This is a genomic window from Pseudomonas sp. KU43P, from assembly GCF_033095865.1.
Taxonomy (GTDB): domain Bacteria; phylum Pseudomonadota; class Gammaproteobacteria; order Pseudomonadales; family Pseudomonadaceae; genus Aquipseudomonas.
Map to the genome: position 1 here is coordinate 5,482,844 of NZ_AP019365.1, position 57,671 is coordinate 5,540,514.

At 63.2% G+C, this 57,671-nt stretch carries 49 protein-coding genes and 2 pseudogenes (2 of these 51 running past the window's edge); 22 read left to right on the forward strand and 29 right to left on the reverse strand.

Features of this window, described 5'->3' with window-relative positions:
• The 5 genes from aceE to KU43P_RS25170 all read left to right on the forward strand — a co-directional run.
• Positions 1-1,187 carry the 3' portion of a pyruvate dehydrogenase (acetyl-transferring), homodimeric type gene (aceE, locus tag KU43P_RS25150; protein ID WP_176516957.1) on the forward strand. The gene continues 1,459 nt to the left of window position 1, outside the view, so only the last 1,187 of its 2,646 coding nucleotides appear in the window; its start codon lies beyond the left edge, outside the window; the stop codon is at positions 1,185-1,187.
• A 13-nt stretch (positions 1,188-1,200) separates the two neighbouring features.
• Complete coding sequence (gene aceF, locus KU43P_RS25155) at positions 1,201-2,841, forward strand: dihydrolipoyllysine-residue acetyltransferase (protein ID WP_317660153.1); 1,641 nt, start codon at positions 1,201-1,203, stop codon at positions 2,839-2,841.
• A gap of 517 nt (positions 2,842-3,358) precedes the next feature.
• Entirely contained in the window at positions 3,359-6,040 is a 2,682-nt protein-coding gene (locus KU43P_RS25160; RefSeq protein ID WP_317660154.1) for a putative bifunctional diguanylate cyclase/phosphodiesterase, read from the forward strand.
• 165 nt (positions 6,041-6,205) lie between these two features.
• A complete protein-coding gene (gene msrA / locus KU43P_RS25165; RefSeq protein WP_317660155.1) occupies positions 6,206-6,874 on the forward strand; it encodes a peptide-methionine (S)-S-oxide reductase MsrA in 669 nt (222 codons plus the stop codon).
• A gap of 3 nt (positions 6,875-6,877) precedes the next feature.
• A complete protein-coding gene (locus tag KU43P_RS25170) occupies positions 6,878-7,501 on the forward strand; it encodes a glutathione S-transferase (RefSeq protein ID WP_317660156.1) in 624 nt (207 codons plus the stop codon).
• A 113-nt stretch (positions 7,502-7,614) separates the two neighbouring features.
• Here KU43P_RS25170 and KU43P_RS25175 read toward each other — a convergent pair whose 3' ends face one another.
• A complete protein-coding gene (locus tag KU43P_RS25175) occupies positions 7,615-8,115 on the reverse strand; it encodes an ATP-dependent zinc protease (protein ID WP_317660157.1) in 501 nt (166 codons plus the stop codon).
• A gap of 183 nt (positions 8,116-8,298) precedes the next feature.
• Here KU43P_RS25175 and KU43P_RS25180 point away from each other — a divergent pair, with 183 nt between their 5' ends.
• Both KU43P_RS25180 and KU43P_RS25185 read left to right on the forward strand, forming a co-directional pair.
• Entirely contained in the window at positions 8,299-9,186 is an 888-nt protein-coding gene (locus KU43P_RS25180; RefSeq protein ID WP_317660158.1) for an acyltransferase, read from the forward strand.
• Positions 9,187-9,420: 234 nt separating this feature from the next.
• Entirely contained in the window at positions 9,421-10,773 is a 1,353-nt protein-coding gene (locus KU43P_RS25185) for an APC family permease (protein ID WP_317660159.1), read from the forward strand.
• Between the two features lie 102 nt (positions 10,774-10,875).
• Here KU43P_RS25185 and KU43P_RS25190 read toward each other — a convergent pair whose 3' ends face one another.
• From KU43P_RS25190 to KU43P_RS25225, 8 genes are all read right to left on the reverse strand, one after another.
• The gene (locus KU43P_RS25190; RefSeq protein WP_317660160.1) at positions 10,876-11,451 is read right to left on the reverse strand and encodes a DUF2780 domain-containing protein; all 576 of its coding nucleotides are present in this window, start codon (positions 11,449-11,451) and stop codon (positions 10,876-10,878) included.
• A 143-nt stretch (positions 11,452-11,594) separates the two neighbouring features.
• A complete protein-coding gene (gene fdhA, locus KU43P_RS25195; RefSeq protein ID WP_125462284.1) occupies positions 11,595-12,794 on the reverse strand; it encodes a formaldehyde dehydrogenase, glutathione-independent in 1,200 nt (399 codons plus the stop codon).
• A gap of 252 nt (positions 12,795-13,046) precedes the next feature.
• Positions 13,047-13,904: a formyltetrahydrofolate deformylase gene (gene purU / locus KU43P_RS25200; protein ID WP_233691750.1), complete on the reverse strand. Its 858-nt coding sequence runs from the start codon at positions 13,902-13,904 to the stop codon at positions 13,047-13,049.
• A gap of 12 nt (positions 13,905-13,916) precedes the next feature.
• Positions 13,917-14,549: a sarcosine oxidase subunit gamma gene (locus KU43P_RS25205; RefSeq protein ID WP_317660161.1), complete on the reverse strand. Its 633-nt coding sequence runs from the start codon at positions 14,547-14,549 to the stop codon at positions 13,917-13,919.
• A gap of 185 nt (positions 14,550-14,734) precedes the next feature.
• Entirely contained in the window at positions 14,735-17,752 is a 3,018-nt protein-coding gene (locus KU43P_RS25210; protein ID WP_317660162.1) for a sarcosine oxidase subunit alpha, read from the reverse strand.
• Positions 17,749-18,084 carry a sarcosine oxidase subunit delta gene (locus KU43P_RS25215; RefSeq protein ID WP_016393298.1) on the reverse strand — a complete coding sequence of 112 codons (336 nt, stop codon included), beginning with the start codon at positions 18,082-18,084 and terminating at the stop codon, positions 17,749-17,751. The genes KU43P_RS25210 and KU43P_RS25215 overlap by 4 nt, the downstream gene beginning before the upstream one ends.
• 14 nt (positions 18,085-18,098) lie before the next feature.
• Positions 18,099-19,349 carry a sarcosine oxidase subunit beta family protein gene (locus tag KU43P_RS25220; protein ID WP_317660163.1) on the reverse strand — a complete coding sequence of 417 codons (1,251 nt, stop codon included), beginning with the start codon at positions 19,347-19,349 and terminating at the stop codon, positions 18,099-18,101.
• A 15-nt stretch (positions 19,350-19,364) separates the two neighbouring features.
• The gene (locus KU43P_RS25225; protein ID WP_028625728.1) at positions 19,365-20,618 is read right to left on the reverse strand and encodes a serine hydroxymethyltransferase; all 1,254 of its coding nucleotides are present in this window, start codon (positions 20,616-20,618) and stop codon (positions 19,365-19,367) included.
• Positions 20,619-20,934: 316 nt separating this feature from the next.
• Between KU43P_RS25225 and KU43P_RS25230 the strand changes: the two genes are divergently transcribed.
• Positions 20,935-21,975 carry a threonine aldolase family protein gene (locus tag KU43P_RS25230; protein ID WP_317660164.1) on the forward strand — a complete coding sequence of 347 codons (1,041 nt, stop codon included), beginning with the start codon at positions 20,935-20,937 and terminating at the stop codon, positions 21,973-21,975.
• Between the two features lie 107 nt (positions 21,976-22,082).
• Here KU43P_RS25230 and KU43P_RS27155 read toward each other — a convergent pair whose 3' ends face one another.
• From KU43P_RS27155 to KU43P_RS25245, 4 genes and pseudogenes are all read right to left on the reverse strand, one after another.
• The gene (locus KU43P_RS27155) at positions 22,083-22,820 is read right to left on the reverse strand and encodes a methyl-accepting chemotaxis protein (RefSeq protein ID WP_411567269.1); all 738 of its coding nucleotides are present in this window, start codon (positions 22,818-22,820) and stop codon (positions 22,083-22,085) included.
• A 126-nt stretch (positions 22,821-22,946) separates the two neighbouring features.
• Positions 22,947-24,020: pseudogene (locus tag KU43P_RS27160) on the reverse strand (cache domain-containing protein); the annotation flags it as partial.
• Positions 24,021-24,174: 154 nt separating this feature from the next.
• On the reverse strand, positions 24,175-24,477 hold the full coding sequence (locus tag KU43P_RS25240; RefSeq protein ID WP_317660166.1) for a cell division protein ZapA: 303 nt from the start codon (positions 24,475-24,477) through the stop codon (positions 24,175-24,177).
• The gene (locus KU43P_RS25245; protein ID WP_079226248.1) at positions 24,474-24,704 is read right to left on the reverse strand and encodes a hypothetical protein; all 231 of its coding nucleotides are present in this window, start codon (positions 24,702-24,704) and stop codon (positions 24,474-24,476) included. The genes KU43P_RS25240 and KU43P_RS25245 overlap by 4 nt, the downstream gene beginning before the upstream one ends.
• A gap of 291 nt (positions 24,705-24,995) precedes the next feature.
• On the opposite strand from KU43P_RS25245, the pseudogene KU43P_RS27165 reads away from it, so the two are divergent.
• A pseudogene (locus KU43P_RS27165) lies at positions 24,996-25,751 on the forward strand (MCP four helix bundle domain-containing protein); the annotation flags it as partial.
• Positions 25,743-26,606: a methyl-accepting chemotaxis protein gene (locus tag KU43P_RS27170; protein ID WP_411567270.1), complete on the forward strand. Its 864-nt coding sequence runs from the start codon at positions 25,743-25,745 to the stop codon at positions 26,604-26,606. The pseudogene KU43P_RS27165 and the gene KU43P_RS27170, both read left to right, overlap by 9 nt.
• A gap of 129 nt (positions 26,607-26,735) precedes the next feature.
• On the opposite strand, the gene gbcB is transcribed toward KU43P_RS27170, so the two are convergent.
• Positions 26,736-27,836: a glycine-betaine demethylase subunit GbcB gene (gene gbcB, locus KU43P_RS25255; protein WP_317660168.1), complete on the reverse strand. Its 1,101-nt coding sequence runs from the start codon at positions 27,834-27,836 to the stop codon at positions 26,736-26,738.
• Between the two features lie 295 nt (positions 27,837-28,131).
• Between gbcB and gbcA the strand changes: the two genes are divergently transcribed.
• Positions 28,132-29,424, forward strand: a complete 1,293-nt coding sequence (gbcA, locus tag KU43P_RS25260; RefSeq protein WP_317660169.1) for a glycine-betaine demethylase subunit GbcA — start codon at positions 28,132-28,134, stop codon at positions 29,422-29,424.
• 688 nt (positions 29,425-30,112) lie between these two features.
• On the opposite strand, the gene KU43P_RS25265 is transcribed toward gbcA, so the two are convergent.
• The 6 genes from KU43P_RS25265 to KU43P_RS25290 all read right to left on the reverse strand — a co-directional run bounded on the left by KU43P_RS25265 (position 30,113) and on the right by KU43P_RS25290 (position 37,894).
• Positions 30,113-30,883, reverse strand: coding sequence for an electron transfer flavoprotein subunit beta (locus tag KU43P_RS25265; protein ID WP_254481791.1), 771 nt, complete (start codon positions 30,881-30,883; stop codon positions 30,113-30,115).
• A gap of 10 nt (positions 30,884-30,893) precedes the next feature.
• The gene (locus KU43P_RS25270; protein WP_317660170.1) at positions 30,894-32,126 is read right to left on the reverse strand and encodes an electron transfer flavoprotein subunit alpha/FixB family protein; all 1,233 of its coding nucleotides are present in this window, start codon (positions 32,124-32,126) and stop codon (positions 30,894-30,896) included.
• The gene (dgcB, locus tag KU43P_RS25275) at positions 32,126-34,078 is read right to left on the reverse strand and encodes a dimethylglycine demethylation protein DgcB (protein WP_317660171.1); all 1,953 of its coding nucleotides are present in this window, start codon (positions 34,076-34,078) and stop codon (positions 32,126-32,128) included. Before dgcB ends, KU43P_RS25270 begins: the two co-directional genes overlap by 1 nt.
• A 154-nt stretch (positions 34,079-34,232) precedes the next feature.
• Complete coding sequence (dgcA, locus tag KU43P_RS25280; RefSeq protein WP_317660172.1) at positions 34,233-36,293, reverse strand: dimethylglycine demethylation protein DgcA; 2,061 nt, start codon at positions 36,291-36,293, stop codon at positions 34,233-34,235.
• Between the two features lie 15 nt (positions 36,294-36,308).
• Complete coding sequence (locus KU43P_RS25285; RefSeq protein ID WP_008091518.1) at positions 36,309-36,839, reverse strand: DUF5943 domain-containing protein; 531 nt, start codon at positions 36,837-36,839, stop codon at positions 36,309-36,311.
• 77 nt (positions 36,840-36,916) lie between these two features.
• On the reverse strand, positions 36,917-37,894 hold the full coding sequence (locus tag KU43P_RS25290; protein ID WP_176516206.1) for a dipeptidase: 978 nt from the start codon (positions 37,892-37,894) through the stop codon (positions 36,917-36,919).
• A gap of 286 nt (positions 37,895-38,180) precedes the next feature.
• Between KU43P_RS25290 and KU43P_RS25295 the strand changes: the two genes are divergently transcribed.
• Positions 38,181-38,582, forward strand: coding sequence for a lysozyme inhibitor LprI family protein (locus tag KU43P_RS25295; RefSeq protein WP_317660173.1), 402 nt, complete (start codon positions 38,181-38,183; stop codon positions 38,580-38,582).
• 100 nt (positions 38,583-38,682) lie between these two features.
• On the opposite strand, the gene KU43P_RS25300 is transcribed toward KU43P_RS25295, so the two are convergent.
• Positions 38,683-39,627, reverse strand: coding sequence for a GlxA family transcriptional regulator (locus KU43P_RS25300; protein WP_317660174.1), 945 nt, complete (start codon positions 39,625-39,627; stop codon positions 38,683-38,685).
• Between the two features lie 146 nt (positions 39,628-39,773).
• On the opposite strand from KU43P_RS25300, the gene choX reads away from it, so the two are divergent.
• The 5 genes from choX to KU43P_RS25325 all read left to right on the forward strand — a co-directional run bounded on the left by choX (position 39,774) and on the right by KU43P_RS25325 (position 43,770).
• A complete protein-coding gene (choX, locus tag KU43P_RS25305; protein ID WP_317660175.1) occupies positions 39,774-40,718 on the forward strand; it encodes a choline ABC transporter substrate-binding protein in 945 nt (314 codons plus the stop codon).
• A gap of 164 nt (positions 40,719-40,882) precedes the next feature.
• Complete coding sequence (locus KU43P_RS25310) at positions 40,883-41,767, forward strand: 3-keto-5-aminohexanoate cleavage protein (protein WP_317660176.1); 885 nt, start codon at positions 40,883-40,885, stop codon at positions 41,765-41,767.
• Positions 41,768-41,785: 18 nt separating this feature from the next.
• Positions 41,786-42,751: an L-carnitine dehydrogenase gene (locus KU43P_RS25315; RefSeq protein ID WP_317660177.1), complete on the forward strand. Its 966-nt coding sequence runs from the start codon at positions 41,786-41,788 to the stop codon at positions 42,749-42,751.
• Positions 42,752-42,761: 10 nt separating this feature from the next.
• On the forward strand, positions 42,762-43,238 hold the full coding sequence (locus tag KU43P_RS25320; RefSeq protein ID WP_317660178.1) for a thioesterase family protein: 477 nt from the start codon (positions 42,762-42,764) through the stop codon (positions 43,236-43,238).
• Positions 43,239-43,512: 274 nt separating this feature from the next.
• Entirely contained in the window at positions 43,513-43,770 is a 258-nt protein-coding gene (locus KU43P_RS25325; RefSeq protein ID WP_003255717.1) for a hypothetical protein, read from the forward strand.
• Between the two features lie 120 nt (positions 43,771-43,890).
• Here KU43P_RS25325 and KU43P_RS25330 read toward each other — a convergent pair whose 3' ends face one another.
• A complete protein-coding gene (locus KU43P_RS25330) occupies positions 43,891-44,997 on the reverse strand; it encodes a GlxA family transcriptional regulator (RefSeq protein WP_317660179.1) in 1,107 nt (368 codons plus the stop codon).
• Here KU43P_RS25330 and KU43P_RS25335 point away from each other — a divergent pair.
• Positions 44,915-45,229 (forward strand): hypothetical protein, encoded by a 315-nt coding sequence (locus KU43P_RS25335; protein ID WP_317663926.1) that lies wholly within the window; start codon positions 44,915-44,917, stop codon positions 45,227-45,229. The genes KU43P_RS25330 and KU43P_RS25335 overlap by 83 nt on opposite strands.
• Positions 45,230-45,489: 260 nt before the next feature.
• Here KU43P_RS25335 and KU43P_RS25340 read toward each other — a convergent pair whose 3' ends face one another.
• Complete coding sequence (locus tag KU43P_RS25340; protein WP_317660180.1) at positions 45,490-46,866, reverse strand: L-serine ammonia-lyase; 1,377 nt, start codon at positions 46,864-46,866, stop codon at positions 45,490-45,492.
• A gap of 441 nt (positions 46,867-47,307) precedes the next feature.
• Here KU43P_RS25340 and KU43P_RS25345 point away from each other — a divergent pair, with 441 nt between their 5' ends.
• From KU43P_RS25345 to choV, 3 genes are all read left to right on the forward strand, one after another.
• A complete protein-coding gene (locus KU43P_RS25345; protein ID WP_317660181.1) occupies positions 47,308-48,255 on the forward strand; it encodes a choline ABC transporter substrate-binding protein in 948 nt (315 codons plus the stop codon).
• A gap of 81 nt (positions 48,256-48,336) precedes the next feature.
• On the forward strand, positions 48,337-49,185 hold the full coding sequence (choW, locus tag KU43P_RS25350; RefSeq protein WP_176517976.1) for a choline ABC transporter permease subunit: 849 nt from the start codon (positions 48,337-48,339) through the stop codon (positions 49,183-49,185).
• Positions 49,182-50,360, forward strand: a complete 1,179-nt coding sequence (gene choV / locus KU43P_RS25355; RefSeq protein WP_317660182.1) for a choline ABC transporter ATP-binding protein — start codon at positions 49,182-49,184, stop codon at positions 50,358-50,360. The genes choW and choV overlap by 4 nt, the downstream gene beginning before the upstream one ends.
• A 126-nt stretch (positions 50,361-50,486) precedes the next feature.
• On the opposite strand, the gene hisF is transcribed toward choV, so the two are convergent.
• From hisF to KU43P_RS25385, 6 genes are all read right to left on the reverse strand, one after another.
• Positions 50,487-51,257, reverse strand: coding sequence for an imidazole glycerol phosphate synthase subunit HisF (gene hisF, locus KU43P_RS25360; protein ID WP_011536177.1), 771 nt, complete (start codon positions 51,255-51,257; stop codon positions 50,487-50,489).
• A 10-nt stretch (positions 51,258-51,267) separates the two neighbouring features.
• Positions 51,268-52,005, reverse strand: a complete 738-nt coding sequence (gene hisA / locus KU43P_RS25365; protein WP_003255731.1) for a 1-(5-phosphoribosyl)-5-[(5-phosphoribosylamino)methylideneamino]imidazole-4-carboxamide isomerase — start codon at positions 52,003-52,005, stop codon at positions 51,268-51,270.
• A gap of 27 nt (positions 52,006-52,032) precedes the next feature.
• Positions 52,033-52,293, reverse strand: coding sequence for a DUF2164 domain-containing protein (locus KU43P_RS25370; RefSeq protein WP_008091494.1), 261 nt, complete (start codon positions 52,291-52,293; stop codon positions 52,033-52,035).
• Positions 52,294-52,932 (reverse strand): imidazole glycerol phosphate synthase subunit HisH, encoded by a 639-nt coding sequence (hisH, locus tag KU43P_RS25375; protein WP_317660183.1) that lies wholly within the window; start codon positions 52,930-52,932, stop codon positions 52,294-52,296.
• A complete protein-coding gene (gene hisB / locus KU43P_RS25380; RefSeq protein WP_027594270.1) occupies positions 52,933-53,526 on the reverse strand; it encodes an imidazoleglycerol-phosphate dehydratase HisB in 594 nt (197 codons plus the stop codon). It lies immediately after the preceding gene.
• 219 nt (positions 53,527-53,745) lie between these two features.
• Positions 53,746-55,404, reverse strand: coding sequence for an OFA family MFS transporter (locus KU43P_RS25385; RefSeq protein ID WP_317660184.1), 1,659 nt, complete (start codon positions 55,402-55,404; stop codon positions 53,746-53,748).
• Between the two features lie 413 nt (positions 55,405-55,817).
• Here KU43P_RS25385 and KU43P_RS25390 point away from each other — a divergent pair, with 413 nt between their 5' ends.
• On the forward strand, positions 55,818-57,671 hold the 5' portion of the coding sequence (locus KU43P_RS25390; RefSeq protein ID WP_317660185.1) for an AsmA family protein. It continues 390 nt past the right edge of the window; 1,854 of the gene's 2,244 nt are visible here — the first part of the coding sequence; its start codon is at positions 55,818-55,820; its stop codon lies beyond the right edge, outside the window.

Here is a 57,671-nt window from a genome sequence, read left to right on the forward strand (position 1 = left end):
CCACCATGGCCTTCGTGCGGATTCTCGCGCAGCTGGTCAAGGACAAGGAAATCGGCCAGCGCATCGTTCCGATCATCCCGGACGAGGCCCGTACCTTCGGTATGGAAGGCATGTTCCGCCAGTTGGGCATCTACTCGTCGGTCGGCCAGCTCTACGAGCCAGTCGATAAAGACCAGGTGATGTTCTACCGCGAAGACAAGAAGGGCCAGATCCTCGAGGAAGGCATCAACGAAGCCGGCGCCATGTCGTCGTTCATCGCTGCCGGTACCTCGTACAGCTGCCACAACCAGCCGATGCTGCCGTTCTACATCTTCTACTCGATGTTCGGCTTCCAGCGTATCGGCGACCTGGCCTGGGCCGCTGGTGACAGCCGTACCCGTGGCTTCCTGATCGGCGGTACCGCCGGCCGTACCACCCTCAACGGTGAAGGCCTGCAGCACGAAGACGGCCACAGCCACATGATGGCGGGTACCATCCCGAACTGCCGCACCTATGATCCGACCTACGGCTACGAGCTGGCGGTGATCATCCAGGACGGCATGAAGAAGATGACCGAAGAGCAACAGGACATCTTCTACTACATCACCGTGATGAATGAGTCCTACCAGCAGCCAGCCATGCCGGCCGGTGTCGAGGAAGGCATCATCAAGGGCATGTACCTGCTCGAAGAAGACACCCGCGAAGCCGCGCACCACGTACAGCTGATGGGCTCCGGCACCATACTGCGCGAAGTTCGCGAAGCGGCGAAGATCCTGCGTGAAGAGTTCAACGTCGGTGCCGACGTGTGGAGCGTCACCAGCTTCAACGAACTGCGCCGCGACGGCCTGGCCGTGGAACGTGCCAACCGCCTGAAGCCTGGCCAGAAGCCACAGCAGACCTACGTCGAGCAGTGCCTGGCCGGCCGTAAAGGCCCAGTGGTTGCTTCTACCGACTACATGAAGCTGTTCGCCGAGCAGATTCGTCAGTGGGTTCCGAGCAAAGAGTTCAAAGTCCTGGGTACCGACGGTTACGGTCGCAGCGACAGCCGCAAGAAGCTGCGTCACTTCTTCGAAGTCGACCGCCACTTCGTGGTGCTGGCTGCCCTGGAAGCCTTGGCCGACCGTGGCGAGATCGAACCGAAGGTGGTGGCAGACGCTATCGTCAAGTTCGGCATCGATCCGGACAAGCGCAACCCACTGGACTGCTGAGGAGTATTTTTAAGTGAGCGAACTCATTCGCGTACCTGACATCGGCAGCGGTGAAGGTGAAATCATCGAGCTGTTCGTCAAGGTCGGTGATCGTATCGAGGCCGACCAGAGCCTGCTGACCTTGGAGTCCGACAAGGCCTCCATGGAGATCCCGGCGCCCAAGGCCGGTGTCATCAAGGAACTGAAGGTCAAGCTGGGCGACCGCCTGAAAGAAGGCGACGAACTGCTGGTGCTGGAAGCCGAGGGCGCCGCTGCGGCGCCCGAGGCTCCGGCCGCGGCCCCTGCTGCTGCACCGGCTGCCGCTGAAAAGCCGGCCGCCGAAGCAGCCCCTGCGCCTGCTGCTGCTCCGGCTGCCGCCAGCGTCCAGGACATCCACGTGCCGGACATCGGCTCGTCGGGCAAGGCCAAGATCATCGAAGTGCTGGTCAAGGTCGGCGACACCGTCGAAGCCGACCAGTCGCTGATCACCCTGGAGTCCGACAAGGCTTCCATGGAGATCCCGTCGCCTGCTGCTGGCGTGGTCGAAGAGGTGCTGTGCAAGCTGGAAGATGAAGTTGGCACTGGCGACCTGATCTTCAAGCTGAAAGTGGCTGGCGCCGCTCCGGCTGCCGCACCGGCTCCGGCCGCTGCCGCACCTGCCAAGGCTGAAGCGGCTCCTGCTCCAGCTGCTGCACCTGCCGCTGCCGCCCCGGCTGCTGCCCCTGCTCCGGTAGCCACCGCACCGGCCGCCGGCAGCAACGCCAAGGTTCACGCAGGCCCAGCGGTTCGCCAGCTGGCCCGTGAATTCGGCGTCGAGTTGGGCGCGGTCACCGCGACTGGCCCGCACGGCCGTATCCTGAAGGAAGACGTGCAGGTCTACGTCAAGTCGGTCATGCAGAAGGCCAAGGAAGCACCGGCTGCCGGCGCGACCGGCGGCGCCGGCATCCCGCCGATCCCGGCCGTGGACTTCAGCAAGTTCGGTGAAGTTGAAGAAGTGGCCCTGACCCGCCTGATGCAGGTCGGTGCCGCCAACCTGCACCGCAGCTGGCTGAACGTGCCGCACGTGACCCAGTTCGACTCCGCCGACATCACCGAGCTGGAAGCCTTCCGCGTTGCGCAGAAGGCCGTGGCCGAGAAGGCTGGCGTCAAGCTGACCGTGCTGCCACTGTTGCTCAAGGCCTGCGCCTTCCTGCTCAAGGAACTGCCGGACTTCAACAGCTCGCTGGCGCCAAGCGGCAAGGCCATCATCCGCAAGAAGTACGTGCACATTGGCTTCGCCGTGGACACTCCGGACGGCCTGCTGGTCCCTGTGATCAAGAACGTCGACCAGAAGAGCCTGCTGCAACTGGCTGCCGAAGCCGCTGCACTGGCCGAGAAGGCGCGCACCAAAAAGCTGTCGGCCGACGACATGCAGGGCGCCTGCTTCACCATCTCCAGCCTCGGCCACATTGGCGGCACCGGCTTCACGCCGATCGTCAACGCGCCTGAGGTGGCGATCCTCGGTGTGTCCAAGGCAACCATGCAGCCGGTCTGGGATGGCAAGGCCTTCCAGCCGAAGCTGATGCTGCCGCTGTCGCTGTCCTACGATCACCGTGTGATCAACGGCGCTGCCGCCGCGCGCTTCACCAAGCGCCTGGGCGACGTACTTGGCGATATCCGCACCATGCTGCTGTAACACGCAGCCGGCCTGCCTTCCTTCGGGGAGGCAGGTACCTTTTTCGAGCTGCCACGCTCGTACCTCAACCCCGTCAATTGGCGGGGCTTTTTTTTGCTCGCCGCGTCATCTTTGGTGCCGGTCAGATCGAGCGCCGCCCGCGCGGCGCATCGCGGATAAATCCGCTCCTACATTTGTTGCTACGTACCTATGTCTGATAGGCCATGGTTGCCTGCCTTGTTGGTACGACGCGATTTCTCGGCTGGCGCTAAAAAGCGGACAACCATGGCCTTACAGACCGTGGCACGTTGCAACAAACGTAGGAGCGGATTTATCCGCGATGCGCCGCGCGGGCGGCGCTCGATCTCATCGGCGACAAACACCCCAAGGCGACACATGGCCCTAAGGATTCCCGCCCCGCCGCCGAAAACATATACATGACACCTCACATGGCCGCTTGCCAGCCTTGGGGACATGATGCAACCTTGCCAGATGCGCCGCCGTCCAGGCCGCGTCTCCCTCTTCAAGCGAGTCTTCGATGAAAAGCCAACCCGATGCCGCTAGCCGTGTGGCGGCCGAGGTCGTCACGCAGCTTCCCGTGCCCTCGCGGCTCGGCATGCTGCGTTTCGAAAGGCTCAACGAAGCCACCTGGGCAATGCTTTACCTCGACCCGGCCTGCGAGCGCCAGTTCGGCCTGCCGGCGTCCGATCTGTGCGCGCTGATCGACGCACCGTATGCCAGCCTCATGGAGCCCGAAGCGCGTTACCGCCTGCACGACGAGATCCAGCTTCAGCTCAACCAACGCAGCTTCTATCGGGTGCGCTACACCCTGCATGCTCAGTCGCGCTCACTACGCATACTGGAAGCCGGCGAAGCCTTCAGGCAACACAACCGCCAGCTCCTGCGCGGGTTCCTCACGGTGCTGGATGATGAAGACGACGAGCTGGATGCCACCGATCTCGAATCGCGCAACAACCGCCTCGAACTGGCCCTGCAACTCAACCAGCGCGCCCAGCAGGAGCAGCTCGAACACCTGGAGCGCGTGCGTGGCCAGCAGGACCTGATCCTGCGCCTGGCTCGCCAGCGCTACAGCGCCGAGAATTCGCTGCTGGAAGCCGCACAACTGATCACCCGCAGCGCCTGTGAAATCTACAAGGTCGACAGCGCCAGCATCTGGCACCTGGAAGACCAGCGCCTGGAGCCGATCAGCGCCTGGCTGCGCAACGAGCAGGTGCATCGCCTGCCCGAGGCGATCGATGCCAGCCGCTTCCCCGACTACCTGGATGCCCTGCACGCCAGCCGCGCCATCGATGCACACAACGCCAACCACGACCCGCGCACCCGTGAGCTGGCCGAGAGCCTGTTCGCCGACAACAACGCCATGCTAGATGCCAGTATCCGCGTCGATGGCCAGGTGGTCGGCGTGCTGTGCCTGGAGCAGACCGGCCAGCCACGGGCCTGGCAATCGGATGAAATCGCCTTTGCCGGCGAGCTGGCTGACCAGTTCGCCCAGGTCATCACCAACCACAACCGGCGCACCGCCGCCAGCGCCCTGCACCTGTTCCAGCGCGCCGTGGAACAGAGCGCCAGCGCCTTCTTGCTGGTGAACCGCGATGGCGTGGTGGAGTACGTCAACCCTAGCTTCACGGCGATCACCCAGTACAGCACCGAAGAAGTCCAGGGCCACCACTTGGCCGAGCTGCCGGCGCTGGAGAACCTCAGCGAACTGCTGTTCGACTCACCGTCGAGCCTGGCCATGGGCAATAGCTGGCAGGGCGAGTTCAAAAGCCGGCGCAAGAACCTCGAACCGTACTGGGGCCAGTTGTCGATCTCCAAGGTCTACGGCGACAACCGCGAGCTGACCCACTACATCGGCATCTACGAAGATGTCACCCAGACCAAGCTGGCCCAGCAGCGCATCGAGCGCCTGGCCTACACCGACAACCTGACCAATCTGGGCAACCGCCCGTCGTTCATCCGCAGCCTCGACGAGCGTTTCGCCCGCGATGGCGAAAGCCCGACCTGCCTGCTGCTGGTGGACATCGACAACTTCAAGCGGATCAACGACAGCCTTGGCCACCAGACCGGCGACAAGCTGCTGATCAGCCTGGCCCGGCGCCTGCGCAACAGCCTCAGCGCCGGTGGTGTGCTGGCCCGCTTCGCCAGTAACGAGTTCGCCGTGCTGCTCGACGACACCAGCCTCGAAGACGGCCAGGGCGTTGCCCTGCAACTGCTGCGCACGCTCGACAAGCCGATGTTCGTCGACAACCAGCTGATCAACGTGACCGCCTCGGTGGGCCTGGCCTGCGCGCCGCTGCATGGCAGCGATCCGACCACCCTGATGAAGAACGCCGGCCTCGCCCTGCACAAGGCCAAGGCCAACGGCAAGCACCAGGTGCAGGTGTTCACCGAAGTGCTCAATGCCGAAGCCAGCTACAAGCTGTTCGTCGAGAACAACCTGCGCCGCGCCCTCACCCAGAACGAGCTGGAGGTGTTCTACCAGCCCAAGCTGTGCCTGCGCAGCGGCCGCCTGCTGGGCCTGGAGGCGCTGCTGCGCTGGAACCACCCCGAACGCGGCATGATCCGCCCCGACCAGTTCATCAGCGTGGCCGAAGAAACCGGCCTGATCATCCCCATCGGCAAGTGGGTGGTGCGCCAGTCGTGCCGCATGAGCCAGCAGCTGCGCGAGGCTGGCATGGGCAACCTGCACGTGGCCATCAACCTTTCGCCCAAGCAGTTCTCCGACCCCGACCTGGTGGCATCGATCGGCTCGATCCTCAAGGAAGAAGCCCTGCCCCCGCACCTGCTGGAGCTTGAACTCACCGAAGGCCTGCTGCTGGAGGCCACCGAAGACACCCATCGCCAGCTCGACGAACTCAAGGCCCTAGGGCTGACCCTGGCCATGGACGATTTCGGCACCGGTTACTCGTCGCTGAGCTACCTGAAGAAGTTTCCGATCGACATCATCAAGATCGACCGCAGCTTCATCAACGAAATCCCCGACAACCAGGACGACATGGAGATCACCTCGGCGGTGGTGGCCATGGCGCACAACCTCAAGCTGAAGGTGGTGGCCGAAGGCATCGAGACGCCGGAGCAGCTAGCGTTCCTGCGTCGTCACCGCTGCGACGTGGGCCAGGGCTACCTGTTCGACCGGCCGATTCCGGGGCGTGAGCTGGCGGAAAAACTCAAGCGCTATCCGCGCGGTCCAATGGACTGACAGCTGCGTTATCCTCGGGCACTATAGAGTCCATTCGGGCCTCATCGCCGGCAAGCCGGCTCCCACGGGCACCCCACAACGCTCAAGCCCTGTGGTGCACCTGTGGGAGCTGGCTTGCCAGCGATGGGTCCAACACCTATCCAACTGACATACAGAGGAACGGCCATGGTCCTGCGTTCGGAAATCCTGGTGAACAAAAACGTCATGCCAACCGCCGAGCAAGCCCTGCCCGGCCGCGAAACCCCGATGACCCTGCCCGAGTTCCACTACGTGTTCGAAGGCACCCCCCTGCTTGGCCCGTTCTTCGAAGGCAGCATCGACTTCGCGATCTTCGGCCTGGGCTGCTTCTGGGGCGCCGAGCGCCGCTTCTGGCAGCGTGAAGGCGTGGTGAGCACCGTTGTCGGCTACGCTGGCGGTTTCACCCCGAACCCTACCTACGAAGAGGTCTGCTCGGGCCTGACCGGCCACACCGAAGTGGTGCTGGTCGTGTTCGACAAGGACCGCGTCAGCTACCGCGAACTGCTGGCGATGTTCTGGGAGCTGCACAACCCGACCCAAGGTATGCGCCAGGGCAACGACGTCGGCACCCAGTACCGCTCCGCCATCTTCTGCACTTCGCCGCAGCAGCTCGAAGAAGCCAAGGCCAGCCGCGATGCCTTCCAGGCCGAACTGACCAAGGCTGGCTACGGTGAAATCACCACCGAGATCGACCAGGCGCCGACCGTGTACTTCGCCGAGGCCTATCACCAGCAGTACCTGGCCAAGAACCCGGATGGCTACTGCGGCATCGGTGGCACCGGCGTTTGCCTGCCTCCCAGCCTGCAAGGCAACTGAACCATGAGCACGATGACCCTGTTCCACTCGCCGTTGTCGCCGTTCGTGCGCAAGGTCATGGTGGTATTGCACGAAACTGGTCAGCTGGGCCGCGTCACCCTGCAACCGGTGAACATCAGCCCGGTAAGCGGCGACGAGCAACTCAACCAAGGCAACCCGATCGGCAAGATTCCAGCCCTGCGCCTGGAAGACGGCACTGTGCTGCACGACAGCCGGGTGATCTGCGAATACCTGGACCTGCAGCATGTGGGCAACCCCCTGCTGCCCCGCGAGGGCTCGGCGCGCTGGCGGCGCATGACGCTGGCGTCGCAGGCGGATGCGATCATGGATGCGGCGGTATCGTCGCGCTATGAAAGCTTCCTGCGGCCTGAGGGCAAGCGCTGGGAGGGCTGGCTGGAGGCGCAGGGCGAGAAGATCCGCCGTAGCCTGGCCAACCTGGAGCAGGAGCATTTGGCCGAGCTGATTTCGGGCTTTGACCTGGCTGCGATCGGGGTGGCATGTGCGTTGGGGTATCTGGATCTGCGCCAGCCGCAGTTCGGCTGGCGTGAGCGCCAACCTGGTTTGGCGGCGTGGTATGCCGAGGTATGCAAGCGGCCGTCGATGGTCGCTACAGCACCTGTCGCCTGACCCACCGTCATCGCCGGCAAGCTGGCTCCCACAGGCACCCCACAGCGGTCAGAACTATGGGGTATCTGTGGGAGCCGGCTTGCCGGCGATGAGGCCGGTATAGGACAAATCGATCAGCAGTCTGGCTTGTCTGCCGTAAACCGCTTGGCCGGGTTCACCGCCGCCTTGAACTCACGCAAAGCCTTGGCCCCCACCAGCAACGGATAGTTGAAGTGGCTGCGGTCCACCAGGTTCACCTCCACGGTGCGCTTCACGTCCCCCAGGCACAGTTCCAAATCGACCACCGGCCGCTTGGAGATTTCCGGTGCATCGCCTTCGTCCTCTTCCTCGGCGCGGCCCTTGATCTTGCTGATGCGCGAAACCTTGTGCTCATACACCTTGCCGTTCGACTCCTTGGTCGCCAGGCGGAACCGCACCCATTCCTCGCCATCGCGAGTGAACAGCTCGATATCCTTGGCCGACAGCGATGCGGTGTAGGCACCGGTATCCATCTTGGCCTTCAGTGTTTCGCCAAGCTCAGGCAAGGCAATGTTCTCGTAACGACCATAGATCGTCGGCTCGGCGGCCATGACCGGCAACGCCAGCAGCGATAACAGGGCAAGCAGAGATTTCACAGGGCAGGCTTCCTTGAAAGAGATCAGTGCTTAGACTGCACTGACAGGATAGGTTCGCTGCTACAAGGTTAAACAACATAATGTGAAACATTTGTCCCTGCCGCTGGGCATTGGACATTTGGCGTATGGCACGGCGCTGCTTATCATTGCCGACCGTTCATATCCCACAACAAGAGTCTCGTTATGCGTCGCCTGCTGACCGGCATCCTCACGACCACCCTGCTGCTGCTCAACACCGTCGTGTTGATCTGCCCGCTGCTGGTCTTCGCCCTGCTCAAATTGGTGCTGCCGGGCCGTGGGCGTGACTATGCCTCGTGGGCGGTGATGTGGGTTGCCGAAACCTGGTCGGAGATCGACAAGGCCATCTTTGCCCTGTGCATCCCGACCCAATGGGACATCCGCGGTGTCGAGAACCTGCGCAAGGACACTTCGTACCTGGCCGTCAGCAACCACCAGACCTGGGTCGACATCCCGGCGCTGATCGAAAGCCTCAACCGCCGCACGCCGTTCTTCAAGTTCTTCCTCAAGAAGGAGCTGATCTGGGTGCCGTTGCTGGGCCTGGCCTGGTGGGGGCTGGACTACCCCTTCATGAAGCGCTACAGCAAGGCGTTTCTGGAGAAGCACCCCGAGCTCAAGGGCAAGGATCTGGAAATCACCAAGGCTGCCTGCGAGCTGTTCAAGCGCCAGCCGGTGACGGTGGTCAACTACCTCGAAGGCACCCGCTTCACCGAGGCCAAGCACCGGGAACAGCAGTCGCCTTATCGCTACCTGCTCAAACCCAAGGCTGGCGGGGTGGCGTTCGTGCTGGCGGCGCTGGGTGAGCAGTTGGATGCGCTGCTGGACGTGACCATCGTGTATCCCGGCAACCAGGCGCCGGGCTTCTGGGCGCTGCTCAATGGCAGTATCAGTCGGGTGATTATCGACATTCGCGTGCGCGAGCTGGACCCTGCGTTGTGGGCGGGGGATTACGAGAATGATCCGGTGTTCCGCCAGACCGTGCAGGCCTGGGTGAACCAGTTGTGGGCGGAGAAGGACCAGCGGATCGAGCAGTTGCGCTCGGAGATGCGTTGACCTGATCGGGCCCTGTCGCCGGCAAGCCGGCTCCCACAGGCACACCACCGTTCTCAAGGCCTGTGGCGTACCTGTGGGAGCCGGCTTGCCGGCGATAGGGCCATCGAACCCACACCATGATCCCGATTAAAACCCTGGCTAATAATTACCATTAGGAATTCTTCTTTGTCACACCCCACCTAAGTGGATAAAAATCGACCAAAGCACAACTACAAAAAATGCCTGGATCGATCAATGGCCAACCAACCCAGCTCCGCCCCCGCCCAGCTTCGCCGCGTCCTCGGCCTCCCCGCCCTGGTGTTCTTCGGCCTGGTCTACATGGTCCCGCTGACCATCTTCACCACTTACGGCATCGTCACCGAACTCACCGGTGGCCGCACCGCTGGTGCCTACATCGTCACCCTGGTGGCCATGCTGTTCACCGCCGCTTCCTACAGCTTCATGGTCAAGCGCTTCCCGGTCGCGGGCTCGGCGTATTCCTACACCAACATGGCCTTCGGCCAGAACGTGGGTTTCCTGGCGGGCTGGTCGCTGTTGCTCGACTACCTGTTCCTGCCGATGATCAATTACCTGCTGATCGGCCTGTTCCTCAACATCGCCTTCCCTGCGGTGCCGGCCTGGGCTTTCGTGCTTGCCTCCATCGCCCTGGTGACCGTGCTAAACGTGGTCGGCATCAACTCTGTGGCCAAAACCAGCAACCTGATCGTCGGCGCGCAAATCGTGTTCATCGGTGTGTTCGTGGCGCTGTCTTGGCAAACCCTGGGCAACGGCCAGCCACTCGACCTGCTGGCGCCGCTGCGCGGTGACGGTAGCGCGCCTGGGTTCGGCCCACTGATGGCCGGTGCGGCGGTACTGTGTCTGTCGTTCCTAGGTTTCGACGCGGTATCCACCCTGGCCGAAGAAAGCCGTGACGCCCGCCGCGACGTGCCACGAGCGATCATCCTCACCACCCTGTTCGCCGGCCTGCTGTTCACCATGCTGGCCTATGCGAGCCAGCTGGTGCTGCCGGGCAGCACGTTCGCCAACGCCGATGCCGCCGCCAACGAGGTGATGCTCAAGGCGGGCGGGCAGTTCCTGGCTAACTTCTTCACCGCCGCCTATGTGGCCGGCAGCCTCGGCTCGGCGCTGGCCTCCCAGGCCGCGGTGTCGCGCATTCTCTACACCATGGGCCGCGACCGGGTGCTCCCGCAGCGCACCTTCGGCCACCTGTCGCCACGCCTGGGCACCCCGGTGTTCGCCATCCTGCTGGTATCGGCGTTTTCACTGTTGGCGCTGGTGATCGACCTGTCCACCCTCGCCTCGCTGATCAGCTTTGGCGCGCTGGTGGCGTTCTCGGCGGTGAACCTGGCGGTGGTGAAGACGCATTTGATGAACGACAGCGCCCAGCGCAACCTCAAAGGCCTGCTGTGCTATGGCGCGGTGCCGCTGGTGGGGTTGAGCCTGACCCTGTGGCTGTGGACCAGCCTGTCGGCGCTGACCTTGGTGATTGGCTTGTCCTGGTTCGCCCTGGGGCTTGCCTACCTGGCCGTACTGACTGCTGGCTTCCGTCGCCGGGTCGGCCTGGTGGACTTCGCCGAAACCGCCTGATGTGCGCTGGCTGCACCGGCCTCATCGCCGGCAAGCCGGCTCCCACAGGAACAAGTTCTGCAGAGTACTTGTGGGAGCCGGCTTGCCGGCAATGGGGTCACCTCAGACCGAAGGCTGAGCCAACGGCGCGGGAGTGGTCCACAAGCTCCCCAGATTCTGCAACAACGACCCGGCAATTCCCTGCTGCCCCAGGTACTGCAGGATAAGCGGGGCAAACTGCCCGATCATCCCGGTATCCATCCCCAGCGCCTTGAACGCATTGTCCAGGTCGTTGCGGTTCTCGACGTCGTTGCCCAGCGCATTGCTCAGCGCCGACTGGCTTTCGCTGTTCTTGCCCAGCAAATCCCCCAGCCCACTCAGACCACCCAGCGCATTGGCACCCGACAGCAGGTCCAGGCCAGGCACGGCCTTGGTCAGCTGGCCGTAGTCATCGCTGCTAAGGTTATTGCGTGCCAGCCCCAGCATGGCCCCCGCCCCGCCCACGGCCTGCTCCGGGGTGATCTTCAATTCGCTACCCAGGGTATTGAGCAGATTGGCCTGCGCCTCGGGCGCCTGCACCTGGCCCTGTTGCTTCTGGGTCTGCATGGCCGACACGGCATTGGCGGCGTCGCTGAGGTTGAAGGCGAACACCGGGCTTGCGGCCAGGGTCATCAGGGTTGCCAGGGTGAATGCTTTCATCGGGAGGAACCTCGTGGGCCGGGATGGCCAGGGAAACGAGGCATTCGACTCGTGCTTCGAGGGTTTGTTCCGGGCCGACCATCGGCCTGCTTGTCGCGCACAGATGGCACAACGCCCCCGACGGGGGCGTTGAATTTTTCAGATCAGGCAGCACCCCACATCTTGTGCGGGTCGATGACGAATTTCTTCGGCACGCCTGCATCGAACTCGCCATAGCCTTCCGGCGCCTGGTCCAGGTTGATGACCTGGACGCCGACCACTTCGGCAATGTTGATACGGTCCCACATGATCGCCTGCATCAATTGGCGGTTGTATTTCATGGTCGGGGTCTGGCCGGTGTGGAAGCTGTGCGACTTCGCCCAACCCAGGCCAAAACGGATGCTCAGCGCGCCGATCTTGGCGGCGGCATCCACCGCGCCCGGGTCTTCGGTCACGTACAGCCCCGGGATACCGATGCTGCCGGCAACGCGGGTCACCTGCATCAGCGAGTTCAGCACGGTGGCCGGCGCTTCATGCTTGGCACCCTCGTGACCGTGGCCACGGGCCTCGAAGCCCACGGCGTCGACGGCGCAATCCACTTCCGGCTCACCGAGGATGTCGATGATCTGCTCGTGCAGCGGGGTGTCCTTGGACAGGTCGACCACTTCGAAACCCTGGGACTTGGCGTGGGCCAGCCGGGCCGGGTTGAGGTCGCCGACGATCACGCAGGCTGCGCCCAGCAGGCGCGCCGAGGCAGCAGCGGCCAGGCCGACCGGGCCGGCTCCGGCCACGTAAACGGTACTGCCTGGGCCAACGCCGGCCGTCACGGCGCCGTGGTAACCGGTGGGCAGGATGTCGGACAGGCAGGTCAGGTCACGGATCTTCTCCATGGCCTTGTCGCGATCCGGCAGTTTCAGCAGGTTGAAGTCGGCGTAGGGCACCAGCACGTACTCGGCCTGGCCGCCGGTCCAGTCGCCCATGTCGACATAACCGTAGGCGCCGCCGGCGCGGGCCGGGTTGACGGTGAGGCAGACACCGGTGTGCATCTCTTTGCACGAGCGGCAGCGGCCGCAGGCAACGTTGAAGGGTACAGACACCAGGTCACCGATTTTCAGGCGTTCGACATCACGCCCCATCTCGACGATCTCACCGGTGATTTCGTGGCCCAGGACCAGGCCGACCTGGGCAGTGGTGCGGCCGCGGACCATGTGCTGGTCGGAGCCGCAGATGTTGGTGGAGACCACCTTGAGGATAACGCCGTGTTCGATCTTCTTGCCGCGCGGGTCCTGCATTTTCGGGTAGTCGATCTTCTGCACCTCGACCTTGCCGGCGCCGAGATACACCACTCCACGATTGCCAGACATGCTCTTACCTCGCTTGATTTGTATTTATGCAGCGTTGGTTGAAGCGCCGCCATCCGTGGGCGGCATGTGGTACTGGGATGCAGGGAATTGTGGGCCGGATGGGGGAAGTCGCACTGACTGGAAGCGACAGGGAGATGCCTTTTTACGGCAGGTCAGAAATGGTGGGGCCAATCGCCGGCAAGCCGGCTCCCACAGGGGATCGGTGTGATCCTCGTGGGAGCCGGCTTGCCGACGATGAGGCCCGAACGGCCTCTACAGAACGACTGTCCGATTGGCGTTGAGGAACACCCGCCGCTCGATGTGATACCCCACCGCCCGCGCCAGAGTCAGGCACTCGATATCGCGCCCCTTGGCAATCAGGTCTTCGGGGTAATGGCTGTGGTCCACCACCTCGACGCCCTGGGCAATGATCGGCCCTTCGTCCAGGTCGTTGTTGATGTAGTGCGCCGTGGCGCCGACCATCTTCACGCCCTTGTTGTACGCCTGGTGATAAGGCTTGGCGCCTTTGAACCCCGGCAGCAACGAGTGGTGGATGTTGATCGCCCAGCCATCCAGGCGTCGGCACAACTCGGGCGACAGTACCTGCATGTAACGGGCAAGGATCACCAGCTCGGCGCCCGTCTCTTCAATCACCTGGAGCACCTTGCGCTCTTGCCCGGCCTTGTCGTTAGGGTCGAGTGCAAAGTGGTAGTAAGGGATCTTGTGCCAATGCGCCAGGGGTTCGAGGTCGGGGTGGTTGGACACCACCGCGACCACGTCCATGCCCAGCTGGCCGATGCGCTGGCGATACAGCAGGTCGTTCAGGCAATGGTCGGCCTTGGACACCATGATCACCACCTTGGGACGGTGATTGGGTGCAGTCAGCTCGAAGGCCATGCCGAACGCTTCGCTACGCTCGGCGAGGCCGGCGCGGAAACCGGCCTCGTCGAAATCGTCCGGCTGACGGAATTCGACGCGAATGAAGAAGCGCCCCGACTGCCGGTCATCGAAGGAGTGGTGCTCGGTGACGTAGCAGCGCTGCTCGAAGAGGTAACGCGTCACCACGTCGACGGTGCCGAGCATGCTCGGGCAGTCGGCGGTGAGAATCCAGGTATCCGGTGCCCGACTCATGTAGTGCTCTCCTTAAGCTTCGATGCTAAGGCCGTACTCGGCCGAAGCGTCCTGCAACCAAAGCCACCAGTAGTCGGCGAAGCTGCGGCGAATCACCAGCTCCCAGGTATCTTCGGCGGTGCGGCGAATCACCAGTTGCGACTTGGCGAACACGGTGCCGACAGCCTTGCCCACCGGGAAGTTGTTCGGGTGAACATCATAGCTGGTGGACTTCATCAGCACTTCGCGCACGTTCGGGCCGCGCAGCTCCAGCAGGCTTTGCCCGCCGCTGACGTTGACCACCTGGATGTGCCGGCCTTCGAGGGCTGCACGCAGTTTCTGCTCGACGGCGAACTCCTGGCCGCCAGGGACTATCAGCAGCCACTCATCCGGGCCCATCCACTGCAGCGACATCTCGGCGTTGGCGACCACGGTCAGGGCCACCGGCAGTTCCAGGCCCAGGGCCTTGTGCACGCCGGCGGCGAATTCCGGGTCATGGCCATCGCCGCGCAGGGTCAGGTGGCCGAGGAACTTCTTCTCGCGCAGGGTCACACCTGCGTTCTTGCGGCCTTTGCCGATCAGGCTGGCCAGGTCGGCATGATGCAGCGGCGACTGGGCCTTGGCCTCGGCGCCGGGGTTTTGCTGGAAGACGTTGATAGCGCTCATTTCTTACCTGCCTTGAATTCTTGGTCGTCGAAGCGATGCAGACATCTGTCTTGTGGGGCCTTTGCCGGCCTCATCGCTGGCAAGCCAGCTCACACGGGTACAGCATCAGCCTTCAGATCTGCATCGATCCTGTGGGAGCCGGCTTGCCGGCGATGGGGCCAGCAGGCTCACCACAGGGCCCGGAGTCAAACGTTCTGCCGCTCACCCTTCGGATCGAAGAACACCGAAGAAACGATCTCTGCCTCGATCACACTGCCATCGGCCTGCGGCGAATACACCCGCTCGCCCATGCGCTTGAGGCCGCCCTTGACCACACCCATGGCGAACGAATAGCCCAGGGAGTTGGCCGCGTAGCTGGAGGTGACGTGGCCGACCATGTCCATCGGGATCGGCTGTTTCGGGTCGAACACCAGCTGGGCGCCTTCCGGCAGCCACTTGGTCGGGTCGACAGGCTTGAGGCCCACCAGCTGCTTGCGGTTTTCGCGCACGCAGTCCTCGCGGTTCATGCCACGCAGGCCGATCCACGAGAACGGCTTGTTGCGGCCCACGCACCAGCTCATGTTGAGATCGTCCGGAGTCATCGAGCCGTCGGTGTCCTGGCCGACGATGATGAAGCCCTTCTCGGCACGCAGTACGTGCATGGTTTCGGTACCGTATGGAGTCAGGTTGTACTTCTTGCCTGCCTCGATGACCTTTTCCAGCACGCCCATGGCGTAGTTGGCCTGCACGTTCACTTCGTACGACAGCTCACCGGTGAACGAAATACGGAATACACGGGTCGGCACGCCGGCGACAGTGCCTTCCTTCCAGGTCATGAACGGGAAGGCGTCCTTGTCCAGGTCGATGTCGTCGGTCAGCTCGCTGAGCAGCTTGCGGCTGTTGGGGCCGGACAGGGTCAGGGTGGCCCAGTGGTCGGTGACCGAGGTGAAGTACACCTTCATCTCCGGCCATTCGGTCTGGTGGTACAGCTCCAGCCACTGCAGCACGCGGGCGGCGCCACCGGTGGTGGTGGTCATGTAGAAGTGGTTGTCGCCGACGCAAGCGGTCACGCCGTCGTCGAAGACCATGCCGTCTTCCTTGCACATCAGGCCGTAGCGGGCCTTGCCCACGTCGAGCTTGGTCCAGGCATTGGAGTACACGCGGTTGAGGAACTCGCGGGCGTCCGGGCCCTGGATGTCGATCTTGCCCAGGGTCGAGGCGTCCAGCAGGCCCACGCTGTCGCGCACGGCCTTGCATTCGCGAGCCACGGCGCTGTGGATATCTTCACCGGCCTTGGGGAAGTACCACGGGCGCTTCCACTGGCCGACGTCTTCGAACTCGGCACCGTTCTTGACATGCCAGGCATGCAGGGCGGTGAAGCGCACCGGCTCGAACAGGTGGCCGCAGTGGCGGCCGGCAACGGCGCCGAAGGTCACCGGGGTGTAGTTCGGGCGGAACATGGTGGTGCCCATTTCCGGGATGGTGATGCCGATCGAACGCGCGGCAATCGCCAGACCGTTGATGTTGCCCAGCTTGCCCTGGTCGGTACCGAAGCCCAGCGCGGTGTAGCGCTTGACGTGCTCGACCGACTCGAAGCCTTCGCGGGTGGCCAGCTCAATGCCGGCCGCGGTCACGTCGTTCTGCTGGTCGACGAACTGCTTCGGCCCCTTGCTGCCTTTGTCGTGCGGCACCTGGAACAGCGCCACGGTGGCCTCTTCCTTGCGTGCGACGGTTTTCGGCAGGGCGCTGACAGTGGCTTTGAAGCCGGCCTCGGTGGCTGCGCGAACGCCGCCTTCGAAACCATCGGCGATCACATCGCCCAAGGCGTATACGCCGTTGATGCCGCCCACGCACTCACGCTTCTGCGGTGCATCGCCCGGCACGAAGCCGAGGATGTCGTCACGCCAGACCGGGCGACCGCCCAGGTGCGATGCCAGGTGAACGATCGGGCTGTAGCCGCCAGAGGTGGCGATCAGGTCGCACTCGAGGGTTTCGCCAGGGCTGGTGACCTTGTGCGCCTGCACATCGATGGCGGCCACGCGAGCGCCGGTGACGTGCTTGCTGCCCTTGGCCTCGACCACGGCACTGGAGGTGAGGATGCGGATGCCCTTGGCACGTGCTTCCTCGACCAGCGAACCCCGCGGGTTGTGGCGGGCGTCGGCGATGGCGACCACTTGCAGGCCAGCATCGTGCCAGTCCAGCGCAGCGCGGTAAGCATGGTCGTTGTTGGTCGACAGCACCAGCTTGCGGCCTGGAGCCACGCCATAGCGGCGCACGTAGGTAGAAACAGCACCGGCCAGCATGTTGCCCGGCACGTCGTTGTTGCCGTAGACCAGCGGGCGCTCGTGGGCGCCGGCAGCCAGAACCACACGCTTGGCGCGGACACGGTGCACGCGGTGGCGCACCTGGCCGATCGGTGCGCGGTCGCCGAGGTGGTCGGTCAGGCGCTCGTGGATGGTCAGGAAATTGTGGTCGTGGTAGCCGTTGACCGTGGCGCGTGGCAGCAGGGTCACTTCCGGCAGGCTTTGCAGTTCCTTGACGACAGCGTTCACCCATTCGGCGGCAGGCTTGCCGTCGAGGGTTTCACGGCTGTCGAGCAGGCTACCGCCGAACTCTTCCTGCTCGTCTGCCAGGATCACCCTGGCACCGCTGCGCGCAGCAGCCAGCGCGGCAGCCAGGCCAGCAGGGCCGGCGCCGACGATCAGCACATCGCAGTGCTGGTTCATGTAGTCGTAGCTGTCCGGGTCGTTCTGCAGCGGCGCACGGCCCAGGCCGGCTGCCTTGCGGATGTACTTCTCGTACGTCATCCAGAACGATTTCGGGTACATGAAGGTTTTGTAGTAGAAGCCCGGCGGCATCATGCTGCCGCCGACCTTGCCAAGGATGCCCATGACGTCATTGTTGACGTTCGGCCAGCCGTTGGTGCTGGTGGCGACCAGGCCTGCGTACAGGGCCTGCTGGGTGGCGCGCACGTTGGGGATCTGGGTGGCTTCGCTGGAGCCGATCTGCAGGATGGCGTTCGGCTCTTCGGTACCGGCGGCGATGATGCCGCGTGGACGCGAGTACTTGAAGCTGCGCCCGACGATGTCGACGCCGTTGGCCAGCAGCGCGGCGGCCAGGGTGTCACCGGCATAACCCTGGTAGGTCTTGCCGTTGAAGGTGAAGTTCAGGACCTTGCTGCGGTCGATGCGGCCGCCGCTGGCGAGGCGATAGGTCTGGCTCATACTTTTTCCCCTTGGCCTTTGACGGTCGACGGTGCAGCGTTCTGCTTGCCGGCGGCGGTCACTTGCGGCTTCTCGCCAATCTTGTAGGTTTCCAGAATCTCGTAGGTCACGGTGTCGCGGGTGACGTTGAAGTATTGACGGCAGCCGGCAACGTGGTCCCACAGTTCATGGTGAATACCGCGCGGGTTGTCGCGGAAGAACATGTAGGTGCCCCACTCTTCGTCGGAGCAGGCGTTAGGGTCCAGCGGGCGGGCGATGTGCGCCTGGCCAGAGGCGTGGAACTCTTCTTCGGAGCGCAGCTCGCCGCAGTGGGGACAGAAAATATGCAACATGACGGTGGCTCCGGTTAGTGGGCGACAGCGGCGGCGCCGTGTTCGTCGATCAGTGCGCCGTTGTAGAAGCGGTCGATGGAGAAAGGCGCAGCCAGCGGGTGCATTTCGCCCTTGGCCAGGCTCGCCGCGAAGACGTTGCCCGAGCCGGGAGTGGCTTTGAAGCCGCCAGTACCCCAGCCGCAGTTGAAGAACATGTTCTTGACCGGGGTCTTGGAGATGATCGGGCACGCGTCCGGGGTGGTGTCGACGATGCCGCCCCACTGACGGTTCATGCGCACGCGCGAGAGGTTCGGGAACATCTCGACGATGGCCTGCAGGGTGTGCTCGATCACCGGGTACGAACCGCGCTGGCCGTAACCGACCCAGCCGTCGATACCGGCACCGATCACCAGGTCGCCCTTGTCGGACTGGCTGATGTAGCCGTGCACGGCGTTGGACATGATCACGCTGTCGATGATCGGCTTGATCGGCTCGGATACCAGTGCTTGCAGCGGGTGCGATTCCAGCGGCAGGCGGAAGCCGGCCAGTTTGGCCATGTGCCCGGAGTTACCGGCGGTGACCACCCCGACGCGCTTGGCGCCGATGAAGCCCTTGTTGGTTTCCACACCGATGACCGCGCCGTTTTCCTTGCGGAAACCGATCACTTCGGTCTGCTGGATCAGGTCCACGCCCAGGGCGTCGGCGGCACGGGCATAACCCCAGGCCACGGCGTCGTGACGGGCGACACCCCCACGGCGCTGAACGGTCGCGCCGAGGATCGGGTAGCGGGTGTTCTTCGAGCAGTCCAGGTACGGGATTTCGGCCGCGACCTGGGCGGTATTGAGCAGCTCGCCATCGACGCCGTTGAGGCGGTTGGCAGAGACCCGGCGCTCGGAATCACGGATGTCCTGCAAGGTGTGGCACAGGTTGTAGACGCCGCGCTGGGAGAACATCACGTTGTAGTTGATGTCCTGGGACAGGCCTTCCCACAGCTTCATGGCGTGCTCGTACAGCTGCGCCGACTCATCCCACAAGTAGTTGGAACGCACGATGGTGGTGTTACGGGCGGTGTTGCCGCCGCCCAGGTAACCCTTCTCGATCACCGCCACGTTGGTGATGCCGTGTTCCTTGGCCAGGTAGTAGGCCGTGGCCAGGCCATGGCCGCCACCGCCGACGATGACCACGTCGTAGACCTTCTTGGGGGTCGGCGTGCGCCACATGCGCTGCCAGTTCTCGTGGTGGCTGAGGGAGTGTTTGAAGAGGCCGAAGCCCGAGTAGCGTTGCATGGTCGTTTACTCCACTCAGCGGTAAACAGGGAAGTCGGCGCACAGGGCAGCGACGTTCTTCGCCACATCGGCTTCGACGTCGGCGTCACCCAGGTTGTCGAGGACGTCGCAGATCCAGCCGGCCAGGGCTACACATTGCGCGACCTTGAAGCCGCGGGTGGTGACCGCCGGGGTACCGATGCGCAGGCCCGAGGTGACGAACGGCGACTGCGGGTCGTTCGGCACGGCGTTCTTGTTGACGGTGATGTGCGCGCGGCCCAGGGCGGCGTCGGCGTCTTTACCGGTGAGGCCCTGGCGGATCAGGCTGACCAGGAACAGGTGGTTGTCGGTACCGCCGGACACCACATCGTAGCCACGGTCGATGAACACTTCAGCCATGGCCTGGGCGTTTTCGATCACTTGTTTCTGGTAGCTCTTGAACTCAGGCTCCAGCGCTTCCTTGAAGCACACGGCCTTGGCGGCGATCACGTGCATCAGCGGGCCGCCCTGGGCGCCGGGGAACACGGCGGCGTTGAGCTTCTTCTCGATCTCTTCGTTCGACTTGGCCAGGATCAGGCCACCACGCGGGCCACGCAGGGTTTTGTGGGTGGTGGTGGTGACCACGTCGGCGAACGGAATCGGGTTCGGGTACAGGCCAGCGGCGACCAGGCCGGCGACGTGGGCCATGTCGACGAACAGCAGCGCCCCGACCTTGTCGGCGATGGCGCGGAAGCGCGGGAAGTCGAGGGTCTTGGAGTAGGCGGAGAAGCCGGCGACGATCATCTTCGGCTTGTGCTCGACGGCCAGGCGCTCGACTTCGTCGTAGTCGATCAGGCCGGTGTTGGTGTCGATGCCGTATTGCACCGCGTTGTATAGCTTGCCCGAGGACGACACCTTGGCGCCGTGGGTGAGGTGGCCGCCGTGGGCCAGGCTCATGCCCAGGATGGTGTCGCCAGCTTGCAGCAGGGCCAGGTAGACCGCGCCGTTGGCCGAGGAGCCGGAGTGCGGCTGGACGTTGGCGTAGTCAGCACCGAACAGCTGCTTGGCGCGCTCGATGGCCAGCGCCTCGACCTTGTCGACGTGCTCGCAGCCGCCGTAGTAGCGCTTGCCTGGGTAACCTTCGGCGTACTTGTTGGTCAGGCCGCTGCCCTGGGCTTGCATCACGCGCTTGCTGGTGTAGTTCTCCGAGGCGATCAGCTCGATGTGATCTTCCTGGCGCTGTTCTTCGGCATTCATCGCCGCCAGCAGTGCGTCGTCGTAACCCTGGATCTGGTCTTGCTTGCTGAACATCTTGTTTCTCCCGGCAGCGATCGGTTCTTGTCTTTAAGGCACTGTGGCCCTTTGTGGCGATGGTATGACTGGCGGGGGTGGGTCAGATGCCTGCGCACGCCTTGCAATGGCGCGTTTACGACATTGGCTTTTGGGTTGTTCGTCCTGGCCCGATCGCCGGCAAGCCGGCTCCCACAAGGAAATCACTGCCTTCGAGTGCAGCGCGGTACCTGTGGGAGCCGGCTTGCCGGCGATAGGGCCAGTGAAGTTGCTTGTATAGGCAACCGTTTCAGCAATGGTTTAGAGTGCGCTTCTGCGTCGTTCACAGGACCGTGCCATGACAGACAAGAGCCAGCAATTCGCCAGCGACAACTATTCCGGTATCTGCCCCGAAGCCTGGGCGGCGATGGAGAAGGCCAACCACGGCCACGACCGCGCCTACGGCGACGACCAGTGGACCGAGCGCGCCTCGGAGTACTTTCGCAAGCTGTTCGAAACCGACTGCGAAGTGTTCTTCGCCTTCAACGGCACTGCCGCCAACTCCCTGGCCCTGGCCTCGCTGTGCCAGAGCTACCACAGTGTGATCTGCTCCGAGACTGCCCACGTCGAGACCGACGAATGCGGTGCTCCGGAGTTCTTCTCCAACGGTTCCAAGTTACTGACCGCGCCCAGCGTCAACGGCAAGCTGACGCCCGAATCGATCCGTGAAGTGGCGCTCAAGCGCCAGGACATCCACTACCCCAAGCCGCGTGTGGTGACCATCACCCAGGCCACCGAAGTGGGCACCGTGTACCGCCCCGACGAGCTCAAGGCGATCAGCGCCACCTGCAAAGAGCTGGGCCTGAACCTGCACATGGACGGCGCGCGCTTCAGCAACGCCTGCTCGTTCCTCGGCTGCAGCCCGGCCGAGCTGACCTGGAAGGCCGGCGTCGATGTGCTGTGTTTTGGCGGCACCAAGAACGGCATGGCGGTCGGCGAGGCGATCCTGTTCTTCAATCGCGACCTGGCCGATGACTTCGACTACCGCTGCAAGCAGGCCGGGCAACTGGCGTCGAAGATGCGCTTCCTTTCTGCGCCCTGGGTAGGGCTGCTGGAAGATGGCGCCTGGTTGCGCCATGGCGCGCATGCCAACCGCTGTGCGCAGTTGCTGGCATCGTTGGTGAGTGATTTGCCGGGAGTGGAGCTGATGTTCCCGGTGGAGGCCAACGGGGTGTTCCTGCAGATGCCGGAACAAGCACTGGAGGCGCTGCGCGGCAAGGGGTGGAGGTTCTATACCTTTATCGGCAGCGGTGGGGCGCGGTTCATGTGTTCGTGGGATACCGAGGAAGCGCGGGTGCGCGAGCTGGCGGCGGATATCCGCGCCATCATCGGCGCCTGACAGATCGCAATCGCCGGCAAGCCGGCTCCCACAGGTACTCCACTGTTCTCAAGGGCAGTGAAGTAACCTGTGGGAGCCGGCTTGCCGGCGATAGGCCCACCACCCAGCTAAAGCCTGAACCCCCCCATCTGCCGCGCCAGGTCATCCGCCAAGCCACGCAACGCCTGGCACTCTTCCCGACACCCTTGCACCTCCGCTGCCGTCTCCCGCGCCAGATCGGAGATCCCCTGCACCGTGCGATTGATCTCCTCGGTCACTGCCGACTGCTCCTCGGTCGCCGTCGCCACCTGATGGTTCATGTCGCTGATGTGCTCAACCTGGTCGGTGATCGCCCCCAGCGACGTGCCGGTCCGCTGGCTGAACGCCACGCCACTGCCTGTGGCCTGCTGGCCCGCCTGCATCGACGTCACCGCCGAGCCCGCCCCCTGCTTGAGCCGCTGAATCATCTGCTGTACCTCATCGGTAGACAGCTGCGTGCGCCGGGCCAGGGTGCGCACTTCATCGGCCACCACGGCAAAGCCTCGCCCCATCTCCCCTGCCCGCGCGGCCTCGATGGCGGCATTGAGTGCCAGCAAATTGGTCTGCTCGGAAATACTGCGAATCACCGCAAGCACTTCGTCGATCGAGGCTACTTCATCGGCCAGCTGGCTTACCGCATCCGCGGCCTTGCCAATGTCGCCGGACATGCCTTCGATGCCTTGGATCGACCGCTGCACCACCTCTCGCGCCTGCGAGGCTTCATCGCGCGCCGCTTGCGAGGCCTGTGCAGCATCGCCGGCATTGCGCGCAATTTCCTGCACGGTCAGGCCCATCTCATGCACGGCAGTGGCGACCATCTCGGTCATTTCCTGCTGCCGCCCGGAGCGCTCGGCAGTGTTGTCCACCACCTGGGTTACCTGCTCCACGGCAACATGCAGGCGCTCGGTGGTACGCAGCACTTCGCCGATCAGGCCACGCTGGCTGTCGAGGAAACGATTGAAGCCTCGGGCCAGGTCGCCCAGTTCGTCCTGGCGTGAGTCGTCCAGGCGTTGGCTCAAGTCACCACCGCCGCTGCCAATCTGCACCAAGGCTGCCGTGACCTGGCGGATTGGTTTGACCAGCCCACGCGCCAGTAGCACTACCAGCAGCAGCGAGAGCAGCGCGACGCCACCGCCAATCAGGGTGGTGAGCCACACCGCCTGACGCATCTGTGCGTAGATTTCCGCCTCAGGCACTTCGGCGACCAAGGTCCAGTTCAGGTCGCGCAAGGGCAACCCCAGGGCCAGGTAGGCTTCGCCATCACGCTGGAAGCGGCTGCTGCGAAGGCCCGCTTCGCCACTGAGCAGCGCCTTGGCTGCAGGCGCATCGAGCTGTTCAACCAGTTGCCGCTTGCCGCTGAAGGCTGCGTCCGGGTGAACCTGGATCAAGCCGTCGTTGCGCACCAGGTACACCTTGCCGTGCTCGCCAAAGCTGAAGTCATGGATCAACTTCGACAGCTCACTCATGCGCAGGCCCATGCCCGCCACGCCCACCAGCTTGCCGTCCTTTTCAACGCGGTAGTCGATGAATAGCGCCAGCTCGCCCGTTGAGCCGTCGATGTCGATGTTGATCAGGCGCTTGGCGCCGCTGTCGATGTAGCCGTAAAACCAGCTGTCTTTGGGGTTGTCGCGGCTGAGGGTGCGATCAAGGCCTTTCTCGTTGTAGTAGTGGCCAGTATCGGTGGCGGCGAACATCGTGGTGAAGGCCTGGTTGCGCTGCCGGGCAGCCTCCAGGTACTCGATGAAGCGAGGGCGCTCGGCAGGGTCTTCGCCTGCAGCCAACCAGTCGCGCAGCAGGGTATTGCCGGCAATGTCGGCGGCAGCCACCAGCGGCTGGCCGAGCATGCGTTCGATATCGTTGCGGATGGCTTCGACGCTGGCCGGCAGCGCTGTGTCGAGCAGATAACGTTCGGTCAGGCGGTTTAGCGCCACCGTGAAGATCACCACCACCACCAGGATGCTCGCCAGCAGGGCAGCGCCCATGCTCGCGATCAACTGCCACTGGATACTCTTACGCCAGATACGCATGCCCCGCTCCCCGTTAATTATTGTTTTACGGGAAGTGTATACACTTGAGTATGCAGTTATGCCAGTGACCTGGAACAACAGATCAACCTTGCAGGAAAGGATTTATCCGCGAAGCGGCATTGAATTCACCACCGCATCGCGGATGAATCCGTTCCTACTGTTCGGCGATGGTCCGAACGATAGCGTCCACCGTGGCGTCGATCTGCGCCTGGGTCCGCTCGAGAGTCTGCTGGTGTTCCTTCTGCAGTTCGACCTGCTTGGAACACAAGTTGAGGGCGGCCAGTACCAGCAGCTTGTCGCCGATCAGGGTCGGGTACTGACGCTTGGTTTCGGCCAGGGCGGTGTTGAGCATCTGCACCGCCTGCGCCAGGGTTTCCTCCTGGCCTTCAGGCGCCTTGATCGAATAGTCGCTGCCGAGGATCGACACGACATTGATCGGCTGCTGTTGCAGTCTCATGCGCCGACGACACCGGCACTGGCGCGGTCAACGAGCGCCTGGATACGCGCGGCGGTAGCGCCGTGCTTCTCTTCCTGCTCCATCAGCGACAGCTGCAGGGTCTCGTTCTCTTCTTTGGCCTGGGCCAGTTCCTGGCCGAGGGTGGTGTTCTGCTCGGTGAGTTGAGCGTTTTTCTGCATCAGGTCGCTGACCAGTTGCTCGAGTTGATTCAGGGATGCTTCCAGCATGGGGATATCTCGGGTTGTTGCAAAGGGCGCACACGATAAAGAAAAGTGTCAGCCCTCGCCATTAAATATCGGATTCATAAGGCTTATGCCTGCCAGATTGACAGAGTAAGGGGCCCCTTGTTCCGACCTGGGTCAACCGCCGGTCAGGTAAATAGATAGCTGGCTCACAATTTTCTTTGGTCGTACTCAAGACTGAACGGTCACGACCGATAGCCCAGGTACGTCTTATTTCGTCGCATGGACTGCGCCCTCTTTCCTTGCCTGGACTCTTCCCCCATGTCTCTACGTAACATGAATATCGCGCCGCGCGCCTTGCTCGGGTTCGCCCTTATTGGGCTGCTGATGCTCGGCCTCGGTATCTTCTCGCTGATGCAGATGGGCAACATCCGCCAGGCCGGCGTGGCCATCGAGCAGATCAGCGTCCCCAGCATCAAGACCCTGGACGAGCTGACCGCGCTGAACCTGCGCATGCGCACCCTCTCCTACCGCCTGCTGCTCAACCGCGAGCCTGAGGTGCAGCGCGATACCCTCAACCTGCTGGACCAGCGCAACGCCCAGATCGACCGTGCCCGCCAGGCCTACCTACCGATGATCGGCGCCGCCGACGAACAAGCGGCCTTCGACCAGTACACCCAGCTGCTCACTCAGTATCGCCAACTGGAAGCGCGCATGCGCAGCCTGAGCCAGGCCAACCGCACCGACGAGCTGCGTGACTTGCTCAACCGCGACCTGCTGGCCAATTCCGAGCAGATCAACAAGGTCATGGACACCCTGGTGAAGATCAACACCGATCAGACCCGCGCAACCAACGAGATCGCCTCCAGCCAATACGCTGCAGCGTTTGCCCTGGTGATCGGCCTGCTGATCGCCGCCACCCTGCTGACCTTCCTCTGCGCCTTCCTGCTCACCCGCAGCATCGTCAAGCCGATCGACGAAGCGCTCAAGGCCGCCGAACAGGTCGCCGACGGTGACCTCACCCATATCATCCGCGCCGAAGGCACCGACGAAGCGGCCCGCCTGCTGCGCGCCATGGCCCGCATGCAGGACAAACTGCGCGACACCCTGCAACTGATCGCCGGCTCCGCCACCCAGCTGGCCTCGGCTGCCGAAGAGCTGAACTGCGTTACCGACGTCAGCGCCCGCGGCCTGCAGCAGCAGAACAACGAGATCGAACAGGCCGCCACGGCGGTCACCGAAATGACCAGCGCCGTGGAAGAAGTGGCGCGCAATGCCGTGAGCACCTCCGAAGCTTCGAGTGAAGCCAGCCGCTCGGCAGGCGATGGCCGTGACCTGGTGCTGGAGACCGTGGGTGCCATCGAGCGCATGAGCGGTGACGTGCAAGCCACCGCCAAGCTGATCACGCACCTGGCCGAGCAGTCGCGCGACATTGGCAAGGTGCTCGATGTGATCCGTGGCCTGGCCGACCAGACCAACCTGCTGGCGCTCAACGCCGCCATCGAGGCTGCGCGTGCCGGTGAAGCGGGCCGTGGTTTTGCCGTGGTGGCGGATGAAGTACGTGCGTTGGCCCATCGCACCCAGCAGTCGACCAGCGAAATCGAGCGGATGATCGGCAGCATCCAGGGCGGTACCGAACAGGCCGTGGATTCGATGCGCACCAGCACCGAGCGGGCCGAGTCGACCTTGAACATCGCCCGTGGCGCCGGGTTGGCGCTGGACAGCATTGCCGGCGCGGTGGCGCAGATCAACGAGCGCAACCTGGTGATTGCCAGTGCGGCGGAAGAACAGGCCCAGGTGGCGCGCGAGGTTGACCGCAACCTGGTGAACATCAACGACCTGTCGGTGCAGAGTGCGACCGGGGCGCATCAGACCAGTGCGGCGAGCGCGGAGCTTTCGCGGTTGGCAGTGGACTTGAATGGCCTGGTGGCCCGCTTCCGTACCTAAGTGCAACAGGGCCGCTTTGCGGCCCAATCGCCGGCAAGCCGGCTCTCACAAGGGGTGGCAGCGCTGCTGTCACTGTGGGAGCCGGCTTGCCGGCGATTGGGCTGCAACGCAGCCCCCGCAATCTCGAAATCAGTAATCGATCCGCACATCCCCCTTCGGCACACTACAGCACGACAGGATGTACCCCTCGGCTTCATCCTCCTCGGTAATCCCGCCGTTGTGCTCCATCTCCACCTCGCCGCCCAGCTTGAGCACCTTGCACGTACCGCAAATGCCCATGCCGCACGCTTTCGGGATCATCAGCCCAACTTTCGCCGCCGCCGCATGCACGGTCTCGCCCGGGGCGATGCGGATGCTCTTCTCGCTGCCGATGAACTCCACCAGGTTGAGGTCCGAAGCGTCCACCTCCGGCGCATCAGCTGCCTGTTCAGCATGCTCGACAGCGTCGGCCTTGGCTTCCGCCGGCGTCGCGCCGAACGACTCCTCGTGGTAGTTCTTCATGTCGAAACCGACTGCTTCGAGCATGCGCTTGACCGCCGTCATGTACGGCGTCGGGCCGCAGCAGAACACCGTGCGTTCCATGTAGTCGGGCGCAATCAGCTCCATCAGCCGCTGGTTGAGGTAACCGCGGTAGCCCGCCCAGGGTTCGCCCAAGCCGTGCTTCTCGCAAATGATGTGCAGGCTGAAGTTGGGGATGCGCGAAGCCATCTGCTCCAGCTCGCGGTGGTAGATGATGTCTTTCGGCGAACGGGCGCTGTGCACGAAGACCATGTCGACATTGGCATTGGTGTCGTAGAACCAGCGCGCCATGGACATTACCGGGGTGATACCGACGCCACCCGAGAGGTACAGCACCTTGCCCGCCGGGAAGTCGATGGCGTTGAACAGCCCCACCGGGCCGTGCACCGGCAGCTCGGCGCCTTCGTGCATGGTGTCGTGCAGGAAGTTGGACACCAGCCCACCCGGCACGCGCTTGACGGTGATCGAGAAGCTGTAGGGCACCGATGGCGAGCTGGAAATGGTGTACGAGCGCATCACCGGCTTGCCTTCGATCTCCAGCTCCAGGGTGACGAACTGCCCTGGCTTGAAGAAGAACATGATCGGCTGGTCGGCCATGAAGCAGAAGGTGCGCACGTCCCAGGTCTCCTGGATGACCTTGACGCAGCGCACGATGTGGCGGCCGTTGGCCCAGGTCTGGGTGCTGACCGGATTGAGGAATGTATCGGACATGTTCTTCTCCAGCGGCCGACAATTGGCCTTTTTATGGCTGGGATAATGCGCAAGCTGAACGCGACGTACATTCCTGCCTGCGACATCGGCGTGCTTATCGCGACCAGCCCCGTGCTACAAGGGCTGGCGCGTCGTAATTCAAATCGGCCATGTCGCCCATGGATACGGTTCGCGCCGCCTTCGGACGCACACTCCACGGCAAAAGAACCTGCTGTTTTCTGACAGCCAACCTTGCGGCACCACAACAACGATTAGCCACCTTTTGCCGGCCGCTCACGGCCCCGAGGAATACACGATGGACGTCACCGCAACCCTGAGCCTGGGCGATCCACTGGAACCTGCACGCAAGGCCACCGCCGAGATGTTGCAGACCCGCGAGCGCACCTACTCGCTGCCCCAGCCTTTCTACACCGACGAGCGTCTGTTCCAGATCGACATGCAGGAGATCTTCCAGAAGGAATGGCTGATCGCCGGCATGACCTGCGAGATCCCGGCAAAGGGCAACTACATCACCCTGCAGATCGGCAAGAACCCGATCCTTGTGGTGCGTGGCACCGAAGGCAAAGTACACGCCTTCCATAACGTCTGCCGCCACCGCGGTTCGCGCCTGTGCGTCAGCGACAAGGGCAAGGTGGCCAAGCTGGTCTGCCACTACCACCAGTGGACCTATGAACTGGACGGCCGTCTGCTGTTTGCGGGCACCGAAATGGGCGCCGACTTCGACATGAAGGAATACGGCCTGAAGCCGGTGAACGTAAAGGTTGCTGGTGGCTACATCTTCATCAGCCTGTCGGAAAACCCACCTGCCATCGACGAGTTCCTGGCCACCCTGGACCACTACATGGAACCGTACGACATGGAGAACACCAAGGTGGCGGTGCAGACCACCTTGATGGAAAAGGCCAACTGGAAGCTGGTGCTGGAAAACAACCGCGAGTGCTACCACTGCAGCGGTTCGCACCCGGAACTGCTGCAGACCCTGCTGGAGTGGGACGACACCAACGACCCGCGCGCCAGCCAGGAATTCAAGGACCACGTGGCCGCCTCCGCTGCCGCCTGGGAAGCCGAGAAGATCCCGTACCTGCACAAGAGCCACGGCCTGCGTAACCGCATCGTGCGCATGCCGCTGCTCAAGGGCACCGTGTCGATGACCATGGACGGCAAGCAGGCCTGCCAAAAGCTGATGGGCCGCATCAAGAACCCGGACCTGGGCTCGATGCGCATCCTGCACCTGCCACACTCGTGGAACCACTGCATGGGCGACCACATGATCGTCTTCACCGTGTGGCCGATCAGCGCGCAGGAAACCATGGTCACGACCAAGTGGCTGGTGCACAAGGATGCGGTCGAAGGCGTCGACTACGACCCGGAGCGCATGCGCAAGGTGTGGGATGCCACCAACGACCAGGACCGTCGCCTGGCCGAAGAGAACCAGCGCGGGATCAACTCCACCGCCTATCAGCCTGGTCCGTACTCGAAGACCTATGAGTTCGGCGTGGTCAATTTCATCGACTGGTACAGCCAGCGCGTGCTCGAGAACCTCGGCGCAGAGCCTGCGCCGTACCTCAAGGAAGTGAAAGCGCAGTAACCCTCCGCCAGCACTGAAAACGCCACGGCTGATTTGTCAGCCGTGGCGTTTTACATTGTCATGCATAGCTTCGGCACAGCTTACCCACAGAATTATGTACAGGCCTTGTGGACAGTCATGCAGCGCCCCTACAGTTATGGGCTGGTCATTTAATGATCAAACCTCTGAAGGCCAATGAATACGCTGCCTTCAGCACTCACCGAACACCTTGTCCACAGAAGGGCCAACAGATTTTGTGTGCAGATATCAGCTTGCTCAAGAAATGACTGTGGATAACAGCGCAAGTCACTGAAAATGCTGATCTGGAAGAGATTTCGAGGCGATTGATCATTATTTGATCATATTCGTGCAGGCCAGAAAATACGAGGCCTTCAGGCTTTACCGAACATATTATCCACAGACCGGTTAACAGCGATTGTGGGAAACCTGGGGTGGCGTTGCCTGGGGGATGGGACAAAACAGTCGGGAGAGGCTGGTCAATTTTTGATCAAAGCCATGTAGACCTTGTCAAACCTGGGCTGCAGCGATAGGTGAACACTTTATCCACATGTTGGCGAACAGATTCGGTGGGCAAGTTTGCCTGTACCGGCCTCATCGCCGGTAAGCCGGCTCCCACAGGTACACCACAAGTCTTGAAATCTGTGGTGTACCTGTAGGAGCCGGCTTGCCGGCGATGAGGCCAGTGCGATCAGCGCAAAACCCCCTCCTCCACCAACAACTTCAGAATCGCCTCGGCGCCTTCCTGTGGAGAAACATCCTTCAACACCTTACCGCCGCCACCACTGGCCTTGGCTGTCGCCGCCTTCATCCGGTCCGCACCGCTCTTCGCCTTGATCACCTTGAGCCGCTTGGGCCGTGGCCGCGCCGGTTGCAGCTCGGCATCCGCCAGCAGTTCATCTTCGACGATCGCCACATTACGTGCCGCCAGCACACCCCGACGCGCCGGCCCAAACGCACTCTGGCGCGGCTTGGGTGCAGCGTTATCCACAGTCGCCAGCAACGGCAGGCGTACTTTCAAGCGGCGCCGTTGCCCACGTGGCAATGCTTGCAGCACCTGGGCAGTGCCATTTTCGATCGACTCCACTTCAGCCAGCCCCACCACCAGCGGCCAGCCCAGCTTCTCGGCCAACAGGAACGGCAACATGCCCGACCCTTCGCCAGTCTCTGCCTGGCTGCCGGTGAGCACCAACTGGGCACCGGCATCGCGCAAATAATCACCGAGCACGCCCAACACATCGGCGCCAGCCGGCTGTTCCAGCACGTCGAGATGATCCAGGCCCATGCCCAGGTAAGCCCGCAGGGCCTCTTCCCGAGGATCGCCGGCATGCACCACCTGCAAGTTATCCCCAGCCAGCTGCAAGCCCAGCTCCACGGCGCGGGCATCCTGCTCGGCGCGGCGGGCGCGACCGGAGCTTGGGTGGGCACCGATGGAAACCAGGCTGATGACTTTCGTACTCATGCTCATGCCCTTATGCCGCGTCGCGCTGGCCGCCGCTGCGGAAGTTGTCCACAGCCTCGATCAGTGCCTGGAGAATCGCCGAGCTGTCGCCAATTACCGACAGGTCAGCCCGTTTGATCATGTCGCAGCCCGGGTCCATGTTGATCGCCACCACCTTGTCGCAAGCGCCGATGCCTTGCAGATGCTGGATCGCGCCCGAGATACCCACAGCCACGTAGACCCGCGCCGTGACCCAGGTGCCGGTGGCGCCCACCTGGCGATTGCGCGGCATGAAGCCGTCGTCCACCGCCACCCGCGAGGCGCCTTCGGTAGCGCCCAAGGCCGCAGTGGCCTTGTGGTAGAGATCCCAGTCCTTTACGCCGTTGCCGCCGGAGACGATGAATTCCGCCTCGGCCATGGCGATGGTGGCCGGGTCGACGGCTACGGAGCCGAGATCCTCGATACGCGACAGGCTGCGCGCAACGCTTGTGGACAACTCCACCGACAGCGCTTCATGGCGGGTTTCGCTGACCGGCTCGGCGCACTCTGCCGCGCCCAGGATCAAGCGTGGCACGGCACGCTGCAGGTCCTGCTGGCCAGCACCGGCACGGCCGATGCACTGGCCGTCCTTAACCTGCCAGACCCGCGTCGCCGGGCGCTCGCCCAGTGCCGCGCCGAGGCGCCGACCCAGCTCGCCGCCACCGGTACGGCTGTCGGGCAACAGCCAGTGGCGTGGGGTGAACTGGTTATCCACAGCCCGCAGGCCTTGCACCAGTTGTTCCGGTGCATAACCTTCGAAGGCCTCGCCCTCGATGACCAGCAGTCGGTCGACGCCAGCTGTGGAGAAGTTGTTTTCCTTGTGTTCGCCGAATACCACGGCGAGCACCGCACCGTCGCTGCCGGCCAGGCTGTGGGCCAAGCCGAGCAAGTCACGGTCGTGGCTGCTCAGGCGGCCACCGACCATGTCGGGTACCACGGCAATATAGAACGCCGGTGCTGGCACCTGATGCAGCGGCAGTTGCACTTCGGCAGCTGCGGTGCGCCGCCCACCGACACCCGTACCCTGCTGCGCACCACTGCGGTCGATACGCTTGAGGCCAGCAGGGCCGATGAAACCAGCGGCAAGCGCATGGGGATTCTTCCGGATGAGGCCGTTGGGCCCCATCCAGCGGGTCTGTTGCGTCTGCATCGCCGCGTGCAGCGGGTGCAGACGGTTACGGGCGATCCACTCGGCGCGTGGGTCGCGGCGGATGATGTCGCTCATCAGTGCACCTCCGCAGGTTCACGTTTGACCGTTGGCGACTTTGGGGCCGCGGGAGTTTCCTCTTCGATCAGCACATCGGCTACCAGCTCGGCGAGGTCCTTGATCTGTGGGCGTGGTTCGACCACACCTTCGAGCATCGCGGTGCACTGCGGGCAGCCCACGGCCACCAGCTCGGCTTGCGTTTCGCGGATGTCGTCCATGCGCATGTCGGGAATACGCTGCTTGCCCGGGATGTCGGTGATCGGCGCACCGCCACCACCGCCACAGCAACGGGAGCGGAAGCCCGAACGCTCCATCTCGCGCACTTCGATGCCGAGCGCCTTGAGCACTTCACGGGGCGCTTCGTACTCACCGTTGTAACGGCCCAGGTAGCACGGGTCGTGGTAGGTGACGCTGCCGCCCTTGTGCTGGCCGAGGTTGAGCTTCTTGGCTGCGATCAGTTCGGCGATGTAGGTACTGTGGTGCTGCACCTGGTAGTCGCCGCCCAGCGCGCCGTACTCGTTCTTCAGCACGTGAAAGCTGTGGGGGTCGCAAGTGACGATGCGCTGGAACTTGTACTTGGCCAAGGTCTGGATGTTGCGCTTGGCCAGTTGCTGGAAGGTCGCCTCGTCACCCAGGCGACGCGCCACGTCGCCGCTGTCGCGCTCTTCCAGACCGAGCACGGCGAAGTCGACGCCGGAGGCCTTGAGCACTTTCACGAACGAACGCAGGGTGCGCTGGTTGCGCATGTCGAAGGCGCCGTCGCCGACCCAGAACAGTACTTCGGTGCTTTGCACCTCCGACAGCAGATTCAGGTTGAGGTCGGCTGCCCAGTTCATCCGCCCGCCCGGGGCAAAGCCGCCTGGGTTGTCGGTGGCGATCAGGTTGTCCAGCACCTCGGCGCCCTTATTCGGCGTCGCGCCTTTTTCAAGCGTGAGGTGGCGGCGCATGTCGACGATGGCATCGACGTGCTCGATCATCATCGGGCACTCCTCGACGCAGGCGCGGCAGGTGGTGCACGACCACAGCGTCTCGGCGTCGACCAGGCCGTTGACGATTGGCTGGTGCGGGTTACCGCCATGTTCGCCGATCGGCTTGCCAGGGTAAGGGCTGCCAGCGAACTGCGCGTCAGTACCACCGGCCAGGCCGATGACCATGTCCTGGATGAGCTTTTTCGGGTTCAGCGGCTGGCCAGCCGCGAACGCCGGGCACATGGCTTCGCACTTGCCGCACTGCACGCAGGCGTCGAAACCGAGCAGCTGGTTCCAGGTGAAATCCACCGGCTTTTCCACACCCAGCGGTGCGTTCGGGTCTTCCAGGTCCAGCGGCTTGAGGCCGGTGGAGCGTCCGCCGCCGAAGCGTTCGGCGCGGCGGTGCCAGGCCAGGTGCAGGGCACCGGCGAAGGCGTGTTTCATCGGGCCGCCCCAGGTCATGCCGAAGAACAGCTCCGACACGCCCCACAGGACGCCCAGGCCCAGCACGGCAACCATCACCCAGCCACCGGTGTTGGCCGGCAGGATGCCGGCGACCGGCAAGGTGGCGATGAAGAAGCTCGCGGCGAACGCCAGCAGGCTTTTCGGCAGGCGCATCCACGGGCCCTTGGACAGGCGCGAGGGCGGGTTCAGGCGGCGCTTGAAGACGAAGAGGGCGCCCGTGAACATGATCACCGTGGCCACCAGCAAGGCATAGCCGAGGATCTTGCTCTGCAGGCCGAAGCCGTGCACCAGGATCGCCAGCACGGCCGACAGCACGAAGCCGCCCGCGGTGGCCACGTGGGTCTTGGACATGTACTTGTCGCGCTCGACCACGTGGTGCAGGTCCACCAGGTAGCGCCGCGGCATGGCCAGCAGGCCGCCGATCAGGTCGACCTTGGAGGCTCGGCCACGCCGCCACATGCGTACCCGGCGCAGGGCGCCGAGCACCGCCAGGCCAAGGGCAGCGAACAGCAGGATGGGTAGAAGGGTGTTCAACATGGGAGGCTCCCAAAAGACACTTCAGGTCGTGCCGACAAAAATGCCTGTGGGAGCTGGCTTGCCAGCGATGCGGGCACCGCGGATCGCATGATAACCGCGTCGTTCCTATCGCTGGCACGCCAGCTCCCACAGGTTCAGAGCAGCTGCTGTGCGATCAGAAATCCTTGCACAGGCGCAGGGCGTCGTAGATCGCCGCATGCACGTTGCGCTGGGCCACGCAGTCGCCGATGCGGTACAGCAGGTAGCCCTCGCCCGGCTGGCTGAGGATCGGCTGTGGTTTGATGGCGAACAGCGCCTCCACATCGATCTGGCCCTTGTTGCGCGAACCTTCCTTCAGTGCGTAGTACAGCTGCTCGTCAGGACGCACGCCGTTCTCCACCACCACCTGGTCGACCACACGCTCTTCCTTGGCGCCGGTGTACTCGTTCTCGAGCACCGCCACCAGTTTGTCGCCTTCGCGGTAGACCTTTTCCAGCATCATGTCGCCGGTCATGATCACTTCTTTCGGGTACATGCTGCGGTAGTAGGTCGGGAAGGTAGTGCCGCCCATGGCCACGCCCGGCTTGATGTCGTCGGTGACAATCTCGACCTGGCTGCCCTTGTCGGCAATGAAGTCGGCCACGGACATGCCGGTGAACTCGCAGATGGTGTCGTACACCAGCACGTTCTTGCCCGGTGCGACTTTGCCGTCGAGCACGTCCCAGCTGCTGACCACCAGCCCTTCGGCGGCGCCCCAGTGCTCGTTCTGCTCCAGGAACGAATGCCCGCCTACCGCCAGCACGATGATGTCCGGGCGCATGTCCTGGATGGTGTCCACATCAGCAGCGGTGCCCAGGCGCAGGTCGATCTTCAGGCGGGCGAACTCCAGCTGGTACCAGCGAGTGATACCGGCGATCTGGTCGCGCTGCGGTGCTTTGGCAGCAATGGTGATCTGCCCGCCGATCTGGTCTTTCTTCTCGAATACGGTCACATCGTGGCCACGCTCGGCGGCAACCCGGGCCGCTTCCATGCCGGCAGGGCCGGCACCGACCACCACCACCTTGCGTTTCGGCCCGGTGGTCTTCTCGATGATGTGCGGCACGCCCATGTATTCACGGGAAGTCGCGGCGTTCTGGATGCACAGCACATCCAGGCCCTGGTACTGGCGGTCGATGCAATAGTTGGCACCGACGCACTGCTTGATCTGGTCGATCTGGCCCATCTTGATCTTGGCGATCAGGTGCGGGTCGGCGATGTGCGCGCGAGTCATGCCGACCATGTCCACGTAGCCACCTTCGAGGATACGCGTGGCCTGGTTCGGGTCTTTGATGTTCTGCGCGTGCAGCACCGGGACCTTGACCACTTCCTTGATACCGGCCGCCAGGTGCAGGAACGGCTCCGGCGGGTAGCTCATGTTGGGGATGACGTTGGCCAGGGTGTTGTGGGTATCGCAACCCGAGCCAACCACGCCGATGAAATCGATCATGCCGGTGGCGTCGTAGTACGCAGCGATCTGCTTCATGTCCTCGTGGCTGAGGCCGTCGGGGTGGAATTCGTCACCGCAGATGCGCATGCCCACGCAGAAGTCGTCACCGACCTCGGCGCGCACGGCCTTCAACACTTCCAGGCCGAACTTCATGCGGCCTTCGAAGGTGCCGCCCCATTCGTCGGTACGCTTGTTGACCCGTGGGCTCCAGAACTGGTCGATCATGTGCTGGTGCACGGCCGACAGCTCGACGCCATCCAGGCCGCCTTCCTTGGCACGACGCGCCGCTTGCGCGTAGTTGCCGATCACGCGCCAGATCTCTTCCACCTCGATGGTCTTGCAGGTGGCGCGGTGCACCGGTTCACGAATGCCCGACGGCGACATCAGGGTCGGCCAGTTGAAGCCGTCCCAGCGCGAGCGACGGCCCATGTGGGTAATCTGGATCATGATCTTGGCGCCATGCTTGTGCATGGCGTCGGCCAGGTTCTGGAAGTGCGGGATGATGCGGTCGGTCGACAGGTTGACCGACGACCACCACTCCTGCGGGCTGTCGATCGCCACCACCGACGAGCCGCCGCAGATCGCCAGGCCGATGCCGCCCTTGGCCTTCTCTTCGTAGTACTTCACGTAGCGGTCGGTCGTCATGCCGCCGTCAGTGGCGTAGACCTCGGCGTGCGCGGTGCTGAGCACGCGGTTGCGGATGGTCAGTTTGCCGATCTGGATCGGCTGGAACATTGCTTCGAATGCCATGACGCTATCTCCGGCTTACAACGGCTTTGTAACGAACAGGCCATCTTCGTGGCCTTCTTCCGAACCGCCGTAGACCTGTTCGGCCACCGTGCGGATCTTGCTGCCGCGGGCAGCGAGAATCTGGTCCATTGCGCCGGCGAACCAGCCGGTGAACATGTAGTCGACCTTGCGGCCGCACTTGCCGTACACGTACACGAACGCCGAATGCTTGAGCTTGACGCTGCAGGTGCCCTTGTCGAGGTCGATGTCCTGGATCTCGAACAGGCCCCAGCCACGTTGCGAGAGGCGCTTCATGTAGTGCTCGAACACCGCGACACCTTCCAGGCCGTGGCACTCGGCTTCCTTTTCACACCAGTGCCAGGCCGACTTGTAACCCGCTTTGTAGAGGATCTCGGCGTAGGCGTCGGCGCCCAGCACTTCCTCGATGCCGATGTGGTTGTTGACGAAGAAATGCCGCGGTACATACAGCATCGGCAGGGCGTCGCTGGTCCAGACTCCGGTCTCGCTGTCGACTTCGATTGGCAATTGCGGGGCGATCTTGGCCATGGAAACTCAACTCCATAAAATTTTTTATGTGGATGCCCCGGCGTTGCTGGCAGGGGCTTTCAGGCTTGGAGAGCGGCTTACTCGCCCCAGACGTCCTTGAGGACGTTGACCCAGTTCTCGCCCATGATCTTGCGCACCACGCGTTCGGAGTGGCCGCGCTTGAGCAGGGTTTCGGTGAGGTTGGGGAACTCGCCGACGGTGCGAATGCCGAGCGGGTTGATGATCTTGCCGAAGTTGGTCAGGCGACGGGCGTAGCCCTTGTCGTGGGTCAGGTATTCGAAGAAGTCCTGCCCGTGGCCCTGGGTGAAGTCGGTGCCGATACCGATGGCGTCTTCACCGACGATGTTCATGGTGTATTCGATGGCTTCGGCGTAGTCGTCGATGGTCGAGTCGATGCCCTTGGCCAGGAACGGCGCGAACATGGTCACGCCAACGAAGCCGCCGTGGTCGGCGATGAACTTCAGTTCTGCGTCCGACTTGTTGCGCGGGTGCTCTTTCAGGCCCGAGGGCAAGCAGTGGGAGTAGCACACCGGTTTTTTCGATTCGAGGATGACTTCTTCGGAAGTCTTGGAGCCGACGTGGGACAGGTCGCACATGATGCCCACGCGGTTCATCTCGGCGACGATCTCGCGACCGAAGCCCGACAGCCCGCCGTCACGCTCGTAGCAGCCGGTGCCGACCAGGTTCTGGGTGTTGTAGCACATCTGCACGATGCCCACGCCCAGCTGCTTGAACACGTCAACGTAGGCGATCTGGTCTTCGAACGCATGGGCGTTCTGGAAACCGAAGAGGATGCCGGTCTTGCCCAGCTCCTTGGCCTTGCGGATGTCGGCAGTGGTGCGCACCGGCATCACCAGGTCGCCATTCTCGCGGATCAGCTTCTGGCTGGCGGCGATATTGTCGACGGTAGCCTTGAACCCTTCCCAGACCGACACCGTGCAGTTGGCTGCGGTCAGGCCGCCTTTGCGCATGTCTTCGAACAGCTCGCGGTTCCATTTGGCAATGATCAAACCGTCGATGACGATGCTGTCGGCGTGTAATTCGGCTGGGCTCATCAGGCTGTCCCCTTTTTATCGAGTTGGGTCGCGCCGAACGGTGTGCCGGCGCTTTGGGGCCAGCATATGCCTGTGCCCCGAGGCGCCCCGATGCAAAAACGACAGGGGGTTTGCCGAAAGCGTCAATGCGCGACATCGACCCCTCTGGCCCGCCATCCGGGGATGAGAGACAGTCTCGATAACGACCTGCGAGGGTGTTTCATGAACATTTCGTCAGGGAGCTATCGTCTTGTCTTTGGCTGAGCGAGAATCCCTGCGATTCGTCAGCCTGTTAAGGAGAAAACGGATGAAATCATTGGCATGGCTGGTATTGCTGGCTGTGGTCGGCGTTGCCCACGCCGGCGAAGAAGAAAGCACGCCTTGCGACAACGTTGAAACCGACCAGCAGACTTACGCTTGCGCGGCGTTCAACAAGCAGACTGCGGAGCGTGAGTTGAAGTCGGCGTATGACGACCTGATCCAGCGTATCCGCGACCAGTATGCCGACGAAGCGGACAAGGCCACGGCGCTGGTCGGGCGCATGGAGGCGGCTGAAAAGCTGTGGACGCAGTTGCGTGATGCCGACTGCAAGGTCGAGACCTATGCCGAAAAGCCGGGCAGCAAGGCCTTCGAGGCGGCGTGGGATACCTGCGTGGCGCAGCGCAGTGATGACCGGTCGGAGTATTTGCAGACCATCGGGCAGCAGTGATTCTGCGAGGGCCAATCGCCGGCAAGCCAACTCCCACAAGGGCCGCACCACTGTCCCTGTGGGAGCCGGCTTGCCGGCGAAGAGGCCCGCATAGCCACCATCAAACCACCCGCGCCAGCCGATCCTCCCGGGGGCACCGCGCAAACCGCGTCCGATAGCACCGGGTAAAGTACGAGGCCGACTCGAACCCGCACGCCACCGCCACCTCTAGCACGCTCATGTCGGTCTGACGCAACAACTGCCGCGCCTTGTCCAGCCTCAGGCGCAGGTAAAAGCCACTGGGTGTGTCCTCCAGGTGCACACGAAACAGCCGCTCCAGCTGCCGCCGGGTCACCTGAACCGCATCAGCCAGCACCTGGGTATTGAGCGGTTGCTCGATGTTGCCCTCCATCTCGCCAATCACCTTCACCAGCTTCTTGTTGCTGATGCCATAGCGATTGGCAATCTGCATGCGCTGGTGGTCCTGGCGCGGGCGGATCCGCCCGAGCACGAACTGCTCGGACACCTGCACAGCCAGTTCACTGCCGTGGGCCTGGGCGATCAAGTCGAGCATCAGGTCGATCGACGCAGTGCCGCCGGCACAAGTGATACGGCGACGGTCGATCTCGAACAGCTCCTGGGTCGCCTGCAACCGCGGGTAACGCTCCTTGAAGGCATCCAGCGCCTCCCAGTGCAAGGTCGCCCGATAGCCGTCGAGCAAGCCGGCCTCTGCCAGCAACATCGCCCCGGTATCGATACCCCCGAGGATCGCCCCGTCATGCTCGAAGCGGCGCAAGCCTTGCTGCAGCGCGGGGCCGAAGTGCGCCAGCGGGTCGAACCCGGCCACCACCAACAACATCTGCCCGGGCGCTTCCCGGGCCAGCGCAGCATCGGCGTTCACCGACATGCCATTGCTCGCCTGCACTGCGCCGCCGTCCAGGCTGAGCACGCGCCAGCGGTACAACGGGCCGCGAAAACGGTTAGCTACCCGAAGCGGCTCCAGGGCACTGATGAAACCCATGGCGGAAAAGCCTGGCAGCAATAGAAAGTGGATGGTGTCCGGCATCGAATGCTCCACAGTTAAGGTGGTCGCTTGCGTGCAATTGTTGGTCGCCAGGGTGCGAATTTCCACCCCGCCAGCGGCGTAGCGTATCCACACGGTCCGCAGAGGCCGCCCACCATAACAATATGCACTGCCGATGGAGAGCCACCATGCACAGCTTGATCCGCCGCAGCCTGTTGTCACTAGCCTTGAGCAGCATCGTCGCTACCCCGCTTTTCGCCGCCGAGCCTGCGGCCTGCAAGAACGTGCGCTTGGGCGTGGTCAACTGGACCGACGTCATTGCCACCAGCGCCATGGCCCAGGTGCTGCTCGACGGCCTGGGATACCAGACCAAGCAGACCAGCGCCTCGCAGCAGATCATCTTTGCCGGTATCCGCGACAAGCGCCTGGACATGTTCCTGGGGTACTGGAACCCGATCATGACCCAGACCATTACTCCGTTCATCGATGCCCAGCAGGTGAAGGTGCTGGAAAAGCCGAGCCTGGAAGATGCCCGGGCGACCCTGGCAGTGCCGAAGTACCTGTATGACAAAGGCCTGAAGACCTTTGCCGACATCCACAAGTTCGAGAAGGAACTGGGCGGCAAGATCTACGGCATCGAGCCCGGCTCCGGTGCCAACACCCAGATCAAGGCAATGATCACCAAGAACCAGTTCGACCTGGGCAAGTTCCAGCTGGTCGAGTCCAGCGAAGCCGGCATGCTCGCCGCCGTCGACCGCGCCGTGCGGCGCAAGGAAGCGGTGGTGTTCTTCGGCTGGGCACCACACCCGATGAACGTGAACATCGACATGGCCTACCTGGGAGACAGCCAGGATGCCCTGGGCCCTGACGAAGGGCGTGCCACGGTATGGACGGTGACCGCCCCGGATTACGCCGATCGCTGCCCCAACGCCCACCGCCTGCTGGCCAACCTGAACTTCAGCGCCGAGGACGAGAGCCGCATGATGCAACCGCTGCTCGACCACAAAGACGCGCTGGAATCGGCCCGCCAGTGGCTCAAGGACCACCCCGAGGACAAGGCCCGCTGGCTTGAGGGTGTGACCACCTTCGATGGCAAGCCTGCTGCCGACAATCTCAAGCTCACCGCCAACTGACAGGGCCTCATCGCCGGCAAGCCGGCTCCTACAGGGAAAACGCTCACCAGGGTTCACCACGAACCCTGCTCCCACAGGGCAATCACTCACCAGGGTTCACCGCGAACCCTGTGGGAGCCGGCTTGCCGGCGATAAGGCCACCACAGACACCACAAGGAACCGCCATGAACCACGACGTCATCATCACCTGCGCCCTCACTGGCGCCGGCGACACCGTTGCCAAGAGCCACCTGGTCCCCGTCACCCCCAAACAGATCGCCGAATCCGCCGTGGAAGCCGCAAAGGCCGGCGCCACCGTGGTCCACTGCCACGTCCGCGACCCGCAGACCGGCCGCTTCAGCCGCGACGTGAACCTCTACCGCGAGGTCATGGAGCGCATCCGCGAAGCCGACGTCGACGTCATCGTCAACCTCACCGCCGGCATGGGCGGCGACCTGGAGATTGGCCCTGGCGAAAACCCCATGGAATTCGGCCCCGGCACCGACCTGATCGGCCCGCTGGAGCGCCTGGCCCACGTCGAGGCGCTGCTGCCGGAGATCTGCACCCTGGACTGCGGCACCCTCAACTTCGGCGATGGCAACGCCATCTATGTCTCCACCCCTGCGCAGCTGCGCGCCGGCGCCAAGCGCATCACCGAGCTGGGCGTGAAGGCCGAACTGGAAATCTTCGACACCGGCCACCTGTGGTTCGCCAAGCAGATGATGAAAGAAGGCCTGCTCGAAGACCCGCTGTTCCAACTGTGCCTGGGCATCCCATGGGGCGCGCCGGCCGACACCACCACCATGAAGGCGATGGTCGACAACCTGCCGGCCAATGTCACCTGGGCCGGTTTCGGCATCGGTCGCATGCAGATGCCGATGGCCGCACAGGCCGTGCTGCTCGGCGGCAACGTGCGGGTCGGCCTGGAAGACAACCTGTACCTGGACCGTGGCGTGCTGGCCAGCAACGGCCAACTGGTGGAGCGCGCAGCCGAGATCATCACCCGTATGGGTGGCCGCGTCCTCTCTCCGGCAGAAGGCCGGGAAAAAATGAACCTCAAGCGCCGCTGATCCCTTCAGGAGACCGATATGCCCTTCATTACCGAGATCAAGACTTTCGCTGCCCTGGGTAGCGGCGTGATCGGCAGCGGCTGGGTTGCCCGCGCCCTTGCCCACGGCCTGGACGTGGTTGCCTGGGACCCGGCACCCGGTGCCGAACAGGCACTGCGCAAGCGCATCGCCAACGCCTGGCCGGCACTGGAAAAACAGGGCTTGGCACCCGGTGCGGCACAAGATCGTTTGAAGTTCGTTGCCACCATCGAGGAATGTGTTCGCGACGCCGACTTCATCCAGGAAAGCGCGCCAGAGCGTCTGGACCTCAAGCTCGACCTGCATGCGAAGATCAGCGCTGCTGCCAAACCCAACGCCATCATCGGTTCCAGCACTTCGGGCCTGCTGCCCAGCGAGTTCTACGAGTCGGCTACTCACCCCGAGCGCTGCGTGGTCGGCCACCCGTTCAACCCGGTATACCTGCTGCCACTGGTGGAGATCGTTGGCGGCAACCGGACCGCACCTGAAGCCATCGAGGCGGCAAAAACCATCTATACCGCACTGGGCATGCGCCCACTGCACGTGCGCAAGGAAGTGCCCGGCTTCATCGCCGACCGCCTGCTCGAAGCGCTGTGGCGCGAGGCGCTGCACCTGGTCAACGACGGCGTCGCGACCACGGGCGAAATCGACGACGCGATCCGCTTCGGCGCCGGCCTGCGCTGGTCGTTCATGGGCACCTTCCTGACCTACACCCTGGCCGGTGGCGATGCCGGCATGCGCCACTTCATGTCGCAGTTCGGCCCGGCGCTGAAGCTGCCCTGGACGTATCTGCCAGCGCCGGAACTGACCGACAAGCTGATCGATGACGTGGTGGACGGCACCTCCGAGCAACTGGGCGAACGCAGCATCGCGGCGCTGGAGCGCTACCGTGACGACACGCTGCTGGCGGTGCTGGAGGCGGTGAAGACCAGCAAGGCCAGCCATGGCATGTCGTTCAGCGACTGAGGAGACCCCGATGCCCGCACTGATCACCTACCGCACCCCAGTCCAGGAGGACTGGGTCGACTACAACGGGCACCTGCGCGATGCCTTCTACCTGCTGATCTTCAGCTACGCCACCGATGCGCTGATGGAGCGCATCGGCCTGGATGCCGACAGCAGGGGGCAGAGTGGGCAGTCGCTGTTTACCCTGGAAGCCCATATCAACTACCTGCACGAAGTGAAGCTGGGCACCGAAGTGTGGGTGCAGACGCAAATCATCGGCTTCGATCGCAAGCGCCTGCAGGTCTATCACAGCTTGCACCGGCAAGGGTTCGGCGACGCGCTGGCGGTCAGCGAGCAGATGCTGCTGCATGTCGACTTGGCGGGCCCGAAAGCGGCACCGTTCAGTGAGCGCAGCGCCGGGTTGCTGCAGGCACTGGTCGATAGCCAGCACGATCTGCAAGTACCTGAATACGTCGGACGAGTGATTGCCCTCCCCCCCGCTAAATAAACGGCAGGCAAAAAAATGGCCCCGGAAAGCCGTGAGCATCCGGGGCCAAGAGAGCGAGCAACATCCACTGTGCGTGAGCGAGGGTGACCAAACCCTCTGGTACCGTGAATGGCTTCAGTGTGCGGGCTTGCCGGGCAAGGGATTTAGCCGTAAACGACCTGTTCTTAGCCAAAGCAGCCATGGCGACAATCTGTGGTTGCGGGGCTGTCGTGCTCGTCACAGAATCGGTCGTGAATCAAGCAGCACTCTCTTCGCGATAAAAGGGACAACAGCCATGATGCATGCGGATTTGATTGATCAGGACGACCTGGCAGGCCACCTGCGCGCGCGCGGTTTCGACATCCCCGCCGGGGCCTCTGCCGAGCAGGCCTGCGAGGCGGTGGTACGCGGGCTGACCGAGCCCAATGCCCGGGCGCTCAAGGGCATGGTCGAGCAGATGTATACCGGTAGTGCGACGATCTTGCCGGCAGTGCGCCAGGCCATCGACAAGCAACTGCTGCCGGCGTTGGCGCAGTTCAACAAACGCGCGTAATCGGTCCTTCCTGTACCGGCCTCATCGCCGGCAAGCCGGCTCCCACAGGTAGATCACTGCCTTTGAGAACAGTGGTGTACGTGTGGGAGCCGGCTTGCCCGTGATGAGGCCGGTGCTGTTTCAGAGCCTCACACTGGCAAAGGTCGACTCATTGCGCGCCTGGCTCAGTGCGGCCATCGGCCCGCTGTGCGGCGACAGCGCCATGGCCTGCGGAATCGGCATCATCGCCACCTGCTGCGCCGTATTGGAGCCAACGCGCTCATCGCGCGGCGGAATGCCAAAGTACTCGCGGTAGCACTTGGAGAAGTGCGGCGTGGACACGAAGCCGCACACCGACGCCACTTCGATGATCGACATCGGCGTCTGCTTGAGCAGCTGCCGTGCGCGGATCAGGCGCAGCTTCAGGTAGTAGCGCGACGGCGAACAGTGCAGGTACTTCTGGAACAGCCGCTCGAGCTGGCGCCGCGACACGGACACGTACACCGCCAGCTCGTCCAGGTCGATCGGCTCTTCGAGGTTGGCCTCCATCAGCGCGACGATCTCCTGCAGCTTCGGCTGGTTGGTGCCGAGCATGTGCTTGAGCGGCACGCGCTGGTGGTCCTGCTCGTTGCGAATGCGCTCGTAGACGAACATCTCCGAGATCGCCGCCGACAGCTCGCGGCCGTGATCACGGCTGATCAGGTGCAGCATCATGTCCAGCGGCGCGGTGCCGCCGGAGCTGGTGAAGCGGTTGCGGTCGAGAGTGAACAGGCGTGTGCTCATGTTCACCCGTGGGAAGGCCTCCTGCATCGCCGCCAGGCATTCCCAGTGCACGCTGCAGTCGAAGCCATCGAGCAAGCCGGCGCAGGCCAATGCCCAGCTACCGGTGCACACCGCACCAAGGCGGCGCGACTGGCGCGCCTGGGCCTGCAACCAGGTGACGTGCTCGCGGGTGACCGAACGCTGGATGCCGACGCCTCCGCAGACAATCACCGTGTCCACGGCCGGCGCGTTGGCGATGGCGGCATCCGGGGTGATCTGCAGACCGTCACTGGCCCACACCTGCCCGCCGTCGATGGTCAGGGTGTGCCAGCGGTACAGCTCGCGCCCGGACAGCTGGTTGGCCATGCGCAGCGGCTCGACGGCCGAGGCGAGGGAGATCAGGGTGAAATTGTCCAAAAGAAGAAACCCGATGGACTGGGGTGCTGTGCGGTTCTGGGTTGGGTTCCCGGAGGTGTACGACGTCATCGCGATTTCTCCTCACACAATGCTGGGTGTGCCTCAGGCGGGCACTGATTTCTTGTTATTGACCCCCTGGTCATTTTCCGGGGGTAAGTATCCAATCTCAACGCAAACGCCGTGCCTGAAGTTGAACGGCCATCCAAAAAAACCTGAAAACGACGCCTTTATTGAGCAATTCAAAGCCTTGGGTCGAGTTGGTCAGTCATCGAAAACCAGCGCGCTAGCGCGTTGCGTGTAACGGTTGAGCAATTTAGTGACACGCCTAGTGTGGGTTTCCCAGAAACGACACTCTTGAGTGTCACCGACAATGCCCGCACTGATCGCGACATCCGACGACCGGCCATGCGCCAAAACAGGGCAGTACCGGGCGTGTTGCTTCTTTATGAATGCAGTGGCCCTATCGCCGGCAAGCCGGCTCCCACAGGGAGGTCACAGCGCTCAGAGCCTGTGCTGTATCTGTGGGAGCCGGCTTGCCGGCGATAGGGCCAAATGAGGGTGTCAGCATTCGATGGCGCTGACCGCCAGGCCACCGCGCGAAGTTTCCTTGTATTTGTCGTGCATGTCGGCACCGGTGTCACGCATGGTGCGGATCACCTGGTCGAGCGAGATGAAGTGCTCACCGTCGCCACGCAATGCCATCTGCACGGCATTGATGGCCTTGACCGCAGCAATCGCGTTGCGCTCGATGCAGGGTACCTGCACCAGGCCACCGACCGGGTCGCAGGTCAGCCCCAGGTTATGCTCGAGGGCAATTTCGGCAGCATTTTCCAACTGCGGCGGCGTCGCCCCAAGCACCTCGGCCAGCCCTGCCGCTGCCATGGCACACGCCGAACCGACTTCACCCTGGCAACCCACTTCGGCACCGGAAATCGACGCGTTCTTCTTGCACAAGATGCCCACGGCAGCGGCGCCAAGGAAGAAGTCGACCACGCTGGACTCGTCCACCGCATCGCTGAAGCGCATGTAGTAGTGCAGCACTGCCGGGATGATACCGGCCGCCCCGTTGGTGGGCGCCGTCACCATGCGCCCGCCGGCGGCGTTTTCTTCGTTGACCGCCAGGGCGAACAGGTTGACCCACTCCATGGCGCTCATGGTCGAGCCGATCACGTTGGGTTTGCCGATTTCCTGCAGGCTGCGGTGCAGCTTGGCAGCGCGGCGACGTACATTCAGCCCACCCGGTAGCGTGCCTTCATATTTCAGGCCGTTGTTGACGCACTCCTGCATGGCTTGCCAGAGCTTGTGCAGGCCGGCGCGAATCTCCTCTTCGCTACGCCAGACCTTCTCGTTGGCCATCATCAATTGCGACACACTGAGGTCGTTTTGCTTGCACAGGCGCAGCAGCTCGGCAGCGCTGTTGAAATCGTAGGGCAGCACCGTCTGGTCGGCATCCAGCACGCCACTGGCGGCCTGGGCCGCATCGACCACGAAACCGCCGCCCACCGAATAGTAGGTGTCGCGGTGCAGCTCGCCCTGCTCGCCTTCGGCAATCAGGGTCATGGCGTTGGGATGGTACGGCAGGTTCTCGTCCAGCAGGCGCATGTCGCGGGCCCAGACGAATTCGATGGGCAGGCGGCTGTCCAGCAGCAAGGTGTCGGTTTCACGCAGGTCGGCGATGCGCGGCACGATCTGGGTAGGGTCGATGGCGTCCGGCCATTCGCCCATCAGGCCCATGATGGTGGCGTTGTCGGTGCCGTGGCCGATGCCGGTGGCCGACAGCGAGCCGTACAGCCTTACTTCGATCCGCTTGACCCGCTCCAGCTCGCCGCGTTCGCGCAGGCCCTGGACGAACAGGGCGCCGGCACGCATGGGGCCGACGGTGTGGGAGCTGGAAGGCCCGACACCGATCTTGAACAGGTCGAACACGCTGATGGCCATTGTCGCTTCACCTCTTGCTGGGCTTGTCTCTGCGCGCCATGCGCAGGGCGGGGCAACTGCTAGGCTGAAGCTGCGAGCCGCCACGAATGCACGCATCATCGGGGTTTTGCTGCCCTCCTCGCCGTCTGCAACCGACGTACTTTTGTCCAGCAGCGCCGCGCTGTTTTGCCCGCCTGCGCGCCGCTTTCCAGCGTGCTGGTGACGCAAAAACGCGGCCGTAGGCGGGGAAAAATCCATATGCGACATCGCCCGTACTGGATGCGACCCGTTCCGTACTGGTTACGACCCCACCAGTAGGCGTAAGCCCTGCGCTGGAGGATTATCGAAAGCGACTCGTATTGCACGGCCTCGCATCCTGCCCTCTGCAGGCCTGGTCGACCGGACCCTGAGAAAGCCCGGCGACCCTCGCGAACCCGAAGATAAAATCACAGGAGTCCATCCATGAAAGGTTCACCCTCGCTGTTGCTGGTTGCGTTGCTATCCGCACCGTTGCTGGCCCAGGCCGCCGAACCCGAGCAGTGCCAGACGGTACGCTTCTCGGACGTCGGCTGGACCGACATCACCGTGACCACCGCAACCACCAGCGTTGTGCTCGAAGCACTGGGTTACAAGACCCACACCACCATGATCTCGGTGCCGGTGACCTACAAGTCGCTGGCCACCGGCAAGGACCTGGACGTGTTTCTCGGCAACTGGATGCCGACCATGGAGAACGACATCAAGCAGTACCGCGACGCCGGCACTGTCGAGACGGTTCGCGCCAACCTGGAAAACGCCAAGTACACCTTGGCCGTGCCCCAGGCGCTGTATGACAAGGGGCTGAAGGATTTCAGCGACATTCCCAAGTTCAAGAAGGAACTGGACGGCAAGATCTACGGCATCGAACCCGGCAACGATGGCAACCGCACCATCCAGAGCATGATCGACAAGAACGCCTTCGGCCTGAAGGACGCTGGCTTCAAGATCGTGCAGTCGAGCGAGGCCGGCATGCTGTCGCAGGTCGACCGGGCGCAAAAGCGTGACGAAGCCATCGTGTTCCTGGGCTGGGAACCGCACCCGATGAACACCCGCTTCAAAATGGAGTACCTCACCGGTGGGGATGAGTTCTTCGGCCCCGACTTCGGCAAGGCCACCGTACTCACCAACACCCGCAAGGGCTACGTGAACGAATGCAGCAACGTCGGCCAGTTGCTGAAGAACCTGTCGTTCGAGCTCAAGGATGAAAGCACCATGATGGGCTATGTCCTGGACGATAAGATGAAACCCGACGCTGCCGCCAAGAAGTGGCTCAAAGACAACCCCGGCAAGCTGGACGCCTGGCTGGCGGGTGTCACCACCGTGGATGGCAAACCCGGCCTTGAGGCGGCCAAGGCCAAACTGACGCAATAACGCAAGACGCAATAGCAACACCGCGGGGCGTGGCCGTGCCCGCCCCGGACTGATTTCAATCTTTGCAGGTGGAAGCTCGCTATCATGCTTATCGATCAGAAAATACCCCTGGGGCAGTACATCGCCTCATTCGTCGAATGGTTGACCCAGAACGGCGCCAGCTACTTCGACGCTATCGCTCAAGGCCTGGAATTCATGATCCATGGCGTCACCAGTGCCTTGACCTGGTTCAACCCGTTCGTACTGATTGCCCTGTTTGCCGCCCTGGCGCACCTGATCCAGCGCAAATGGGCGCTGACCGTATTCGTCGCCCTGTCGTTCCTGCTGATCCTCAACCTGGGGTACTGGCAGGAAACCATGGAAACCCTGGCGCAGGTCACCTTCGCCACGGTGGTCTGCGTGGCCATCGGCGTGCCGCTGGGCATCCTCGCCGCACACAAACCGATGTTCTATACCGCCATGCGCCCGGTGCTTGACCTGATGCAGACGGTGCCGACCTTCGTCTACCTGATCCCGACCCTGACCCTGTTCGGCCTGGGTGTGGTGCCAGGGCTGATCTCCACGGTGGTGTTCGCCATCGCCGCCCCCATCCGCCTCACTTACCTGGGCATCTGCGACGTGCCGCAAGAGCTGTTGGACGCCGGCAAGGCCTTTGGCTGCTCGCGCCGCCAGTTGCTGACGCGCATCGAACTGCCGCATGCCATGCCGAGCATCGCCGCCGGCGTCACCCAGTGCATCATGCTGTCGCTATCGATGGTGGTGATCGCCGCCCTGGTCGGCGCCGACGGCCTGGGCAAACCCGTGGTCAACGCACTGAACACCGCCGATATCTCCTTGGGCTTCGAAGCGGGCCTGGCGATCGTGCTGCTGGCGATCATGCTCGACCGTATCTGCAAGCAACCGGAACTGCCGGTAAGGGGTGAGGCATGAGCATCATTCGTTTCGAAGACGTCGACGTCATCTTCTCCAACAAGCCGCGCGAAGCGCTGGCGCTGCTCGACCAGGGCAAGACCCGCGAGCAGATCCTCAAGCAGACCGGCCTGGTGGTGGGGGTCGAAAAGGCCAACCTGGACATCAACAAGGGCGAGATCTGCGTGCTGATGGGCCTGTCCGGTTCGGGCAAGTCGAGCCTGCTGCGCTGCATCAACGGCCTCAACACCGTGAGCCGCGGCAAGCTGTTCGTTGAGCACGAAGGCAAGCACATCGACATCGCCCACTGCACCCCCGCCGAGCTGAAGATGATGCGCACCAAGCGCATCGCCATGGTGTTCCAGAAGTTCGCCCTGATGCCTTGGCTGACCGTGCGCGAGAACATCAGCTTCGGCCTGGAAATGCAGGGCCGCCCCGAGAAGGAACGGCGCAAGCTGGTCGATGAGAAACTGGAGCTGGTGGGCCTGACCCAGTGGCGCAACAAGAAGCCGGACGAACTCTCCGGCGGCATGCAGCAGCGCGTGGGCCTGGCCCGGGCGCTGGCCATGGATGCCGACATTCTGCTGATGGACGAACCGTTCTCGGCCCTCGACCCGCTGATCCGCCAGGGCCTGCAGGATGAGTTGCTGACCCTGCAGAGCAAGCTGAACAAGACCATCGTGTTCGTCAGCCACGACCTCGATGAAGCGCTGAAACTGGGTAGCCGCATCGCCATCATGAAAGACGGCCGGATCATCCAGTACAGCAAGCCTGAAGAGATCGTGCTCAACCCGGCCGACGAGTATGTACGCACCTTCGTCGCCCATACCAACCCGCTGAACGTGCTGTGTGGCCGCAGCCTGATGCGCACCCTCGACAACTGCAAACGCATCAACGGCTCGGTGTGCCTGGACCCGGGTATCGACTCGTGGCTCGACCTTGGCGAAGGGGGTTCGCTCAAGCGTGCACGCCAGGGGCAGAACGGGCTGGACCTGCAGAACTGGGCGCCAGGGGAAGACGTGGAGCTACTCGAACGGCGGCCCACATTGGTGAATGCCGATATCGGCATGCGCGAGGCGCTGCGGATTCGTTATCAGACCGGCAACAAGCTGGTGTTGCAGGATAACGACAAGGTAGTGGGGATTTTGGGGGATACCGAGCTTTATCACGCGTTGCTCGGCAAGAACCACGGGTGAAGCTATTGGGGCCGCTGTGCGGCCCATCGCCGGCAAGCCGGCGCCCACATTGACCTCGGTGTACACGGGCCCCATGTGGGAGCCGGCTTGCCGGCGATGGGCTGCAAAGCAGCCCCAATCAATCGATCAGCGAACGACGATCCCGCGCGAAGCCATGTAGGCCTTGGCCTCCGGCACCGTATACTCGCCAAAGTGGAAGATACTCGCCGCCAGCACCGCACTGGCATGCCCTTCCAGAATGCCATCCGCCAGGTGCTGCAGGTTACCCACACCCCCCGAGGCAATCACCGGAATCCCCAGCGCATCGCTAATCGCCCGGGTAACACCCAGGTCGAAACCGTTCTTCATGCCGTCCTGATCCATGCTGGTCAGCAGGATCTCGCCGGCACCCAGGCCCTCCATCTTCTTCGCCCACTCCACGGCATCCAGCCCGGTCGGCTTGCGCCCGCCGTGGGTGAAGATCTCCCAGCGCGGTGCTTCACCCGGGCCGGACACCTTCTTGGCGTCGATGGCGACGACGATGCACTGCGAACCGAAACGGTCCGCCGCCTCACCCACGAACTCCGGGTTGAACACTGCCGCCGTGTTGATCGAAACCTTGTCGGCACCGGCATTGAGCAGGTTGCGGATGTCTTGCACGGTGCGCACGCCACCGCCCACGGTCAGCGGGATGAATACCTGGCTGGCCATGCGCTCGACGGTATGCAGCGTGGTGTCGCGGCCATCGACGCTGGCGGTGATGTCGAGGAAGGTGATTTCGTCGGCACCCTGCTCGTTGTAGCGACGGGCGATTTCCACCGGGTCGCCGGCATCACGGATGTTCTCGAACTTGACGCCCTTGACCACCCGGCCGTTGTCCACGTCCAGGCAAGGGATGATGCGCTTGGCCAGTGCCATGGTTCAGTCCTCAGCCTTGGTAGTTGTCGCAGAAGGCCTGGGCCTCGGCGACATCGAGGGTGCCTTCGTAGATGGCACGGCCGGTGATGGCGCCGATGATGCCTGGGGCCTTGGCGTCCAGCAGGGCCTTGATGTCACCCAGGTTGTGGATGCCGCCCGAGGCGATCACCGGAATGCGGGTGGCTTCGGCCAGCGCCTTGGTGAACGGCACGTTGCAGCCTTGCATCATGCCGTCTTTGGCGATGTCGGTGTAGACGATCGCCGAGACGCCATCGGCCTCGAAGCGCTTGGCCAGGTCAATGACCTGCACCGAGCTCACTTCAGCCCAGCCGTCGGTGGCGACGAAACCGTCCTTGGCGTCCAGGCCGACAATGACCTTGCCCGGGAATGCCTTGCACGCCTCGGCGACGAACTCAGGCTGCTTGACCGCCTTGGTGCCGATGATCACGTAGCTGACGCCGGCCTTGACGTAGTGTTCGATGGTTTCCAGCGAACGGATGCCGCCGCCGATCTGGATCGGCAGGTTCGGGTAGCGCTTGGCGATGGCAGTGACCACTTCACCGTTGACCGGCTGGCCTTCGAAGGCGCCGTTGAGATCGACCAGGTGCAGGCGGCGGCAGCCACCCTCGACCCACTTGGCGGCCATGCTCACCGGGTCGTCGGAGAATACCGTGGAGTCTTCCATCCGGCCCTGGCGCAGGCGCACGCAGGCACCGTCCTTCAGATCGATAGCGGGGATAATCAGCATCTTGGGAACCTGTCTATTTGTTGGGTTTCAGGGCTTCTCGAGTGCCCACAGGTCGCTTTCGATGCTCTCGAACCGCTCCTTGAGGTGCAGCTGAACATCGGCAATCGCCCTGTTGTAGTAATGGGGTGCAATCTCTTTGCTGAACACGTCGAGGACTTCAGCCACTTCGAACGACCCCAGCTGCAACTCGAAACGGTCTTCGAGAAAACGCTTGAGGGTATCGAGCGCCTCGCGCTCCTGTTCGGGGGCCAGGGTAATGACCGGGGCCTTGGTCTTCGACCTGCTCATTTACCAGCGCCCGTCCCAGGCGACGAAGTTCTGCAGCAACTGCAGGCCATGGGTATGGCTCTTCTCCGGGTGGAACTGCACGGCAAAGCGCGAACCATCAGCCAGCGCAGCGGCGAAATCGACGCCGTAATGGCCGCGGCCGACCACCTGGCCCGGCTTGCCGGCATTGATGTAGTAGCTGTGCACGAAGTAGAAGCGCGCGCGGTCCGGGATGTCGTGCCACAACGGGTGGTCGATGGTCTGGCTGACCTCGTTCCAGCCCATGTGCGGCACCTTCAGGTGCTCGCCGTCCTCTTCCAGGCCCTTGCCGAAGAAGCGCACCTGGCCGGGGAACAGGCCGATACAGTCGACGCCTTCGTTTTCTTCGCTGCGGTCGAGCAAAGCTTGCATGCCCACGCAGATACCGAGGAACGGGCGGTCCTGGCTGACTTCACGCACCAGGGTGTCGAAGCCCAGGCGGCGGATTTCGGCCATGCAGTCGCGAATCGCGCCGACGCCTGGGAATACCACACGGTCAGCTTCACGAATCACCGCAGCGTCGCTGGTGACCAGCACCTTGCCGGCGCCGACATGCTCCAGCGCCTTGGCCACCGAGTGAAGGTTGCCCATGCCATAGTCGATTACGGCTACCGTCTGCATTTACAGGCATCCCTTGGTGGATGGCATCTGCCCGGCCATGCGCTCGTCCAGGGTGATGGCCATGCGCAGGGCGCGGCCAAAGGCCTTGAACACGGTTTCGATCTGGTGGTGGGTGTTGTGGCCACGCAGGTTGTCGATGTGCAGGCTCACCAGGGCGTGGTTGACGAAGCCCTGGAAGAACTCCTGGAACAGGTCGACATCGAAACCACCGACCGTGGCGCGGGTGTACGGCACATGCATCTGCAGGCCGGGGCGGCCGGAGAAGTCGATGACCACGCGCGACAGCGCTTCGTCCAGCGGCACGTAGGCGTGGCCGTAGCGGAAGATGCCTTTCTTGTCGCCGATGGCCTGGGCGAATGCCTGGCCCAGCGTGATACCGACGTCTTCGACGGTATGGTGATCGTCGATATGCAGGTCGCCCTTGCATTCGATATCCAGATCGATCAGCCCATGGCGGGCGATCTGGTCGAGCATGTGTTCAAGGAAAGGCACGCCGATATCGAATCGAGCCTTGCCACTGCCATCGAGGTTGATCGAGCACTTGACCTGGGTTTCCAGGGTATTGCGCTCGACGGAAGCCTTACGTTCGACCATCACCAGCTCCGCAAAATCATTGGGCGAAAAGGGCTCCATTATAGGCCCAGATCGCGCCAGCTTGAAACGCGGATGACATATGGCGATGCAAGGGCTGCTTTGCAGCCCATCGCGGGCAAGCCAGCTCCCACAATCTTGAGCGTTGCAGAGTAGCTGTGGGAGCCGGCTTGCCGGCGATGAAGCCATCACAGCCAGCCAATCAGCCAGCTGTCATACCCTTCAGTGGAACAACACCGCCGTCTTCTGCAGGGTAATCCACACCCCCCAAGCCAACGGAATCACTACCACCGCCCAGGCCACCAGTACCAGCGGCAGGCTCCCCGGCGCGGCATGCCACTCCAGCGAACGCGCACCGTCGGCACCCTTGTCGTGGCTCAGCGCCCGCTCGGCCGCCAGTTCGGCATCGCTCATGAAGTGCTTGTCCGCCACCGGCCGCACCAGCATGTTGCAGATGAAACCCAGCACCAGCAGGCCGGCAAGGATGTACAGGGTCATGTCATAAGCCGCTGCCCGCTCCACGCCCGCCGCCAGCTGATACTCGCGCAGGTAGGTGATCAGCACCGGCCCCAGCACACCCGCCGCCGCCCAGGCAGTCAGCAGGCGACCGTGGATGGCGCCTACCATCTGCGTACCGAACAGGTCGGCCAGGTAAGCCGGCACGGTGGCGAAACCGCCGCCGTACATGGACAGGATGATGCAGAAGGCCGCCACGAACAGTGCCACGTTACCCAAGTGGCCCATGTTAGGCACCAGGCTGTAAAGGCCGACACCCAGGGCGAAGAAGGCGAAGTAGGTGTTCTTGCGGCCGATGTAGTCCGAGAACGAGGCCCAGAAGAAGCGCCCGCCAATGTTGAACAGGCTCAGCAGGCCGGTGAAGCCCGCAGCGATCGCGGCAATCTGTGCCAGTTGCGCGGCGTTCAGCTCGCTGAAGGTCAGCTCGTTGCCCAGCAGCTTGCCGGCGAACACTTCCTGCAACAGCGGCGAGGCCATGCCCAGAATACCGATACCCGCCGACACGTTGAGGCACAAAACCAGCCAGATAAGCGCAAATTGCGGGGTTTTCCATGCAACACTCACGTGCACATGGCGATCGGTGACCATCGCGTTGGCCTTCTTCACCGGCGCAGTCCAGCCCTCGGGCTTCCAGCCGGTAGGCGGCACACGGTACGCCAGGGCACCGGCGGTCATGAACACGAAGTAGATCGCGGCCATGGCGACGAAGCTCTGCCATACCCCGACTTCATGCTCGTTGCCGAAGTGGCCCATCAGCGCGGTCGCCAAGGGCGCTCCCACCATGGCGCCCCCCCCGAAGCCCATGATCGCCATGCCGGTGGCCATGCCGCGTTTGTCCGGGAACCACTTGATCAAGGTCGAAACCGGGGAGATGTAGCCCAGGCCCAAGCCGATACCCCCGATGACACCGGACCCCAGCCACATCAGCCACAGCTGGTGGGTTTTCACGCCGATCGCTGAAATCAGCATGCCGCCACACCAGCACAGCGCCGACACCAGGCCGGCCTTGCGCGGGCCGGCGTGTTCCAGCCAGCCGCCGAGCACGGCGGCCGAGCAGCCGAGGAAGACGAAGAACAGGGTGTAGATCCAGCTCAGCATCGAGATTGGCCAATCGCACTCGGCACTGAACAGGCGGGCGATGAAGCCCATGTCCGCCGAGCAGGCAACCGGCGCGGTGATGCCGATGGCCTGGGACAACGGCAGCCAGAACACCGAGAAGCCGTAGGCCATGCCGATGCACAGGTGAATGGCCAGGGCTGCCGGTGGTACCAGCCAGCGGTTGAAGCCCGGGCGGGCGATGATGCGCTCCTTCGACAAGAAGCCCGGCGCGCTGGCGGCGGCTCCTGCCGTGATACTGCTGTTCATGGATTCGATCCTTTTGTAGGTAGACGATGCCCGCGGATTGAATGCCCGGCTCTTCTGGCTGCACACAAGGCGAAACACGGCCGTTAGCGGCAACGCCCGCGACAATCGGTCGCGACGCACCACGCAAGCGGCGCAAGGTTAGCAGCATCAAGTGCCATGAAAGCAATCTGATATCGTTATTTTTTGCACAGCTGAAACGGTATTTCTGCCGACACCTGCAGGAACGGGTTTGCCCGCGCAGAGAACGGCACTGTCACACCGACGGAACTGACACCTTTCAAGCTGTCGAAAGCCGCACTACCTCATTCATTAGTAGGAAATGCCCTGTATCTCTAGTCGGATACGCAGGGCCTACCCCGGCGGCGCTATACTCAACCGCTTGAAATTCAAAAACGGACTACAAGGACTCGCCCATGAAAGCGTTCGGCAAAATCCTGGGACTGGGGCTTCTCGGGTTGCTGCTGATCATCGTGGCACTGGGCTTCGCCCTGACCCACCTCTTCGATCCCAACGACTACAAAGACGAGATCCGCCAGTTGGCGCGCGACAAGGCCCATGTCGAGCTGACCCTCAATGGCGATATCGGCTGGAGCCTGTTCCCCTGGCTGGGGCTGGAGCTGCACGACGCCAGCATCGCTACCTTGAACAAACCCACCGAGCCCTTTGCCGACTTGCAGATGCTTGGCCTGTCGGTTCGTGTACTGCCCTTGCTGCGCCGCGAAGTGCAGATGAGCGATGTACGCGTCGAAGGCCTGAACCTGACCCTGGTCCGCGACGAACAGGGCCACGGCAACTGGCAAGACATCGGCAAACCACTACCGCCCCAGGGCGGCACAAGCGCCAATGCGCCGGCCCCCGCGGAGCAACCAGGCACGCCCGCCGAAAGCGGCAGCGAACGCGCAGTCAAACTCGACATCGACAGCCTCACCGTGAACAACGCCCGAGTGCAGTACACCGATGCCCAGAACGGCAAGAGCTACAGCGCTGAAAGCATCCAGTTGAGTACCGGCCCGGTTCACGAGGGCAGCAACATTGCGCTCAAGGCCAGTGCCTTCCTCAGCGCCAGCCAGCCGAACCTCAAGGCCCGCACCGAACTGGCCGGCGAACTGCGCTTCGACCGCAAGCTCAAGCGCTACAACTTCGAAGACATGCGCCTTTCGGGCGAAACCTCGGGTGAGCCAACCGGCGGCAAGACCGTGACCTTCGCCGCTCAAGGCCAGCTGTTGGTCGACATGGCTGCCAACGTCGCGTCGTGGAACGGCCTGAAAATCTCGGCCAACCAACTGCGTGCCCTCGGCGAGCTGAACCTGCGCGACCTGGACAAGGCTCCGCAGCTCAGCGGTGGCTTGTCGATTGCGCAGTTCAACCTGCGCACCTTCCTCGACGGGATTGGCCGCACCCTGCCCGCCACCAATGACCCGGCCGCCTTCAGCAAGCTGGAGCTGGTGACCCGCCTGCAGGGCACCCCGAACAGCCTGGCCCTGGCAGACCTTGCGGTAAAACTGGACGACAGCACCTTCACCGGCCGCGTGGCCGTCGAAGACTTCGCCAAGCAGGCCCTGCGCCTGCAGCTCAAGGGCGACAAGTTCGACGCCGACCGTTACCTGCCGGCCAAGAGCGAAGAGGCCAAGGGCGCCACCGCCGCACGCCAGAGCGAAGTGCAGCAACAGGAAGCCACCGCCTTGGGCAACCCCGGCAGCTCGCCACTGCCCAACGCGCCGACTCAGGTGGCGTGGAGCAACGACAAGCTGTTGCCGGTAGACCGCCTGCGCGAGCTCGACCTGCAAGCCGACCTAGCCTTCGGTTCGCTGACCCTGGACAAACTGCCGATCAGCGATGCCCAGCTGCAAGCCACCGGCCAGGGCGGCCTGCTGACCCTGCAAGGGCTGCGCGGCGGCCTCTACAATGGCAGCTTCGAAGCCAAGGGCAGCGTCGACGTACGCCCTGCCGTGCCGCAGGTTGGCTTGAACACCAAGATCAACCGCGTGCCGGTCGAGCACTTCATCAAGCGTGAAGGCAAGGAGCAGACCCCACCGGTCAAGGGCCTGCTGACCCTGACCAGCGACCTGACCGCGACTGGCAACAGCCAGAAAGCACTGGTCGAAACCCTCAACGGCAGCGCAAACTTCACCATCAACGATGGCGTGCTGGTCAACGCCAACCTGGAACAGCAGCTGTGCCAGGCCATCGCCACCCTCAACCGCAAGACCCTCAGCGGCGAACCCCGCGGCAAGGACACCCCGTTCGAAGAGCTGCGCGGCAGCCTG

Coding starts and splice junctions, on each gene's coding strand:
- KU43P_RS25160 (WP_317660154.1), top strand. CDS start 3,359: ATGAAAAGCCAACCCGATGCCGCTAGCCGTGTGGCGGCCGAGGTCGTC.
- dgcB (WP_317660171.1), bottom strand. CDS start 34,078: ATGTTGAACACCCTTCTACCCATCCTGCTGTTCGCTGCCCTTGGCCTG.
- KU43P_RS25220 (WP_317660163.1), bottom strand. CDS start 19,349: ATGCAACGCTACTCGGGCTTCGGCCTCTTCAAACACTCCCTCAGCCAC.
- KU43P_RS25225 (WP_028625728.1), bottom strand. CDS start 20,618: ATGTTCAGCAAGCAAGACCAGATCCAGGGTTACGACGACGCACTGCTG.
- KU43P_RS25295 (WP_317660173.1), top strand. CDS start 38,181: ATGAAATCATTGGCATGGCTGGTATTGCTGGCTGTGGTCGGCGTTGCC.
- KU43P_RS25320 (WP_317660178.1), top strand. CDS start 42,762: ATGCCCGCACTGATCACCTACCGCACCCCAGTCCAGGAGGACTGGGTC.
- msrA (WP_317660155.1), top strand. CDS start 6,206: ATGGTCCTGCGTTCGGAAATCCTGGTGAACAAAAACGTCATGCCAACC.
- hisA (WP_003255731.1), bottom strand. CDS start 52,005: ATGCTGATTATCCCCGCTATCGATCTGAAGGACGGTGCCTGCGTGCGC.
- KU43P_RS25290 (WP_176516206.1), bottom strand. CDS start 37,894: ATGAGCCCAGCCGAATTACACGCCGACAGCATCGTCATCGACGGTTTG.
- KU43P_RS25170 (WP_317660156.1), top strand. CDS start 6,878: ATGAGCACGATGACCCTGTTCCACTCGCCGTTGTCGCCGTTCGTGCGC.
- KU43P_RS25185 (WP_317660159.1), top strand. CDS start 9,421: ATGGCCAACCAACCCAGCTCCGCCCCCGCCCAGCTTCGCCGCGTCCTC.
- choV (WP_317660182.1), top strand. CDS start 49,182: ATGAGCATCATTCGTTTCGAAGACGTCGACGTCATCTTCTCCAACAAG.
- KU43P_RS27170 (WP_411567270.1), top strand. CDS start 25,743: ATGCAGGACAAACTGCGCGACACCCTGCAACTGATCGCCGGCTCCGCC.
- gbcA (WP_317660169.1), top strand. CDS start 28,132: ATGGACGTCACCGCAACCCTGAGCCTGGGCGATCCACTGGAACCTGCA.
- KU43P_RS25285 (WP_008091518.1), bottom strand. CDS start 36,839: ATGGCCAAGATCGCCCCGCAATTGCCAATCGAAGTCGACAGCGAGACC.
- KU43P_RS25205 (WP_317660161.1), bottom strand. CDS start 14,549: ATGAGCGCTATCAACGTCTTCCAGCAAAACCCCGGCGCCGAGGCCAAG.
- KU43P_RS25370 (WP_008091494.1), bottom strand. CDS start 52,293: ATGAGCAGGTCGAAGACCAAGGCCCCGGTCATTACCCTGGCCCCCGAA.
- KU43P_RS25345 (WP_317660181.1), top strand. CDS start 47,308: ATGAAAGGTTCACCCTCGCTGTTGCTGGTTGCGTTGCTATCCGCACCG.
- purU (WP_233691750.1), bottom strand. CDS start 13,904: ATGAGTCGGGCACCGGATACCTGGATTCTCACCGCCGACTGCCCGAGC.
- hisF (WP_011536177.1), bottom strand. CDS start 51,257: ATGGCACTGGCCAAGCGCATCATCCCTTGCCTGGACGTGGACAACGGC.
- KU43P_RS25245 (WP_079226248.1), bottom strand. CDS start 24,704: ATGCTGGAAGCATCCCTGAATCAACTCGAGCAACTGGTCAGCGACCTG.
- KU43P_RS25330 (WP_317660179.1), bottom strand. CDS start 44,997: ATGACGTCGTACACCTCCGGGAACCCAACCCAGAACCGCACAGCACCC.
- dgcA (WP_317660172.1), bottom strand. CDS start 36,293: ATGGCATTCGAAGCAATGTTCCAGCCGATCCAGATCGGCAAACTGACC.
- KU43P_RS27155 (WP_411567269.1), bottom strand. CDS start 22,820: ATGACCGAGATGGTCGCCACTGCCGTGCATGAGATGGGCCTGACCGTG.
- KU43P_RS25300 (WP_317660174.1), bottom strand. CDS start 39,627: ATGCCGGACACCATCCACTTTCTATTGCTGCCAGGCTTTTCCGCCATG.
- KU43P_RS25190 (WP_317660160.1), bottom strand. CDS start 11,451: ATGAAAGCATTCACCCTGGCAACCCTGATGACCCTGGCCGCAAGCCCG.
- KU43P_RS25325 (WP_003255717.1), top strand. CDS start 43,513: ATGATGCATGCGGATTTGATTGATCAGGACGACCTGGCAGGCCACCTG.
- choX (WP_317660175.1), top strand. CDS start 39,774: ATGCACAGCTTGATCCGCCGCAGCCTGTTGTCACTAGCCTTGAGCAGC.
- KU43P_RS25265 (WP_254481791.1), bottom strand. CDS start 30,883: ATGAGTACGAAAGTCATCAGCCTGGTTTCCATCGGTGCCCACCCAAGC.
- hisH (WP_317660183.1), bottom strand. CDS start 52,932: ATGCAGACGGTAGCCGTAATCGACTATGGCATGGGCAACCTTCACTCG.
- KU43P_RS25270 (WP_317660170.1), bottom strand. CDS start 32,126: ATGAGCGACATCATCCGCCGCGACCCACGCGCCGAGTGGATCGCCCGT.
- KU43P_RS25180 (WP_317660158.1), top strand. CDS start 8,299: ATGCGTCGCCTGCTGACCGGCATCCTCACGACCACCCTGCTGCTGCTC.
- KU43P_RS25215 (WP_016393298.1), bottom strand. CDS start 18,084: ATGTTGCATATTTTCTGTCCCCACTGCGGCGAGCTGCGCTCCGAAGAA.
- KU43P_RS25385 (WP_317660184.1), bottom strand. CDS start 55,404: ATGAACAGCAGTATCACGGCAGGAGCCGCCGCCAGCGCGCCGGGCTTC.
- KU43P_RS25315 (WP_317660177.1), top strand. CDS start 41,786: ATGCCCTTCATTACCGAGATCAAGACTTTCGCTGCCCTGGGTAGCGGC.
- gbcB (WP_317660168.1), bottom strand. CDS start 27,836: ATGTCCGATACATTCCTCAATCCGGTCAGCACCCAGACCTGGGCCAAC.
- KU43P_RS25240 (WP_317660166.1), bottom strand. CDS start 24,477: ATGAGACTGCAACAGCAGCCGATCAATGTCGTGTCGATCCTCGGCAGC.
- KU43P_RS25230 (WP_317660164.1), top strand. CDS start 20,935: ATGACAGACAAGAGCCAGCAATTCGCCAGCGACAACTATTCCGGTATC.
- fdhA (WP_125462284.1), bottom strand. CDS start 12,794: ATGTCTGGCAATCGTGGAGTGGTGTATCTCGGCGCCGGCAAGGTCGAG.
- KU43P_RS25210 (WP_317660162.1), bottom strand. CDS start 17,752: ATGAGCCAGACCTATCGCCTCGCCAGCGGCGGCCGCATCGACCGCAGC.
- KU43P_RS25310 (WP_317660176.1), top strand. CDS start 40,883: ATGAACCACGACGTCATCATCACCTGCGCCCTCACTGGCGCCGGCGAC.
- KU43P_RS25340 (WP_317660180.1), bottom strand. CDS start 46,866: ATGGCCATCAGCGTGTTCGACCTGTTCAAGATCGGTGTCGGGCCTTCC.
- hisB (WP_027594270.1), bottom strand. CDS start 53,526: ATGGTCGAACGTAAGGCTTCCGTCGAGCGCAATACCCTGGAAACCCAG.